We start from the raw sequence: 50,497 nt of genomic DNA, 5'->3' as shown, positions 1-50,497 counted from the left end.
GCGCTCACCGTCACCTTCACGCGGCTTGAACGGATGGCGTTCGCCATCCTCACGCGGCCCAAACGAGCGACGTTCACCACCTTCATCACGACGCGGGAATCGGCGCTCACCGTCACCTTCACGCGGTTTGAACGGACGACGCTCGCCATCCTCACGCGGCCCAAACGAGCGACGCTCACCACCTTCATCACGACGCGGGAATCGGCGTTCACCATCGCCTTCACGCGGCTTGAACGGACGACGTTCGCCATCTTCACGCGGCCCAAACGAGCGACGCTCACCACCTTCATCACGACGCGGGAATCGGCGTTCACCGTCACCTTCACGCGGCTTGAACGGACGGCGCTCTCCATCCTCACGCGGCCCAAACGAGCGACGTTCACCACCTTCATCGCGACGCGGGAATCGGCGCTCACCGTCGCCTTCACGCGGCTTGAACGGACGGCGCTCGCCATCTTCACGCGGGCCAAACGAGCGACGCTCACCACCTTCATCGCGACGCGGGAAACGGCGCTCACCGTCACCTTCGCGGGGCTTGAACGGACGACGCTCGCCATCCTCACGCGGCCCAAACGAACGGCGCTCACCACCGCCTTCGCGCGACTGGAACGGACGGCGTTCACCGCCATCCTCGCGCGGGCGGAACGGGCGACGTTCGCCGCCATCGCGTTCGCGCGACATCGGCTTGCCGGCTGCGGGCTTCGCACCCGCCGGACGTCCTTGCCCTTGCGGCCGCCCTTCAGCAGGCCGCGCCTCCGCCGGCCGCACGGGCTTGCGCGCGGTCGTGGTGCCGCGTCGGACGGGGGAGCGTTCCGGCGTGGCCGGGCGCGGGTGTTTGGCTGTGAGTTTGGCTCGCATGATTCAGGTAATTCGCTTTGACTTTCACACTGCTATCGCGCGCAGCAGTTCGGTTTCGACACGGATCTGCAGACGGTTATCGGAAAGCCCCGAGCCGTCCAGCAGGAATACGTCTTCGACGCGCTCGCCGAGCGTATTGATCCGCGCCGCATGGACGCCGACCCGGTGCTCGGCCAGCACGCGCGCGATCGAATAAAGAAGGCCCGGCCGGTCGTTCGCCGACACGGACAGGATGTAGTACTGGCCGCGTTCGTCGGCCCGCAGGTCGACGCGCGGCGTCACCGGGAAGGTGCGCGACAGTCGCGAAAGCCGTCCTTTCGACGGCTCCGGCAACACGTGGCTTTCGGCCGCGAGACGCTCGGCGAGTTCCTGTTCGACCAGGTTCGCGATGTCGCGGTAATGCACGTCGCCCTCGGTATGGGCGACGATAAAGTTGTCGAGCGCGTAGCCGTGGCGCGTCGTGCTCACGCGCGCGTCGAGCACGGACAGGCCGCTGCGGTCGAAGTACGCGCACATCGTCGCGAACAGATCGGGACGATCCTTTGCGTAGACGAGCACCTGCAGCGCTTCGCCGATCGGCGACGGGCGCGCGCGCACGACGGGCGAGGGCGTTTCCACATGGCGATAGAGCACACGCGTCTGCCACGCGATATCGGCGGCATCGTGGCGCAGGAAGTAGCCGACATCGAGCTTGTCCCACAGCGCGCGGTGCGCGTGTTCGGGCACGGTTTCGAGGCGCAGCAGCGCGAGCGCCAGTTCCTGGCGCGTCTTGAGTTCCGAATGCGTATCGGGGCGCGCGCCGCCGAGCACGGCCAGCGTCGAGCGATATAGATCCTCGAGCAGCTTGCCCTTCCAGTTGTTCCAGACCTTCGGGCTGGTGCCGCGAATATCGGCCACGGTCAGCAGATAAAGCGCTGAGAGACGCCGCTCGGTGCCGACCATATCGGCGAAACGCTTGACCACTTCGGGGTCGCTCGTGTCCTGCTTCTGCGCGACCTGGCTCATGGTCAGATGCTGCTGGACCAGCCAGACGATCAGGTCGGCATCTTCGGTGTCGATGCCGTGCTCGCGGCAAAAACGCCGCGCGTCGGCCATGCCGAGTTGCGAGTGATCGCCGCCGCGCCCCTTGGCGATATCGTGGAAAAGCGCCGCCACGTAGAGCACCCACGGGCGCTCGAAATTGGCGATCAGCTGGCTGCAGAACGGATACTCGTGCGCGTGTTCCGCCACCGCGAAGCGGCGGATATTGCGCAGCACCATCAGGATGTGCTGATCGACCGTGTAGACGTGATAGAGGTCATGCTGCATCTGCCCGACGATGCGCCGGAAGTTCAGCAGGTAGCGTCCCAGCACGCTCGTCTGGTTCATCAGCCGCATCGCATGCGTGATACCGGCCGGCTGCCTGAGGATCTCCATGAAGAGACGCCGGTTTTCGGGGTCGCGGCGCCAGTGCAGATCCATCTTGTCGCGCGCGTTGTAGAGCGCCCGCATGGTGCGCGCCGACAGCCCCTTCACGCCAGGCACCTGCTCATACAGCAGGAAGGCTTCGAGAATCGTGTGCGGTTCGCGCTCGAACACATCGTCGGTCACGATTTCGATCATGCCCTGTTTTTCGACGAAGTGGTCCGAGAGCGTGCGAGTGATGCCGCTCGTGCTCGGGAACAGTTGCGCTTCGATGTTCTGGATCAGGATGCTGGCGAGCTGGGTGACCGCTTTGGCCGCCCAGTAATAGCGCCGCATCAGCTGTTCGCTGGCGCGCCGCGCGGTGCTGGCCTTGAAGCCGAAGCTCTCCGCCACGGGCGTCTGCAAATCGAACACGAGAATGTCCTGGCGGCGCCCGGCAATCACGTGCAGGCGCGCGCGCAGCGCCTTGAGGAACGACTCGTTGCGGCGCAACTCGCGCGCTTCGCGCGTGGTGATCAGGCCGCGTTGATCGAGTTCTTTCCAGCTGCTGCCGAAGGCTGCCGCTTCCGTGATCCAGATGATCAGTTGCAGATCGCGCAGGCCGCCGGGACTTTCCTTGACGTTCGGTTCCAGCGAATAGGGCGTGTCCTGAAAGCGCGCGTGGCGCTGGCGCATTTCCAGCACCTTCGCCTGGAAGAAGCTGCGCGGGTCCATGGCGTCGCGATAGCGCTGGGCGAAGTCGCCGAACAGCGTCGTGCTGCCGGTGATGCGGCGCGCTTCGAGCAGCGAAGTGCGCACGGTCACGTCGTTGGCCGCTTCTTCGAGACACTGCGAAACGCTGCGCACGCTGCTGCCGATTTCCAGACCCAGATCCCAGGCCAGGCCGATAAAGCGCTCGATGCGCGCTTCCAGCGGTTCGAGTGCTTCGTCGTCGGGGAGCAGGACGAGGATATCGACGTCAGAGAACGGCGCCAGTTCGCCCCGGCCGAAGCCGCCGACAGCCACGAGCGCGAGCGAAGCCGGCAATTCGCAGAGCGCCCACGCGCTGCGCAGCGTCTCGTCCGTGGTGCGGGCGAGGGCGTGCATCAGCGAATCGACATTGGACGCGCTTTTGAAGCGTTCGAGCAACTGGGCCTTGGCGGCCTTGTAGTCGGACTTCAGCGACGACGTATCGGGTGCGGCGACGGCGAGAACGCTCATGGGTCAGGGTGTGGTGGCGCGGTTGGAAAGGCTGGGCCTTGCGTTCCTGGCGGCCGTTGGCCGGGCCGTTCGGGTTGGGGTGCCGCTTTCTGGCGGTACGCGAGGCGGCGTCCCGCCTGCCTCTTGCCCGCTTCATGCATCAGTGATGCCGGTGTTGCCTTGCTGGCTTTGCGCGTGTGGCGCAAGCCCTGCTACGCCGCCCCGGTAAAGGTCAACTGGATCGACGCAGTTGGCCGGGCGGTTGGAGATGCTACCGATAAGGCCGATCAGGCCGTCGCGCCCGCTGCCTGTGCAACGATCGCCGGCTTGGCAGGCGTGCCCGCCGAAACCGTCAGCACTTCGTAGCCGGTTTCGGTGACGAGTACCGTGTGCTCCCACTGCGCCGACAGGCTGCGGTCCTTGGTCTTGACGGTCCACTGATCCGGCATCGTGCGGATGTCGCGGCGGCCGGCGTTGATCATCGGCTCGATGGTGAAGATCATGCCCGGCTGCAGTTCCACGCCCGTGCCGGCGCGGCCGTAGTGGAGCACCTGCGGCTCGTCGTGGAACACCGTGCCGATGCCGTGACCGCAATATTCGCGCACCACGCTATAACCTTGTGCTTCCGCATAACGCTGGATGGCATGGCCGATGTCGCCCAGATGGCCGCCCGGACGCACCTGATCGATGCCGAGCCACATGCATTCGTACGTGGTCTGCACGAGGCGCTTCGCAAGGATCGAACCTTCGCCGACGATAAACATGCGGCTCGTATCGCCGAAATAGCCATCCTTGATCACCGTGACGTCGATATTGAGCGTGTCGCCGTTCTTCAGCGCCTTGTCGCCCGGAATACCGTGACAGATCACATCGTTGATCGAGGTGCAGATTGCCTTCGGGTAGGGCGGGTAGCCGGGCGGCTGATAGTTCAGCGGCGCGGGCACCGTGCCTTGCACGTTGGTCATGTATTCGTGACAGAGCCGGTCGATTTCGCCGGTCGTGACGCCCGCCACTACGAAGGGCGTAATGTAGTCGAGCACCTCGCTCGCCAGCCGGCAGGCGACGCGCATTTGCGCGATGTCGTGTTCGTTCTTGATCGAAATGGCCATGGTGTGCGCCCGAAAATGCAGTCGAATATCGAATTATCGCACCTTATCCCCATGGTCGCTGGCTTTTGAGAATGGGCGAAACCATTTCACGAGGGTAATAGCCGTCTTGAGGCGTGCACAGTTTGCGTGCTATACTCTTCGGCTAAGTCGCTCCCGTCTCGTTCAAAAGAGCGGTTCTGGTGAGGGATTGTGCCTGATGTCGCCACAGGCAATAAATAAAGGGCGGCAAGTAGTAAATAGACGTAAAGCAAATTTGAAATCGCAAGCCGGTCGCACCCAGGGTGTCGGGCGTGCCAGTCCCAAAAGCAGGGCGGTGCACCGATACGGCAACCGGCTTCAGACCCAAACCCTAGCGGAGAATTGAAACATGGCAGTTACCATGCGCCAAATGCTGGAAGCAGGTGTCCACTTCGGTCACCAGACGCGCTTCTGGAACCCGAAGATGGCCCCCTTCATTTTCGGTCATCGCAACAAGATTCACATCATCAACCTCGAAAAGACGCTGCCGATGTACAACGACGCACTGAAGTATGTGCGTCAGCTGGCATCGAACCGTGGCACGATCCTGTTCGTCGGCACGAAGCGTCAATCGCGTGACACGATCGCTGAAGAGGCAAGCCGCGCTGGTATGCCGTTCGTGAACGCGCGCTGGCTCGGCGGTATGATGACCAACTTCAAGACGCTGAAGGTTTCGATCAAGCGCCTGAAGGACATGGAAGCGGCTGTTGAGGCAGGCGAACTCGAAAAGATGAGCAAGAAGGAAGCGCTCCTGTTCGAACGCGAAATCGCCAAGCTGCAAAAGTCGATCGGCGGCGTGAAGGACATGGGCGGCATTCCGGACGCAATCTTCGTGGTTGACGTCGGCTACCACAAGATCGCTGTGACGGAAGCCAACAAGCTGGGCATCCCCGTTATCGCTGTGGTCGACACGAACCACTCGCCGGAAGGCATCGACTACGTCATCCCGGGTAACGACGACGCCAGCAAGGCAGTCGCCCTGTACACGCAAGGCGTGGCAGACGCGATCCTCGAAGGCCGTGCTAACTCGGTGAACGAAGTGGTTGCAGCCGCTCGCGGCAACGAAGGCGACGACGAGTTCGTCGAGGTCAACCCGGAGGCGTAAGCTGCCCCCGTGTCCGGCAAGAAAAGGGGGCTTTCCATAGGCCCCTTTTTTTTAAGCCGTGGCATTCGACGCCGCGTCATATGGGCGGCACCGTAGTCCTGTAGAAGCAGCTGTAAAAAAGCGTTTCAACACGGGCAAAAACGGAAACGAATTCCTGCCGGTTGCATCGAACCCTGCGACCGGCGCGTACCAGACAGACTCAAGGAGCGAATGATGGCGGCAATTACCGCAAGCATGGTGGCAGAACTGCGCGCGAAGACCGATGCGCCGATGATGGAATGCAAGAAGGCGCTGACGGAAGCCGACGGCGACCTGGCACGCGCTGAAGAACTCCTGCGCGTCAAGCTCGGCAACAAGGCGAGCAAGGCTGCATCGCGCGTTACGGCTGAAGGCGTGATCGCTTCGTTCATCGGTGCCAACGCTGGCGCCGTGGTCGAACTGAACTGCGAAACCGACTTCGTCGCGAAGAACGACGACTTCCTCGCATTCGCGAACACGGTGGCCGAACTGGTCGCTACGCAAAACCCGGCTGACGTCGCCGCTCTGTCGGCTCTGCCGCTGGAAGGCTCGACGGTCGACGCAGTGCGTCTGGCCCTGGTCGGCAAGATCGGCGAAAACGTTTCGATCCGTCGCTTCGCGCGCTTCGAAACCGCCAACAAGCTGGCTGCGTACCTGCACGGCACGCGTATCGGCGTGCTGGTCGAGTACACGGGCGCTGAAGAGCAGGTCGGCAAGGACGTGGCGATGCACATCGCTGCAATGAAGCCGGTTTCGCTGTCGTCGGACGACGTGCCGGCCGAGCTGATCGCCAAGGAGCGCAGCATCGCTGAGCAGAAGGCTGCTGAATCGGGCAAGCCGGCTGAAATCGTCGCCAAGATGGTTGACGGTTCGGTCCAGAAGTACCTGAAGGAAGTCTCGCTGCTGAACCAGCCGTTCGTTAAGAACGACAAGCAGACGATCGAACAGATGCTGAAGGCTGCTAACAGCTCGGTGCAGAAGTTCGCGCTGTTCGTCGTTGGCGAAGGCATCGAAAAGCGTCAAGACGACTTCGCAGCTGAAGTGGCCGCGCAAGTCGCTGCTGCAAAGCAGCAATAAAGGCCGCGCAAGCCTTTAAGCTTCACGCTTCAAAGCAGTCAAAGCTTTATCGCAGTACCGTAGCAAGCCGCGGTGGGGTTTCTCCGCCGCGGTGGGCAGCGTAGCGACGCCCGAGTAGCGCGCCAGGCATGGCGGCCATCCGCCGTGCCCGGTGTCGCAAATCTTCGCTATTTCTGGTGGCGCTTGCCCCAAGCAGTATTTCACCCCTACAGTTTCAAGTTATTGCCCTGTTAGTGCCTTTTGCGCGCGATCCTGGATACCTCCATGCCCACACCCGCCTATAAACGCGTCCTGCTCAAACTTTCCGGCGAAGCCCTGATGGGCGATGATGCCTTCGGCATCAATCGCGCCACGATCGAACGTATGGTGGCAGACGTGGCCGAGGTCGTGCGTCTGGGCACCCAGCTCGCCGTCGTGATCGGCGGCGGCAATATTTTCCGCGGCGTCGCGGGCGGCGCAGCCGGTATGGACCGCGCCACCGCCGACTACATGGGTATGCTCGCGACCATGATGAATGCGCTCGCGCTGCAGGACGCCATGCGTCACGCCGGCATCGAAGCGCGTGTGCAGTCCGCGCTGCGTATGGACCAGGTGGTCGAGCCGTACATCCGCCCCCGCGCGATCCGTCAACTCGAAGAAGGCAAGGTCGTGATTTTCGCGGCCGGCACGGGCAACCCGTTCTTCACGACCGACACCGCCGCTGCCCTGCGTGGCGCGGAAGTGGGCGCTGAAGTCGTGCTCAAGGCCACCAAGGTCGACGGCGTGTACTCGGCCGATCCCAAGAAGGACCCGATGGCCACGCGCTACTCGACGATCAGCTTCGACGAGGCAATCGGCCGCAATCTGCAGGTCATGGACGCCACGGCTTTCGCGCTGTGCCGCGACCAGAAGCTGCCTATCCGTGTTTTTTCGATCGTCAAGCCGGGTGCGCTCAAGCGCATCATTCAAGGCGAAGACGAAGGCACGCTCGTCCACGTGTAAACTCTCGTCTCACGCGAGATCGATCTCGGGCCGCGCCGCCCTCTATGCGCGCTGGCGGGCCCGTACCGTAATGAAGGTTCGGAGGTATCAAAATGGCTGTGGCTGACATCAAGAAGGGCGCTGAGCAGAAAATGCAGCGCTCGATCGAAGCGTTCAAGGGCGACCTGGCGAAGATCCGCACGGGCCGCGCACACACCGGTCTGCTCGACCACATTCAGGTCGACTACTACGGTTCGCCGGTGCCCATTTCGCAAGTCGCGAACATGACGCTCGTCGACGCGCGCACGATCGGCGTTCAGGCCTGGGAAAAGAAGATGGTCCCGGTCATCGAAAAGGCGATCCGCGACTCGGAACTCGGTCTGAACCCGGCAACGCACGGCGATCTGATCCGCGTGCCGATGCCCGCACTGACCGAAGAGCGCCGCAAGGAACTCACGAAGGTCGTCAAGAACGAAGGCGAAACGGCCAAGGTTGCCGTGCGTAACCTGCGTCGCGACGCCAACGAACAGCTCAAGAAGCTGGTCAAGGACAAGGAAATCTCGGAAGACGACGAGCGCCGCGGCAGCGACGACGTCCAGAAGCTGACGGACCGCTTCGTGACCGAGATCGACAAGCTCGTCCAGACGAAGGAAGCCGAAATCATGACGGTCTGAGGCCGCAAGGCTTTCAGTCCCGCCAGGGTTTCTCTTTCCTTATTGCAGTTTTAGTCCGACGGCCATGACCTATACCAGCTCAACTGTTCACGTGCCCGACGTGGCGGCAGTACCGCGCCACATCGCGATCATCATGGACGGCAACGGCCGTTGGGCAACGCAGCGCCGTCTGCCGCGCGTCGCAGGCCATACGCGTGGCGTCGATGCCGTGCGTTCGGTCGTCGAGGCCTGTGTCGCGCGCGGCGTCGAATTCGTCACTTTGTTCGCTTTCAGTTCCGAGAACTGGCGGCGTCCCACCGACGAAGTCTCTTTCCTGATGCGTCTGTTCGTCACCGCGCTCGAGCGCGAAGTGGCGCGCCTGCACGCGAACGGCATTCGCCTGCGCGTGGTCGGCGATCTGTCGATGTTCAACGAACGCATCCAGGACCTGATTCGCCGCGCGGAAACCAAGACCGCGCGCAATACCCGCCTCACGCTGACCATCGCCGCCAACTACGGCGGACGCTGGGACATCATGCAGGCCACCCGCAAGCTCGTCGAAGCTTCGGTGGCGGCAGGCGAGGCGGTGCCGGTGACCGAAGACACGGTCAGCCAGTATCTCGCGATGAACTACGCGCCGGAGCCGGATCTGTTCATCCGCACGGGCGGAGAACAGCGCGTGAGCAATTTCCTGCTGTGGCAGCTCGCCTACGCAGAATTCTATTTCACCGACACGTATTGGCCGGACTTCGATGCCGACGCGCTCAACCGCGCCATCGCGTCCTACTCCGATCGTGAACGCCGCTTCGGCCGCACCAGCGCCCAGGTCGTTACCCAATCCCAGAACGCCGACTCGCTTTCATGCTAAAGACCCGTGTCATCACGGCGATCGTCCTGCTGGCCGTCCTTCTGCCGGTCACGCTGTTCGCGCCGATGGCCGCCTTTGGCGCGCTGATCGGTCTCGTGGTGGTGTTCGCCGCGTGGGAATGGGCTCGCCTGCTCAAGGCCGGCAAGGCAGGTTCGATCGTCTACGCGGCCATCGCCGCCGTTATCGTTGCCGCTAGCACGCGCCTTGAATCGGCGCGTCCGCTCTATCAGGCCGCGGGCATTTTCTGGCTCGTCGCCGGGCCTTATGTGCTGGTGCGCAAGCCCGTGCTGGCCGCCGGCGCCTGGCGCGCGTTCCTGCTGGCGGCCGGCTTCGTCCTCTTTGCCGCCTGCTGGCACGCGCTGGTCGGCGCGCGCGCGATCGGCGTGGGTTTCGTGCTCTCGCTGCTGCTCGTGGTCTGGCTGGCCGATATCGGCGCATACTTCTCTGGCAAGGCATTCGGCAAGCATAAACTGGCGCCCTCGATCAGCCCCGGCAAGACCTGGGAAGGCGCGGTGGGCGGCTGGGCCGCCGTGATGATCGTGTCGGTCGCCGCGCTCGTGCTGCATGCCTTCGAGCCGACCCTGTATTCCGCGCTGGCTGCCCAGTTGGGTGTCGGCCGTGCGCTTTTCGTGCTTACCGTGCTGGTCGCGTTCAGCGTGATCGGCGATCTGTTCGAGTCGATGCTCAAGCGCCAGGCTGGCGTGAAGGATTCGAGCGGGCTTCTGCCGGGTCACGGCGGGGTGCTCGACCGCATCGACGCGCTGTTGCCGGTACTGCCGCTTGCCATGCTGTTGCTCGGCTAACGGTGTCCGGCTAGAGAATTGAATATGCAAAAACGACTTACATTGCTCGGTTCCACGGGCTCGATCGGAGACAGCACGCTTGACGTGGTCGCACGTCATCCGGATCGCTTCTCGGTCTACGCGCTCACCGCGCACCGCAACGGCGACAAACTCGTCGACCAATGTCTGCGCTTTGCGCCCGAAGTAGCCGTGGTCGGCGATGCCGCAACGGCCCAGGCAGTCGAAAGCAAGCTGCGCGCGGCCGGTTCGAAGACTGTCGTGACCTTCGGCCCGCAGGCGCTCATCGACGTCTCGAAAAGCGACGGCTGCGATACGGTGGTGGCGGCCATCGTCGGCGCGGCGGGTCTGGAGCCGTCGCTTGCGGCGGCGAAAGCCGGCAAGCGCATCCTGCTCGCGAACAAGGAAGCGCTCGTGATGTCGGGCGACATCTTCATGGACACGGTGCGTGACAGCGGCGCGGTGCTGCTGCCGCTCGACAGCGAGCACAACGCCGTGTTCCAGTGCATGCCGCACGACGGCAAGCACGGTGGCGTGACCAAGATCATTCTGACTGCGTCGGGCGGCCCGTTCCGCACGCGCGAGCCGTCCACGCTCGTGGACGTGACGCCGGAGCAGGCCTGCAAGCACCCGAACTGGTCGATGGGCCGCAAGATTTCGGTCGATTCCGCCACGATGATGAACAAGGGCCTCGAAGTGATCGAGGCGCATTACCTGTTCGATCTGCCGGGCGATCGCATCGACGTGCTGATCCACCCGCAAAGCGTGATCCACTCGATGGTCTCGTACGCGGACGGTTCGGTGCTCGCGCAACTGGGCAACCCCGACATGCGCACGCCGATCGCCCATGCGATGGCCTACCCGGATCGTATCGATTCGGGCGTCGCGCAGCTCGATCTCGCACAAGTTGCCACGCTCAATTTCGAGAAGCCGGATTACGAACGCTTCCCGTGTCTCGCGCTGGCGATGAAGGCCCTGGCCGAAGGCGGCGTGGCGAGCGCAACGCTGAACGCGGCGAACGAAGTCGCCGTGGAAGCGTTCCTCAACCGCCGTATCGGTTTCATGGCGATTGCGCAGACCGTCGACGCCGTGCTCAACGCGCTGCAAAACCGCAGCGCCACGAGCCTCGAAGTCGTGCTCGAAGCCGACGCCGCCGCGCGCCGCGCGGCACACAAGATCATCGACAGCCTGCCGGTGCCGGCTTAAGACCTTTCAGGGCTGTGCCCGGAGCGTCTGTGTCACTCGCAGGCGTCCGGGCGTAACAAGAGGGTCCGCGCGGATTCCTCGGCCCGCAAGCAAGGCTCCCCCGCACTGGCGCGCTGCTTCCCGCACAGGAGGCGCATATGAATCTGCTCACCGAACTGGTGGCTTTCGTCGTGGCGATCGGCATTCTTGTCGTCGTCCACGAATATGGACACTACAGTGTCGCGCGCTTGTGCGGCGTCAAGGTTCTGCGATTTTCCATCGGCTTTGGTCGACCGCTCTTGCAGTGGGTCAGCAAAAAGACCGGCACCGAATGGACGATCTCAGCGCTGCCGCTCGGCGGCTACGTCAAGATGCTCGACGAGCGCGAGTACGCGGATCGCACCGATGCCGCCGCAGCCATTTCCCCCGAAGATCTCCCGCATGCCTTCAACCGGCAGTCGGTCGGCAAGCGCATTGCCATCGTCGCCGCGGGCCCGATCGCCAATTTCATTCTCGCCATCGTGCTGTTCGCGGTGGTCTACGCGAGCGGTGTGACCGAGCCTGCCGCTGTCGTGGCCGCGCCGCAGGCGCAGTCTGTCGCGGCGCGCGCGGGCTTCCAGGGCGGCGAAACCGTGCTGTCCGTGAGCGCGGCCAACGGCAATGGCATGGAGCCGGTGCGCTCCTGGGCCGATCTGCGCTGGAAGCTGCTTTCCGCGGCCTTCGATCATCGTCATGTGGTGCTGGCTGCGCGCAACAGCAACGGCACGTCCGATTACGCGGTCGATCTCTCGCGTCTGGAGAGCAAGGATCTCGACGACGATTTCATGTCGAAGATCGGCTTCGAACCGGGCGGCGGCACGCTGCGCATCGCGGGCGTGGAGCCCGATAGCGCGGCTCAGCACGCTGGACTGGAGAAGGGCGACCGCCTGCGCGCGATCGATGGCCGACCCGTTGATAGCGCAAGCACTTTCATCGCTTACGTGAAGGCTCACGCGGGCAAGCCGGTGTCGCTCGACATCGTGCGGGGCGGCGAGGCTTCGACGGCATCGCATGGTTCGAGCAACGGTCAGCCGATGACGATCGCCGTGACGCCGGCGATCCAGCGCGACGACGAAACCGGCGCGGAAGTCGGCCGTATCGGTGCGGCGCTTGCCGCGCAGGGGCCGTCGGTGGAAGTGCGTTACGGGCCGCTGGAAAGCGCGCGCATGGGCGCGTATCGCACGTGGGATATCGGTCTGTATTCGCTGCGGATGTTCGGCCGCATGATCACGGGCGAGGCTTCGCTGAAGAATCTTTCGGGCCCCGTGACGATTGCTGACTATGCCGGAAAGAGCGCCAGACTCGGGCCTTCAGCTTTCCTTTCCTTTCTCGCCCTTGTCAGTATTAGCCTTGGCGTACTCAACCTGCTCCCAATTCCGGTATTGGACGGGGGGCATCTGTTATATTATGCGGTTGAAGCCGTAACGGGCAAAGCCGTCTCGGATCGCTGGCAGATGGTTCTGCAGCGAGCGGGTCTTGCCTGCATCGTCGCGCTGTCGGCGATCGCGTTGTTCAACGATCTGGCTCGGTTAATCCATTTCTAAAGAAATCTGGCGGCGTCCGAGGGTGGGCCGCCTGATCTGATGCAGCTATACACACTGGGGAAGCACGTTGTTTAGACCTCATCGCTTGGTTCCAAAAACAGTTGCGGCTGCGGCGCTTGCCGCACAAGGTCTCGTTGCTCATGCCGCAACGACGCCTTTCGTGGTTCAGGACATCCGCATCGAAGGACTGCAACGCGTAGAGCCGGGCACGGTCTTCGCGTACCTGCCGATCAAGCAGGGCGATACGTTCACCGACGACAAGGCCTCTGAAGCCATCCGCGCATTGTATGCGACCGGCTTCTTCAACGACGTGCGCATCGCCACCGAAGGTGGCGTAGTCGTCGTGCAGGTGCAGGAGCGTCCGGCGATCGGCACCATCGATTTCGCCGGCATCCACGAGTTCGACAAGGACAACCTCACGAAGGCGCTGCGCGCAGTCGGTCTTTCGCAAGGCCGCTACTACGACAAGGCGCTGGTCGACAAGGCCGAGCAGGAGCTCAAGCGTCAGTACCTGACGCGCGGTTTCTACGCCGCCGAAGTCACGACCACCGTCACGCCGATCGACCGCAACCGCGTCGGTCTGCTGTTCTCGGTCGTCGAAGGTCCGAGCGCGAAGATCCGCCAGATCAACTTCATCGGCAACAAGACGTACAGCACGGGCACGCTGCTCAGCGAAATGCAGCTGTCCACGCCGAACTGGTTCTCGTGGTACACGAAGAACGACCTCTACTCGAAGGAAAAGCTCACGGGCGACCTCGAGAACGTGCGCTCGTACTACCTGAATCACGGCTACCTCGAGTTCAACATCGACTCGACGCAGGTCTCGATCTCGCCCGACAAGAAGGACATGTACCTGACGATCGGGCTGCATGAAGGCGAGCCGTACAAGATCTCGGGCATCCATCTCGCCGGCAATCTGCTGGACCGCGAGGCGGAGCTCAACAAGCTGGTCAAGATCAAGGCGGGCGATCGCTTCTCGGCTGAAAAGCTGCAGGCTGCGACCAAGGCCATCGTCGACAAGCTCGGCGAATACGGCTATGCGTTCGCAACCGTGAATGCGCTGCCGCAGATCAACCAGGCCAATCACACGGTCGACCTCACGCTGCAGGTCGATCCGAGTCGCCGCGTCTACGTGCGCCGCATCAACGTGGTGGGCAACACCCGCACGCGCGACGAAGTCGTGCGCCGCGAAATGCGCCAGCTCGAAAGCTCGTGGTTCGATTCGAGCCGTCTCGCGCTGTCGAAGGACCGTATCAACCGTCTGGGCTACTTCACCGACGTCGACGTGACCACGGTGCCCGTGGAAGGCACGGCCGACCAGGTGGACGTGGACGTCAAGGTGGCCGAAAAGCCGACCGGCGCCATCACGCTGGGCGCGGGCTTCTCGTCGACCGACAAGGTGGTTCTCTCGGCAGGCGTCTCGCAGGACAACGTGTTCGGTTCGGGCACGTCGCTGTCGGTGAACGTCAACACCGCGAAGTCGTACCGTACGCTGGCTGTCACGCAGGTCGATCCGTACTTCACTGTGGACGGCATCAAGCGCATTACCGACGTCTACTACCGTACGTATCAGCCGCTGTACTACTCGACCGATTCGAGCTTCAAGATCATCACGGCAGGCGGCGACCTGAAGTTCGGCATTCCGTTCTCGGAAGTCGACACCGTGTTCTTCGGTATCGGTTTCGAACAGGACCGTCTGGACGTCGACGATGCAACGCCGCAGGCCTACAAGGACTACGTCGATGCATTCGGCCGCGTGTCGAACAACGTGCCGCTGACGATCGGCTGGTCGCGCGACGCACGTGACAGCGCGCTCATTCCGAGCCGCGGTTACTTCCTCCAGGCCAATGCCGAATACGGCACGCCGGCGGGCTCGACCCAGTACTACAAGACCGATGTGCAGGCACAGTACTATTACTCGTTTGCTCGCGGCTTCGTGCTGGGCCTGAACTTCCAGGCGGGCTACGGTAATGGTCTGGGCGGCAAGCCGTACCCGATCTTCAAGAACTACTACGCCGGCGGTATCGGTTCGGTGCGGGGTTATGAACCGAGCTCGCTGGGTCCGCGCGACAAGACGACGAACGACCCGATCGGCGGCTCGAAGATGGTGGTCGGCAACATCGAACTCACGTTCCCGCTGCCGGGCACGGGCTACGACCGCACGCTGCGCGTCTTCACCTTCCTCGACGGTGGTAACGTCTGGGGCGACGAAGGCACCAGCATCGGTTCGAACGGTCTGCGTTACGCCTACGGTGTCGGTCTTGCGTGGATTTCGCCGATCGGCCCGCTCAAGCTGAGCCTGGGCTTCCCGGTCACGAAGCACGAAGGCGACCAGTACCAGAAGTTCCAGTTCCAGATCGGTACGGCATTCTGACGGTACGCGCGGAACAGGCATTTACAGAAACGAGAGGATAACTTTGCTAACGGGTATGTTTTCCAGGCGGACGATCGGGGCCATGACGCTGTCGCTGGCGATGCTCGCTTTCGGCACGGGCGCGGCCCATGCACAGGAAGCGAAAATCGCGGCGGTCAACTCCGACCGCATCCTGCGCGAATCCGCCCCCGCGAAGTCTGCGCAGACCAAGCTCGAAGCCGAGTTCGCGAAGCGCGACAAGGATCTGCAGGACATGGCGCAGCGTCTGAAAACGATGTCGGACTCGCTCGACAAGAGCGGTCCGAGCCTGTCGGTGGCCGATCGCGCGCAGAAGCAGCGCGATCTGTCGCAACTCGACAGCGATTTTCAGCGCAAGCAGCGCGAGTTCCGCGAAGATCTGAACCAGCGCCGCAACGAAGAACTCGCGGCGGTGCTCGATCGCGCGAACAAGGTCATCAAGCAGATCGCCGAGCAGCAGCATTACGATCTGATCGTGCAGGAAGCGGTGTATGTGAGCCCGCGCATCGACATCACCGATCAGGTGCTGAAGGCGCTGGCTTCCGGCGCCACTGGCAGCAACAGCAACTAAGGCAGGAGCAGCACGCGCATGGCATTTACGCTTGAGGCAATCGCCGGGCAGTTCGGCGGCGAAGTGGTGGGCGATGCGACGCAACGCGTCGGTTCGCTCGCGCCGCTCGACCAGGCGGGTCCGCAGCAACTGGCTTTCCTCGCCAACCCGAAATATCTCTCGCAGGTCGAAACGACCCGCGCGGGTGCGGTCCTCATCAGCCCGGACGATCTGGCGAAACTCGCATCGCGCGAAGGTCGCAACTTCATCGTCACACCTAATCCGTATGCTTACTTCGCGCGCGTCGCGCAGGCGTTCATCGACCTGGCCGCGCCGAAGGTGCAGCCGGGCGTGCACCCGAGCGCACACGTCGACGCAACGGCCAAGGTAGCGGCAAGCGCCGTGATCGGCCCGAACGTGGTCGTGGAAGCGGGCGCGGTGATCGGCGAGAACGTGCGTCTGGACGCCAACGTCGTGATCGGCCGCGGCACGCAGGTGGGCGAGAACTCGCACTTCTATCCAGGCGTGACCGTCTACTACGGCTGCAAGATCGGCGCGCGCGCCATCGTGCACGCGGGTGCGGTGATCGGCTCGGACGGTTTTGGTTTTGCCCCCGATTTCACGGGGCAGGGCGATGCGCGCACGGGCACGTGGGTCAAGATTCCGCAAGTCGGCGGCGTGTCGATCGGGCCCGATGTCGAAATCGGCGCGAACACCACGATCGATCGCGGCGCAATGGCCGACACGATCATCGAGGAGTGCGTGAAGATCGATAACCAGGTGCAGATCGGCCATAACTGCCGCATCGGTGCCTACACGGTGATCGCGGGCTGCGCGGGCATCGCGGGCAGCACCACGGTCGGCAAGCACTGCATGATCGGCGGCGCGGTCGGCATCGCGGGTCACGTCACGCTGGGCGACTACGTGATCGTCACGGCGAAGTCGGGCGTGTCGAAGTCGCTGCCGAAGGCCGGCATCTACACCAGCGCGTTTCCGGCCGTCGAGCACGGCGACTGGAACAAGAGCGCCGCGCTGCTGCGCAATATCGACAAGCTGCGCGATCGCATCCGGGCGCTCGAAGCCGCCGCCGCGGAAAAATCGCAAGGCGACGCATAAGCATCGCACCACACGTATAAGGGGCCTGGCGCCGCGGCTGTCGCGCTGCATGCCAGGCCGAGCCCCGGCGATGGGTGCCAGACCGCGCGTCTGGCGCGCATAGCCCGGGGGAATCCGCATGCACGAAGTCGCGCGCGTGGCGCATACTGCGCCTGGGCGCGAACCGCAGGGGTACGTCTGGCCGGCACGGCTACCGTCGGGCAGGGACAGGCGCTTCGGGCAACGCAATCGAAAGTGACACGCAATTCCCGCGTGAGCAGAAACACCATGAACATCGAAAAAATCAACTTCGACATCCACAAGATTCTCACGTTGCTGCCGCACCGTTATCCGTTCCTGATGGTGGACCGGGTCCTCGAGCTCGAGCCGCACAAGAGCATCAAGGCGTTGAAGAATGTGACGGTCAACGAGCCCTTTTTCACGGGCCACTTCCCGCAGCGTCCGGTCATGCCGGGCGTGATGATCCTCGAAGCGCTGGCCCAGACCGCCGCGCTGCTCACTTTCTCGGAAGAAGAGCAGGATTTTGCAAACACGCTGTACTACTTCGTCGGTATCGACGGCGCGCGTTTCAAGCGCGTGGTCGAGCCGGGCGACCAGCTCATCCTGAACGTGACGTTCGAGCGCTACATGCGCGGTATCTGGAAGTTCAAGGCGCAAGCCGACGTGGACGGCGTGGTCGCCTGCGAGGCGGAACTCATGTGCACCGTCAAGAAAATGGACGCGGCGCAGTAAGCTGCGCCGTCGTTTGCCGCAGGGCGCCTGGCGGCGCCCCGGCATGACAACAGAATCGGAGAGCATGACGAATGAGCAGGATCCATCCCACTGCGATCGTCGAGCCAGGCGCGCAAGTCGATGAATCGGTCGAGATCGGCCCCTACGCGGTAATCGGTGCGAATGTCACCATTGGCGCGCGCACCCAGGTCGGTTCGCATAGCGTGCTGGAAGGCCACACGACGATCGGCGAAGACAATTCGATCGGCCATTACGCCTCGATCGGCGGCCGCCCGCAGGACATGAAGTACCGCGGCGAGCCCACGAAGCTCGTGATCGGCAATCGCAACACGATTCGCGAATTCACGACGCTGCACACGGGCACGGTGCAGGACACCGGCATCACGTCGATCGGCGACGACTGCTGGATCATGGCCTACGTGCACGTGGGTCACGATTGCCGTCTGGGCAACAACATCATCATGTCGAGCAACGCGCAGCTGGCCGGCCACGTATTCGTGGACGATCACGCGATTGTCGGCGGCATGACGGGCGTGCACCAGTTCGTGCGCATCGGCGCGCATGCGATGGTGGGCGGCGCTTCGGCGCTCGTGCAGGACGTGCCGCCGTTCGTGATCGCAGCCGGCAACAAGGCTGTGCCGCACGGTATCAACGTCGAAGGTCTGCGCCGCCGCGGTTTCTCGCCGGACGCAATCTCGGCGCTGCGCGCGGCATATCGCACGCTGTACAAGAACAGCCTGTCGCTCGAAGAGGCGAAGGTTCAGCTCGCCGACCTCGCCCAGGCGGGCGGTGACGGCGATGTGCACGTGAAGGCGCTGCTCAGCTTCGTCGAGCAGTCGCAGCGCGGCATCATCCGCTAAACGATGGCGTTGCAAACCCATCCGTTGCGCCTCGCAATGGTCGCCGGCGAACCGTCCGGCGACCTGCTCGCATCGTCGTTGCTCAAGGGGCTGGTCAGCAAGCTGCCGGATACTGCGCAGTACTACGGAATCGGCGGCCCGCGCATGCAGGCCGTTGGTTTCGATGCGCACTGGCCGATGGACAAGCTCACGGTGCGCGGCTACGTCGAGGCGCTCAGCCATATTCCCGAAATCCTGCGCATTCGCCGCGAGCTCAAGCATCAACTGCTTGCGGAACCGCCTGATGTTTTCATCGGCGTCGATGCGCCCGATTTCAACTTCGGTCTCGAACAGCCGCTGCGCGAAGCCGGGATTCCCACGATCCATTTCGTCTGCCCGTCGATCTGGGCGTGGCGAGGCGGGCGCATCAAGAAGATCCAGAAGTCCGTGGATCACATGCTCTGCGTTTTCCCGTTCGAAACGGCGATCCTGGAGAAGGCCGGCGTGGCCGCGTCCTACGTGGGCCATCCGCTCGCCGACGATATCCCGCTCGAACCGGACGTACCCGGCGCGCGCCTTGCGCTCGGTCTGCCCGATGGCGGTCCGATCATCGCGGTGCTGCCGGGCAGCCGTCGCTCCGAGATCAACCTGATCGGCCCGACTTTCTTCGACGCGATGCAGATCATGCAGCAGCGCGAGCCGGGTCTGCGTTTCGTGATGCCGGCGGCCACGCCTGCGATCCACGCGCAGTTGCAGGAACTGGCGAGCCAGCATCAGGGCCTGGCGCTCACGATCGTCGATGGTCAGTCGCAACTGGCGATGACGGCCGCCGACGCGATCCTCGTGAAGAGCGGCACGGTCACGCTGGAAGCGGCGCTGCTCAAGAAGCCGATGGTCATCTCGTACAAGGTGCCCTGGCTGACGGGGCAGATCATGCGCCGTCAGGGCTATCTGCCTTATGTCGGTCTGCCGAATATTCTTGCCGGGCGTTTCGTGGTGCCGGAAATCCTCCAGCATTTCGCCACGCCTGAAGCGCTCGCCGACGCCACGCTCACGCAGTTGCACGACGAGGCGAACCGGCGCACCCTGACCGAAGTGTTTACGCAGATGCACCATGCGCTGCGCCAGAACACGGCGGAGCGCGCGGCCGAAGTGGTGGCGCGCGTGGTGGAAAGCCGCAAGGGGCGGGCATGAGCGACGCGCCGGTTAAAAGTGCCAGGAAGGTGACGGCAAAAGCGGCAGCAAAGCCGAAAGCGCCGTCGCAGGCCGCACAAAAGCGCGCGCTGCGTCTGCAACTCGCGGAGCAGGCCGGTCTGCTGTTCGAATCGCCCGACGACATCATCTGTGGCGTGGACGAAGCCGGGCGCGGCCCGCTCGCCGGTCCCGTGGTGGCGGCGGCTGTGATTCTCGATCCGGCGCGGCCGATCGAAGGACTCGACGATTCGAAGGCGCTCACCGCAAAGTCGCGCGATGCGCTTTACGACCTGATCGTCGAACGCGCGCTTGCCTGGTGTGTCGCAGAAGCGAGCGTCGAGGAAATCGACACGCTCAACATCCTGCACGCGACCATGCTGGCGATGCGCCGCGCGGTCGAAGGTCTGAGCGTGACGCCTACGCTTGCCAAGATCGACGGTAATCGCTGCCCGGTGCTGCCGGTGCGCAGCGAAGCGGTGATCGGCGGCGATGCGATTGTGCCGGCGATTTCGGCGGCATCGATCATCGCAAAAGTCACGCGCGATCGCATGCTGGTCGATCTGCACGCGTCGTTTCCCGCCTACGGTTTTAACGTACACGCGGGCTACGGCACGCCGCAGCATCTGGCGGCGTTGCGTACGCATGGTCCGTGCGAGCATCATCGGCGTTCGTTCGCGCCGGTGCGCGAGGCTTTCGAGTTGCACGGTGTCGTTGTAACGAGTTAAGCCGGCCGATGCGCTCGCCGAACTTATCCGGCGCCGCCTCGTGCGGCGCCGTTTTCCTTTTTATTGATCCTTTTCTGAATCGCCAGGCCCGCCCGTGAAAGCCATTACCTCGCGCGACAATCCGCTCTACAAGCGCCTGAAGGCGCTGGCCGGCTCGACGCATCAACAGCGGCGCGCCCATCAGGCCCTGCTCGAAGGGTTCCATCTTGCCAGCGCCTGGCTCGATGGCGGCTCGCAGCCCGAATACTGCGTCGTCACCGAAGGTGCGCTCGAGCACGAAGAGGCGCGCGACATCGTTGCGCGCGTCGACGAGCGCCGCGTGATTACGCTGCCCGATGCGCTGTTCGGCCAGTTGTCGAACGTCGTGCACGGCGCGGGCATGTTGCTGCTCGTGGATATGCCGGAAGCAACATTGCCGCAGCGCGTCGAATCGACCTGTCTGGTGCTCGACGGTTTGCAGGATGCAGGCAATGTCGGCTCGATCCTGCGCAGCGCAGCGGCGGCCGGCATCGAGCGGGTGTTCTGCACGCCTGGCACCGCTTACGCATGGTCGTCCAAGGTGCTGCGCTCGGCGATGGGCGCGCATTTTCTGCTGCAGGTCTACGAGAACGTCGAACCGCAGACGCTGATCGACATGCTGGCCGTGCCGGTCGTGATCACCGATTCGCATGGCGCGAAGGCCATCGACGAAACGGATCTGACGGGGCAGGTCGCGTGGGTGTTCGGCAACGAAGGCGCGGGCGTTTCCCAGGTGTGGCGCGATGCGGCGGCGCTACGCGTGACGATTCCGCAGCCCGGCGGCATGGAGTCGCTGAACGTGGCGGCGGCCGCGGCCGTCTGCGTGTTCGAGCAGTGCCGGCAGCAGCGTCGCGCACGCTGACGTTCGAGCGCGCGCAAAAGCAAAAAAGGCCTGCAAATGCAGGCCTTTTTGTTGCGCATCGTGAATCAGTACGACGGTTTATCGATGCGGATTTCCTGAAGAATCGTCGTGGCGATTTCCTCGATCGACTTGTGCGTCGACGAGAGCCACTTGATACCTTCGCGGCGCATCATCGCTTCGGCTTCGTTCACTTCGTAGCGGCAATTTTCCAGCGCTGCGTACTTGCTGCCCGGCCGGCGTTCGTTGCGGATTTCCGTCAGGCGCTGCGGATCGATCGACAGCCCGAAAATCTTCGAGCGGTGCGGCAGCAGCGAATTCGGCATCTTGCCGCGTTCGAAATCGTCGGGGATCAGCGGATAGTTGGCCGCCTTCACGCCGTACTGCATGGCCAGATAGAGGCTGGTCGGCGTCTTGCCGCTGCGCGACACGCCCACGAGGATCACATCGGCATCGGCGAGATTGCGGTCGGATTGACCGTCGTCATGCGCGAGCGAGAAGTTGATCGCCTCGATACGGTTCTTGTATTCGTCCGTGTCCGCGTTCTGGTGGCCGCGGCCCATCGCGTGGCTCGACTTGAGCTCCAGTTCCTGTTCGAGCGGTTCCACGAAGGTCTGGAACATGTCGAGCACGAGCGCGTTGGCGCGCTTGACGATCTCGTTCGAGCTGCTGTCCACCAGCGTCGTGAAGACGATCGGACGACGGCCTTCCTGTACGGCGGCTTCGTTGATCTTTTCGGCGGTCGCATACGCCTTGTCGCTCGAGTCCACGAAGGGCACGCGCACGAGGCGGAATTTCTGGTCGAACTGCGACAGGATCGAATGCGCGAACGTTTCGGCAGTGATCCCGGTACCGTCGGAGACGATAAATACGGTAGGCGGCATCGATTGAGGCTAGGTACGTGAGCTGCTGGTGCGCTCGGGACGGGCGGAAAAAGCCCGGGAAGCGCTAGGGCGACCGCTGTGGGACGATTCCGAGGCGCGTTTCTCTTTGGCTGACTCTTCGAATGGCATTTTCGGGAGTCGGCACGGTAGAATAGCGGCAACCTGTTGGATAAGCAATTGCAGTGCAACCGCGCCAAACCGCAGTCCATCGTGGCTCAAACTGGCGTCAACTTGCAGCGAATGTGTATAACTTCCTGCAATCTTGCGCATCTTCCTGCTTTTCCTCAAGCCGGCTCCAGCCCTTTGGCGCCACGGCGATTGCTTCTCCAACAGGTTGCGCAAGACGCGAAATCGCCCCCAATGGGTGACTCGCGTTCGAGCCCACTTGCGCAGCCGTGAATTTTTTTCACACTTAGGGGCTTGTATGACTAACACCGTTGCCAAGGATCAGGCTTATGTAGTGCCTTTCGAGCAGTTGCGGATGACCGACGTTGAGATCGTGGGCGGCAAGAACGCCTCGCTCGGCGAAATGATCAGCCAGTTGGCTGAGGCTGGCGTGCGAGTCCCCACGGGTTTCGCTACGACTGCGCTCGCCTTCCGCGACTTCCTGAAACATAACAACCTGACCGAACGGATCGCCGCTCGCCTGGAAACGCTCGACGTCGACGACGTCAAGGCGCTGGCCGAAGCGGGCAAGGAAATCCGTCAGTGGATCATCGACGCGCCGCTGCAAGCTCAACTCGAAGCGGAAATCCGCACGGGTTTCGAAACGCTGCAGGCTGGCTCGCCGGGCGAGCTGTCGTTTGCCGTGCGTTCGTCGGCAACGGCGGAAGATCTGCCTGACGCGTCGTTCGCCGGTCAACAGGAAAGCTACCTGAACGTGGTGGGCGTCGAGGATGTGCTCGACCGTCTCAAGCACGTGTTCGCGTCGCTCTACAACGACCGCGCTATCTCGTATCGCGTCCACAAGGGCTTCACTCACGCTGAAGTCGCGCTGTCGGCTGGCGTGCAGCGCATGGTCCGTTCGGACCGCGGCGCAGCAGGCGTGATGTTCACGCTGGACACGGAATCGGGCTTCAAGGACGCGGTGTTCATCACGTCGAGCTACGGCCTCGGTGAGACCGTGGTGCAGGGCGCCGTGAACCCGGACGAGTTCTACGTCTTCAAGACCACGCTCGCACAAGGCAAGGCACCGATCATCCGCCGCTCGATCGGCTCGAAGCTGATCAAGATGGAATTCACGCAGCCGGGCGAACCGGGCCGTGTGAAGACGGTCGACGTCTCGCACGAACAGCGCAACCGCTTCTCGATCACCGACGAAGACGTGATCGAGCTGGCCAAGTACGCCGTCATCATCGAAAAGCACTACCAGCGTCCGATGGACATCGAGTGGGGCAAGGACGGTCTCGACGGCAAGATCTTCATTCTCCAGGCGCGTCCTGAGACGGTGAAGAGCCAGGCAGCGGGCAAGGTCGAGCAACGCTTCAAGCTCAAGGGTCAGTCGCAGGTGCTGGCAACGGGCCGTGCAATTGGCCAGAAGATCGGCGCGGGCCGCGTGAAGGTGATTCACGATCCGTCCGAAATGGAACGCGTGCAGCCGGGCGACGTGCTGGTCGCCGACATGACCGACCCGAACTGGGAGCCGGTGATGAAGCGCGCCGCGGCAATCGTGACGAATCGTGGCGGCCGTACCTGCCACGCGGCGATTATCGCGCGTGAGCTGGGCGTGCCGGCGGTCGTTGGCTGCGGCGACGCAACCGACGTGCTGAAGGACGGCGCGCTGGTGACGGTGTCGTGCGCGGAAGGCGACGAAGGCCGCATTTATGACGGTCTGCTGGAAACCGAAGTCAGCGAAGTCCAGCGTGGCGAGCTGCCGGCGATTCCGGTCAAGATCATGATGAACGTCGGTAACCCGCAACTCGCGTTCGACTTCTCGCAACTGCCGAACGCAGGTGTGGGTCTCGCGCGTCTCGAGTTCATCATCAACAACAACATCGGCGTTCACCCGAAGGCGATCCTCGAGTACCCGAACATCGACGCGGACCTGAAGAAGGCCGTCGAGAGCGTCGCGCGCGGTCACGCATCGCCGCGTGCGTTCTACGTCGACAAGCTGACGGAAGGCATCGCTACGATTGCTGCGGCGTTCTATCCGAAGCCCGTCATCGTGCGTATGTCGGACTTCAAGTCGAACGAGTACAAGAAGCTGATCGGCGGTTCGCGCTACGAGCCGGACGAAGAAAACCCGATGCTGGGTTTCCGCGGCGCATCGCGTTACATCGCCGAAGACTTCGCGCAAGCGTTCGAAATGGAGTGCCTGGCGCTCAAGCGCGTGCGTGAAGAGATGGGCCTCTCGAACGTCGAGATCATGGTGCCGTTCGTGCGTACGCTGAAGCAGGCGGAACGCGTGGTGGGTCTGCTCGAGAAGTTCGGCCTCAAGCGCGGCGAAAACGGCCTGCGCCTGATCATGATGTGCGAAGTGCCGACCAACGCGATTCTCGCCGAAGAGTTCCTGCAGTACTTCGACGGTTTCTCGATCGGTTCGAACGACCTGACGCAGCTCACGCTCGGCCTCGACCGGGACTCGGGTATGGAACTGCTGGCCGCCGACTTCGACGAACGCGATCCGGCCGTCAAGTTCCTGCTCAAGCGCGCGATCGAAACCTGCCGCCGCCTGAACAAGTACGTCGGTATCTGCGGTCAGGGTCCTTCGGATCACCCGGACTTCGCCGAGTGGCTGGCGGAAGAAGGCATCGCTTCGATCTCGCTGAACCCGGACACGGTTGTCGAAACGTGGCAGGCACTCGCGAAGGCGCAGGCGAAGTAATGCGGTAACGCTCACTGACGGCACGAGCCGTCCCGCCGCGCGCGAAGCTTGATGCAGCTTGCATTTCGCTTTCGCACGCAGCGGAAAAAAGTGTCAGCTTCGTGCTATAACACCCCGGTCAATCCGGGGTGTTTTACTTTGGGAGGTCGTCGTGGGTCCGCATGGTTTGTTCTGGTGGATCGGCGCGGGCGTGCTGATCGTGGCCGAGCTGATGACCGGCACCTTCTATCTGCTGATGATCGCGCTGGGCTTTCTGGCCGGCGTGGTGGCTTTCGAATTCGGCGCGCCGCTCGATGTGCAGTTCGCGATTGCCGCGCTCGTTGGCCTCGTGGCGGTGATCGCGCTGCGGCGTTCGCGTTTCGGGCGCAAGCGCCGTATGGTCGATGCATCGAGCGATCCTGGTGTGAATCTCGACATCGGTTCCACGCTGACCGTTGCCGCCTGGCACGAAGGGCGTGCCCGCACGATGTATCGCGGCGCCGAATGGGACGTCGAACTGGCGCCCGGCGAGCCCGAAGACGCCCATCTCTATCAAATCAAGGCCGTGCGCGGCAGTTGTCTTATCGTGGCGGGCGCGCATCACGCGTGACCCGGGTTCACGCGGTCAGACTCACGCACTCACCAGTCAAAGCCGAAGCAAAAGGGGAAGCGCATGCAAGTACCAGTTGTCGGGCTGATTCTGCTCGTTATCGTCATCGTCCTGATTTCCAAGACCGTCAAGATCGTGCCGCAGCAGCATGCATGGGTGCTGGAGCGGCTTGGACGCTATCACGGCACGCTCACGCCGGGTCTGACGATCGTGCTGCCGTTCATCGATCGCGTCGCGTACAAGCACGTCCTCAAGGAAATCCCGCTCGACGTGCCCAGCCAGATCTGTATCACGCGCGACAACACGCAGTTGCAGGTGGACGGCGTGCTGTACTTCCAGGTGACCGATCCGATGAAGGCGTCGTACGGTTCGAGCAACTTCGTGTTTGCGATCACGCAGCTTTCGCAGACCACGCTGCGCTCGGTGATCGGCAAGCTCGAACTCGACAAAACGTTCGAGGAGCGCGATTTCATCAACCATAGCGTGGTCTCTTCGCTCGACGAGGCGGCGTCGAACTGGGGCGTGAAGGTGCTGCGCTACGAGATCAAGGATCTGACGCCGCCGAAGGAAATTCTCCACGCAATGCAGGCGCAGATCACCGCCGAGCGAGAGAAGCGCGCGCTGATCGCGGCGTCGGAAGGGCGCAAGCAGGAGCAGATCAATCTGGCGGCGGGCGCGCGCGAGGCGGCGATCCAGAAATCGGAAGGCGAGAAGCAGGCTGCGATCAATCAGGCGCAGGGCCAGGCGGCGGCGATTCTGGCGGTGGCCGAAGCGAACGCGACCGCGATCCAGAAAATCGGCAATTCGATCCAGGCGCAGGGCGGGATGGACGCGGTGAATCTCAAGGTTGCGGAGCAGTACGTGAACGCGTTCGGCAACCTGGCGAAGCAGGGCAACACGCTGATCGTGCCGGGCAATATGAGCGATCTGAGTTCGATGATCGCCTCGGCCCTGACGATCGTGAATCGCACGGGCATGAAGGAATCGCAGATGACGCGCGACACGGCCAAGGGCGCGTGAGCCTTCGTTTCGACGTTTCGTAGCGACGAGCAGGCAACAAAAAGGGGTGGCATGTCATTCATGCCGCCCCTTTTTTACGTCTTGAGGCAAAACTACGCGGATCAGGTCGGCGTGCGCATCAGGCGCGCCTTCTCGCGCTGCCAGTCGCGCTGCTTTTCGGTTTCGCGCTTGTCGTGCAGCTTCTTGCCCTTGGCGAGGCCGATTTCGCACTTCACGCGGCCGCCCTTGTAGTGGAAGTTCAGCGGCACGAGCGTGAAACCGCGCTGCTCGACCTTGCCGATCAGCTTGTCGATTTCCTCGCGGTGCAGCAGCAGCTTGCGGGTGCGCGTGGCGTCCGGGTGGATGTGCGTCGAGGCTTCGGGCAGCGGGCTGATGTGCGTGCCGATCAGGAACAGCTCGCCGTCCTTGATGACGACGTAGGCTTCCTTGATGTTGGCTCGCCCGGCGCGCATGGCCTTGACCTCCCATCCTTCGAGCACGAGCCCTGCCTCGTGGCGCTCTTCGATGAAGTAATCGAAGAAGGCTTTTCTGTTGTCGATGATGCTCATAGGAAAATGGGAAACGCCCAACTCGTTTAAAATTACGATTTTAGCAAAGCGGGCCAGCGAAAGCCCGCTGCGCCTTCACCCTTGCATCGCATTGCGCAATTTATGGCGGATGTCCAGAAAACCGTGTTGATTCGCCATTCGGCGGAACAGATGTTCGACCTCGTCACCGATGTCGACGACTATCCTAACTTTCTGCCGTGGTGCGGCGGCGTCGAGGTACGCCGCAAGGACGAGAGCGGCATGGAGGCGAAGATCGATATCAACTTCAAGGGCATCAAACAGCACTTCGCCACGCGTAACGTGCAGAAGCGCCCTGAGTATATCGATATGGAGTTCACCGACGGCCCTTTCAAGAAGTTCACGGGCTCGTGGCGCTTCACGCCGTTGCGGGCCGACGCCTGCAAGATCGAATTCTCGCTGCACTACGAGTTTTCTAACATCATTCTCGAAAAGATCATCGGGCCGGTGTTTCATCACATCGCGAACACCTTCGTCGATTCCTTCGTGAAGCGCGCCGATCAGCGTTACGGGAAGAACAAGGTATGAGCGCGAATCTCACCCGCGATCTGTCGGTCGATGTCTGCTATGCGCTGCCGGATGCGCAAACGCTCATCGGCGTGCAACTGGCGGCCGGTTCGACCGTGCAGCAGGCCATCGACGCGAGCGGCATATTGACGCGCCATCCCGAGATCGATCTGACGAAACTCAAGGTGGGCGTGTTCGGCAAGCTCAAGCCGCTCGACAGCGTGCTGGCTAACCATGACCGCGTGGAGATTTATCGGCCGCTGGTGGTCGATCCGAAACTCGCGCGTCAGCGTCGCGTCGACAAAACCCGCAAGGCGGGTTCGATCGAAGGGCGCAAGTGGCAGAACAAGGATTCGCGCTGATCGTCTGAAATATCATCAGACCAGCGCGAACGATCGTCACAAAGGTTTAACTGGCCGCGCGGCGCTGCTCCGCGCCATTCCTGCGGCCATCGTGCCCATCGCTTTCGGGCACGATGCCGTCGCCGTGCACGGCGTCTTCAGGTCCGCCCGCATGCTGGCGGACCGACCAGCTCACTCCCACCACCAGCAGCACGATCGCCGCGATTTCCAGCCCGCGCGGCAGGCGATGGTCGTAGATGAAACCGTAGAGCAGCGCGAACAGCGTCTCGAACACGATCATCTGGCCGGAGAGCGTCAGCGGCAGACGCTTGGCGGCGGCGTTCCACAGCCCGTTTCCGAGCCACGAGGCGCCAATCGCCAGCACCAGGTTCAGTTGCCAGAAGGTGGTCCAGCGGCCATCGGCGACGGTTTCCTGCGCGGCGCCTGCGGGCATCACCAGAATCACGAGCCACAGCAGCCCGCCGAGTGCGCCCGTCACCACGCCCCAGAGCACCGACCACTCGTTGCCGCTGAAATGCGCGTTGCGCTGCAGATAGCGCGAATTTTCGACAGCGAACCACGTCCAGCAGATCAGCGCGCCCGCGGCGCAGCCAATCCCGGTGATCTTCGTGAGCGTGCTGGCGGAATCGCCCGCGCTGCCCGCCGCTGTAAACACATCGACATTGATGCAGACGATGCCCGCCGCGATCATCGCCAGAGGCCATGCGAGCTTCGAAAGCGACACCGCGCCATGATCGCCGCGACCGAGCAGCGTGACCGTCACGGGCAACACGCCCACGATCAGCGAGGCTGGCGCAATGCCTACCAGGTGGATCGCGGTGGCGAGAAACAGGTAGTAGAGCAGGTTGCCCATCAGCGCCAGTTTCACGAGCGCGACGAGATCTTCGCGCGTGAGGCGCGGCCAGACACGTTTGAGCATTGGCAGGAGCGCAGCCAGCGACACGAGCCCGTACATCACGTAGCGTCCGGCGCTCAGGAGCAGGGGCGAGAAGTCCGCCAGTTGCCGGGGCACCACGAATACCGTTCCCCATAACGCTCCAGCGAGCACGCCGTACAGCACACCACGTTGCATTTCCATTGCCTCCGCATAACTTTCAGTGGGAGGCAAGCTTACCCGCGCGCGCTGCTTCTCGTCTTGTTCAATCCTGCACGGTTCATGCGGGATGAGTGGAGATACGGATGGAAATTCGGGTCGAAAGCAGGTGAGCAAGAACGCGGAAATCCGCTGTAATGACCGCTCCGGATGCCCCCGAAAACTTCAAAAAAATCCCGAAATCGGCGCTAAGCTACTGTACGCACTGATGATTTCCAGGGCGCTATCCCGTATAATCTGCTTTTGCGCCTATAGGATTTGCCATGCGTCTGATCCAGAAAGCACTCACGTTCGATGACGTGCTCCTCGTTCCCGCCTTCTCCGACGTTCTCCCGCGCGACACCAGCCTGAAGACCCGGCTGACCCGCAATATCTCCCTGAACATTCCGCTTGTCTCGGCCGCGATGGATACCGTCACGGAAGGGCGTCTTGCTATTGCCATGGCGCAGCAAGGTGGCGTGGGTATCGTTCACAAGAACCTCACGCCCGCCGAACAGGCGCGTGAAGTCGCGAAGGTGAAGCGTTTCGAGTCGGGCGTCGTGCGTGATCCGATCACCGTGCCGCCGCAGATGAAGGTCGCGGACGTCATTGCGCTGTCGCAGCAACATGGCATCTCGGGCTTCCCGGTCGTGGAAGGCGCGCAGCTGGTCGGTATCGTCACGAACCGCGACCTGCGCTTCGAAACCCGTCTGGACGAGCCGGTGCGCTCGATCATGACGCCGCGCGAGCGCCTCGTCACCGTCAAGGAAGGCACGCCGCTGGCCGACGCCAAGTCGCTCATGCACAGCCACCGCCTCGAGCGCGTGCTGGTCGTGAACGATGCGTTCGAACTGCGCGGCCTGATGACCGTCAAGGACATCACCAAGCAGACCGAACACCCGGCCGCCTGTAAGGACGAGCACGGCAAGCTGCGCGCTGGCGCGGCAGTCGGCGTCGGCGCAGACAACGAAGAGCGCGTCGAACTGCTGGTGCAGGCCGGCGTCGACGTCATCGTCGTCGATACGGCGCACGGTCACAGCAAGGGCGTGCTCGAGCGCGTTCGCTGGGTCAAGCAGAACTTCCCGCACGTCGAAGTCATCGGCGGCAACATTGCGACGGCCGATGCCGCGCGTGCGCTCGTCGAGTACGGCGCGGATGGCGTGAAGGTCGGTATCGGCCCGGGCTCGATCTGCACGACGCGTATCGTCGCAGGCGTGGGCGTGCCGCAGATCACGGCAATCTCGAATGTCGCTGAAGCGCTCAAGGGCACCGGCGTGCCGTGCATCGCCGACGGTGGCGTACGCTACTCGGGCGACGTCTCGAAGGCGCTGGCTGCCGGCGCGAATGCCGTCATGATGGGCAGCATGTTCGCCGGCACCGAAGAATCGCCGGGCGACGTGTTCCTGTTCCAGGGCCGTCAGTACAAGTCGTACCGCGGCATGGGTTCGGTTGGCGCGATGAAGGACGGCGCGGCTGACCGTTACTTCCAGGACAACTCGGCGAACATCGACAAGCTCGTGCCGGAAGGCATCGAAGGCCGCGTCGCCTACAAGGGCCCGATCAACGCGATCCTGTTCCAGATGATCGGCGGCGTGCGCGCTTCGATGGGCTATTGCGGTTGCCGCACGATCGACGAACTCCACGAGAAGGCGGAGTTCGTGCAGATCACGGGCGCAGGTCTGAACGAATCGCACGTCCATGACGTGCAGATCACCAAGGAAGCGCCCAACTACCACGTGGACTAAGCCTCGATGAAGCCGCTGCTGCGCGTAGTGCTGATTGTCGATGCGTTGATATTGCTGGGGTTCGGCGTGCTGTTTCTTCTCACGCCCTGGACCTCTCTCTACGACGCGCTGCAATTGGTGCAGGCGCAGCCGGCGCTTGTCGGACAGGCGTTCGGCGTGGTGTTGCTGGGCTTTGCCTGGCTCGCGCTGCGGGCGGCCTTCGACGGCGCGCTGACGGCCACGATCGGTCGCACTGCAGGGCATGTCAACTGGATTGCCGGCGTCTTGATGCTGGTCTGGCTGATCGGTCTGCACAAGCCGCAGCTCACGGGCTTGGGGCAACTGGTGGCCGGTGCGGTGGGCGCCTGTCTGATCGTCGTGGGATTTGGCGGTGCGCGTCTTGCCGGTGCGGTGAAGCTGCGCGAGAAGGCGCTGGCGGTCGAAGCCGCGGCGCAGGAGCGCGAAGCGCGCCGTGCGGTCAAGGAAAAGCGCGACGAGCCGGTGGTCTATGCGAAGCCGTTTTTCTCGCATAAGAAGGCTGCGCCCGTCGTCGTTCCGGTCGCTGAGCCGGTCGAGCCGGTGATCGTGCCGGTCGCGCCATCGGTCGCGCCGCGCACAGCGGTGGACGCCGAGGAAGCGCGCCAGGCGGCGCGAGACGAAGCGGCCGACGCCCAGCGGCCACCGCTGCGAGGTTGAGGTGGGCAGCGCGTCGACGCCAACCGTCAGACGCGAAACCCGCCAGATTGCGCCCGAACCGCCCGAATTGCGCTGCACGGGACCGCCACGTGCCCGTGCCCAGGTTCCGATGAATTCACGCCGCGTGCGAGGCTTCCAGCCAGTGCGCGGCTTTCTGTATCCGTTCTTTTTTAGGTCTCGTCCGCTGCCATGCACGACAAAATCCTGATTCTCGACTTCGGTTCGCAAGTCACCCAGCTCATCGCGCGCCGTGTGCGCGAAGCAAACGTCTACTCGGAAATCCATCCGTACGATGTCGACGACGCGTTCATCCGCGAATTCGCACCGAAGGGCATCATCCTCTCGGGCGGCCCGAATTCCGTCACCGAAACCGACACGCCGCGCGCGCCACAAGCGGTGTTCGAACTGGGCGTGCCCGTGCTCGGCATCTGCTACGGCATGCAGACGATGGCCGAACAGCTCGGCGGCAAGGTCGATGGCGGCCATCTGCGTGAATTCGGTTACGCCGAAGTGCGCGCGCGCAACCATACGAGCTTCCTCGACGGTATCGAAGATTTCCGTACGGCCGAAGGCCACGGCATGCTCAAGGTCTGGATGAGCCACGGCGACAAGGTCATCGAAATGCCGGCGGGCTTCCAGCTGATGGCATCGACGGAATCGTGCCCGATCGCGGCGATGGCCGACGAAGCGCGTCACTTCTACGGCCTGCAATGGCACCCGGAAGTCACCCACACCGTTCAGGGCCGCGCGATGCTCGAGCGCTTCGTGCTGGGTATCTGCGGCGCGAAGGCCGATTGGGAAATGGGTCACTACATCGACGAAGCCGTCGAAGCGATCCGCAAGCAGGTTGGCAAGGAACACGTCATTCTGGGTCTGTCGGGCGGCGTGGATTCGTCGGTGGCGGCTGCGCTGCTGCACCGCGCGATTGGCGACCAGCTGACCTGCGTGTTCGTCGATCACGGTCTGCTGCGTCTGAACGAAGCCGAGCAGGTGATGGCGATGTTCGCGGGCAATCTGGGCGTGAAGGTGGTTCACGTCGATGCGAGCGAAGCGTTCCTGTCGAAGCTGGCGGGCGTGACCGATCCGGAAGCGAAGCGCAAGATCATCGGCGCCGAGTTCGTCGAAGTGTTCCAGACCGAAGCGGGCAAGCTGACGGACGCGAAGTGGCTGGCGCAAGGCACGATCTATCCGGACGTGATCGAATCGGCGGGCAAGGGCAAGAAGGGCGCGCACACGATCAAGAGCCACCACAACGTGGGCGGTCTGCCGGAAACGCTGAACCTGAAGCTGCTCGAGCCGCTGCGCGAACTGTTCAAGGACGAAGTGCGCGAACTGGGCGTGAAGCTCGGTCTGCCGCACGACATGGTGTATCGCCATCCGTTCCCGGGTCCGGGTCTGGGCGTGCGTATCCTGGGCGAAGTGAAGCGCGATTTCGCGGACTTGCTGCGTCGCGCGGATGCGATCTTTATCGAGACGCTGCGTAACACCATCGACAAGGAAACCGGCAAGTCGTGGTACGAACTGACGAGCCAGGCGTTCGCAGTGTTCCTGCCGGTCAAGAGCGTGGGCGTGATGGGCGATGGCCGCACGTATGAGTACGTCGTGGCGCTGCGTGCAGTGCAGACGATGGACTTCATGACGGCGCATTGGGCGCATCTGCCGCATGAACTGCTCGGCCACGTGTCGAACCGCATCATCAATGAAGTGCGCGGCATCAACCGTGTCGTGTACGACATTTCGGGCAAGCCGCCTGCGACAATCGAGTGGGAGTAATCCCGCTTTGACCGATGCGCGCTAGCATCGGCGATCAAGCAAACCCGCGCTCAGATCTTGATCTGGCGCGGGTTTTTTGTTGTCCAGGTCTGGACCTGTCGAGCCCTATCGCGTTATGGCGCCATTTGCCGCCATTTCGGGCGGCCAAAACACAATCATCCCTCATCTGCGCGATGCAAATGAGATAAAATTGCGTATCCGCACGGGACTTATCCCCAGCGAGCCGGCTTCACGCTCCGCTCACGCCTCCAGCGGCATCGCGCTCGTTCCCTTGAGTTCATCGAGGCACACAATCGAATGCACGCTGCTCACGCCAGGCGCGCGCATGAGCGTGTCGAGCAGGAATTCGGACAGCGCCTTGAGATCGCGGGCCACCACCTTCAGTACGTAGTCGATATCGCCGGTCACGGAGTAGCACTCCTGCACCTGCGGCAACTTCGCGACGAGTTCCTTGAACTTCACGAGTTCGCGCATGTGCCCGCGCTCCATCGTTACCTGAATGAACGCGACCACGCCAAAGCCGAGCGCCTGCGGGTCAAGCCGCGTCTCATAACGCTTGATGACACCCAGCTCTTCAAGCCGGCGATGGCGTCGCAGCGTTTGTGCAGGCGAGAGCTTCACGGCCGCGGCCAGTTCGAGATTGGAGGCGCGTCCGTGCTCCTGGAGCGCGGCGAGAAGCCGGAGATCGATGGCGTCGAGGGCGAGTGCTTGCACTTATGTTGCTCGGGATGAGTTGGATGCGAAATGAAATTGTACCAATCAGGGTTTGCCTGCGTATCAGATGAAATCATATTTTTCCTCGCCGCCTATACACTGGGCGCACCTGACAGGGCTGTCAGCCACAAGCGGCAGCTCTGAAAGCGCATCAGCGCATCAAGTTGCGTGCGCAATATTATTTCGCGCGGCTGCGCAGGGAGCACATGCGGGTGATCAGTCCGCCTCCCAGCCGACGCATCGATAAAGAAGAAACAGGAAGAGACATGGTTTCCACAGCCCCAGGCAACTGCGCACCAGGCAACGGCGGCGACGAGAACGGCCACCTCAGGCGCGGCCTCAAAAATCGGCACATCCAGCTCATCGCGCTGGGTGGGGCAATCGGCACAGGACTGTTTCTTGGCATCGCACAGACGATCCAGACGGCCGGCCCGTCCGTGCTACTCGGCTATGCGATCGCGGGCATCGTCGCGTTCTTCATCATGCGGCAGCTTGGCGAAATGGTCGTCGACGAGCCGGTCGCCGGTTCGTTCAGCTACTTCGCCGATAAGTACTTCGGCCCCTTCGCAGGCTTTCTCTCCGGCTGGAATTACTGGGTGCTCTATGTGCTCGTGAGCATGGCGGAACTGTCGGCGGTCGGCATCTACATGCACTATTGGTGGCCGAATCTGCCCACCTGGGTATCGGCGCTCGGATTTTTCGTCGTCATCAACGGCATCAATCTGGCGAGCGTGAAGTCCTACGGCGAGCTCGAGTTCTGGTTCGCGATCATCAAGGTGCTGGCGATCGTCGGCATGATCGCGTTTGGCGGCTGGCTGCTGCTGTCCGGGAACGCCGGTCCGCAAGCGGGCATCTCCAACCTCTGGGCGCACGGCGGCTTCTTCCCGCATGGCGTGTCGGGGCTCGTGATGTCGATGGCGGTCGTGATGTTCTCGTTCGGCGGGCTGGAACTGGTCGGCATCACCGCAGCAGAGGCGGACGATCCTTCGCACACGATCCCGCGCGCCACCAATCAGGTGATCTACCGCATCCTGATTTTCTACGTCGGCGCACTGGGCGTGTTGCTCTCGCTGTATCCGTGGGAAAAGGTCGTGTCGGGCGGCAGCCCCTTCGTGCTGATCTTCCACGCGATGAACAGCAACTTCGTGGCGCACGTGCTCAACGTGGTCGTGCTGACTGCCGCACTGTCGGTGTACAACAGCGGCGTGTACTGCAATAGCCGCATGCTCTACGGTCTGGCGCAGCAGGGCAACGCTCCCAGGGCGCTGCTCAAGGTGAATCGCCGCGGTATTCCGCTGACGGCACTGGCCGTGACGGCCGTGGCGACGGCGGCCTGCGTCGTCATCAACTATTTCATGCCGGGCAAGGCGTTCGAACTGCTGATGGGGCTGGTGGTGTCGGCGCTCATCATCAACTGGGCGATGATCAGCCTGATCCATCTGAAGTTCCGCAGCGTGAAGGCGCGTGCCGGCGAGACGACGTCGTTCCGCAGCCTTGGCTATCCGCTCACGAATTACCTGTGCCTGGCGTTCCTGGCCGGTATTCTCGTCGTGATGTACATGATCCCGGATCTGCGCATTTCCGTGTGGCTCATCCCGGTATGGCTGGTGGTGCTGGGCGGTGCGTATCGCTTCTGGCGTCGTGGCGCGGCGCCGGCGCTGCACGGCGGCGTGCAGACGCGCTGAAATCCGGTCGGTGAGGCGAGGGCGCTGGTACACGCCAGACGCCTTCGCACATGAATCCCGATCGGCCGCTTATCATCCGACATTCCGCAACTTTCCCGTAACCGACAAGCTAAGGCCATGTTCGAACATATCGATGCCTATCCCGGCGACCCGATCCTCTCGCTCAACGAGAACTTCCAGAAAGATCCGCGACAGAACAAGGTCAATCTGAGCATTGGCATCTATTTCGACGACGAAGGCCGTCTGCCGGTGATGAAGGCCGTCCACGAGGCGGAAGCGGCGCTCCTGCAGGAGCCGGGCGCCAAGCCCTATCTGCCGATGGCGGGTTTCGCCCAGTATCGCGATGCGGTGCAGGCGCTGGTGTTCGGCGCGCAGTGTCCGTCGCGCGCAGCAGGGCGTGTGGCAACGGTGCAGACGCTCGGCGGTTCGGGCGCGCTCAAGGTCGGTGCCGATTTCATCAAGCGCTATTTCCCGCAAAGCCAGGTGTGGGTCAGCGACCCGACGTGGGAAAACCATCGCTTCATCTTCGAGCGCGCGGGTTTCGAGGTGAATACCTACCCGTACTACGACGAAGCGACCGGCGGTCTGAAGTTCGACGCGATGCTCGCGGCCATCGATGCGCTGCCGGCGAAGAGCGTCGTGCTGCTGCACGCCTGCTGCCATAACCCGACCGGCGTGGATCTGGACGACGCGCAATGGGTGCAACTGATCGACGTGCTGCAAAAGCGCGATCTGCTGCCGTTCGTCGATATGGCGTATCAGGGTTTCGGCGCCGGACTGGACGCCGATGCCTTCGCGGTGCGCGAACTCGGCCGTCGCGGTGTGCCGGCGCTGGTGGCGAACTCGTTCTCGAAGAACTTCTCGCTGTACGGCGAGCGTTGCGGCGGTCTGCACGTGATCTGCGAAGACGCGGCCGCGGCTGATCGCGTGCTGGGCCAGCTGACGGGCGCGGTGCGCTCGAACTACAGCAATCCGCCGACGCACGGCGCCAGGATCGTCACGCGCGTGCTGACGACGCCCGCGCTCAAGCAATCGTGGGAAACCGAGCTGGCGGCGATGTGCGAGCGTATCGCCCGCATGCGTGTGGCGATTCACGACGGCCTGCAGGCGCACGTGAGCGGCGAAGCGCTGTCGCGTTACGTGAAGCAGCGCGGCATGTTCACCTACACGGGCCTGAGCGCGGATCAGGTCGATCGCCTCAAGGAAGAGTTCGGCGTGTATATCCTGCGTTCGGGCCGTATGTGTGTGGCGGGTCTGAACGAGAAGAACGTGAGCATCGTCGTCGATGCCGTGGGCAAGGTGCTGAAGGACTGATGCCTGCCTGATTTGCTGAGGCGGCGCCAGCGTAGCTCAACGTAGCTTTACGTCTGGTTGCCGCTTCAGAACCGCATGCCTGTGCCGATCCCGCACACGCCGGAAATGCCTCCGCCACTCCCTCCGCCGCCGCTGCAAAACACGCCGCATCCGCTCAGCGCTGTTCCCAGCAGTAGACAAGCCGCACCAAGCCGCAACTGACGCAGGATTCGTGCGCCTCGCAAGGGTCGCCATGTAGTCCTGAAGCGGAAAAATGAAGAAGATTTCATCGTTGCCTGCGCAAGGAAGAGGGAGCGTGTCGCCAGACGCTGGCTGGCGGTGAAGCCATGAACCTTACGTGCGCACCAGACCCGCGCCCATCAGACGATTCCGGCTTTGCGGGGCATTCAGGGTATTCGCGCCGAATGCGCTTCGCATCAAATACGCCCTCTGTCAATCCATAGGATTAGAACGTCGCCCATGTCGGATGTGCGCGGTCTTCCAGGTGTTACCCTGATAGAATGCCGTGGCCGCAACGTAGTGGATTGCTGATGAAATTGCTTGATGCCCTCGTCGAACAACGGATTGCCGCCGCAGCTGCGCGCGGTGACTTCGACGGGTCTCCCGGCGCCGGAGCGCCCCAGGAACTCGACGACGACCTCTTCGTACCCGAAGAAGTGCGCGTCGCGAACCGCATCCTCAAGAACGCCGGATTCGTTCCGCCTGCGCTCGAACAGCTTCGCGCACTGCGCGATCTCGAGGAAGAACTTGCCAAGGTAGGCGACAAGGCCGCGCAGTGCCGTCTGCGCGCGCGTCTGCTCGCGCTCGATATGGCGCTCGAATCGCTGCGCGGCGGGCCGATGGTCGTGCCGCAGGAATATCGCCGCCGTATCGCCGAGCGTCTGTCCGAGCGTGCTGCCGGCGCTCAGGGTTTCGCGGCGGGTGCCGCTTGAGCGTGGGTGCCATGACGCCTTCCGGCGATGCGAACGAGCCGAATCTGACGTCCGTCGAGGCGTCCGAAGCCGCCGTGCCTGCCTCCACCACCGATCCCATCACGGAACGCGATCGCCATTTCATGCGTCTCGCCCAGGCCGCTGCCGACCAGGCGCGCGCGGCCGGCGAAGTGCCGGTGGGCGCCGTGCTCGTGCGCGGCGACGAGGTCATCGCGACGGGTTTTAATCATCCGATCGGCACGCACGACCCTTCGGCGCACGCCGAAATGGCGGCGTTGCGCGCAGCCGGCAGCGCATTGGGTAACTACCGCTTGCCCGGCTGCGAACTTTATGTGACCCTGGAACCGTGTCTCATGTGCGCCGGCGCGATCATGCATGCGCGCATTTCGCGCGTGGTGTACGGTGCGCGCGATCCGAAGACGGGCGCGTGCGGCAGTGTCGTCGATGCCTTCTCGAACGAGCAGCTCAACCACCATACGAGCGTGATGGGCGGTGTGCTCGAGACCGAATGTGGCGATGCCTTGCGCGACTTTTTCGCCGAACGCCGCCGGGCCAGCCGCGAAGCGCGTCGCGCCGCTCAAGCTGCCGATTCAGCCGATACGTCGCATCCGAACCGCGCGCCTGACGCGCCTCGATAAACCACGCCGCCACGTCGCGCCGCCGCAGCCTGATGGCGCTCTGGTGGATTCGAATCCATCGAACATGACCAGCCATCGCACCATCGAACTGATTGCGCCGTCGGGCTATCCCCACGACCCGGAAGCCGTGCATCGCGGCATTGCGCGGCTGCGCGCGCAGGGTCATCGCGTCGAGAATATCGAGGCCACCGAGCGGCGCTTCCAGCGTTTCGCGGGCACCGACGGTCAGCGCGCCGCCGAACTCAACCGTCTCGCCGATCCTGCGCGCGCCTTGCCCGATATCGCGCTGGCGGTCCGTGGCGGCTACGGCGCCGTGCGCATCCTGCACGGGCTCGACTACGAAGGCCTGCAAGCCCGGCTGGCGGGCCAGCCGATCGCGCTGGTCGGTCACAGCGATTTCACCGCGATCCAGTTGGCGCTCTACGCGCGCGCGGGCATTACGACTTTTGGCGGCCCGATGCTGCTGAGCGACTTCGGCGCGCCGGAATTGAGCAGTTTCACGATGCATCACTTCTGGCAGGCGCTCACGCAGCCCGAATTCACGCTCAAGGTGAAAGCGCCGCAGGTGCAGCACGCGGACGTATCGGGCATGCTCTGGGGCGGCAATCTGGCCGTGCTAACGTCGCTGATCGGCACGCCGTATATGCCGCCGGTGGAGGGCGGCATCCTGTTCGTCGAGGACGTCAACGAACAGCCGTTCCGCATCGAGCGGATGCTGTACCAGCTGCATCTTTCCGGCATCCTCGCGCGCCAGAAGGCGCTGGTGCTCGGCGATTTTTCGGGCGGCAAGCCGTTCGACTACGACAACGGCTACGACCTGCACGCGGTCGTGGAGCAGGTGCGCGCGCTGGCGGGAATTCCGATCATCACGGGTCTGCCGTTCGGCCATATCGCGGATATGGTCACGTTGCCGTTCGGCGCGCAGGCGCAACTGAGCGCCAATGCGCACGGTTTCGAGCTTAACCTGAGCGGCTATCCGTATCGCGGATGAACGGATGCGGAACGCCGCAAGCGCCTTCGGGCGCTTTTTATCTCTGATGATATGCAACTAACAGCCAGATTCATCCGCTGAAGGTCAATGTTCTAGACCCGCCATCGCCATAAATTGTTGACAAAAAATCGGCCCATTTGTGGGCGCTCGATCACCATGAGCGTGCGTTATTCCCAATACTGAAGCGGGATTCACCGGAAGAATGCATGTGTCTGACCGGTCAGACCAGGCATATTCCCCAGGTTTGCCGATAAAATTGTTGACAATCTTTATGTCCAAACTAGCATACCCAACATCAAGGTGACAGACATGAGCAAGACCGTGCAACGCGACGTGCAAAACACCGATACCGAAGCTGACGCGACCGGCACGAAGCCCGAAGCCATCGCCGCGCGTATCCGCGCCGCGATCCTCGAGCATCGTTTGCCGCCTGGCGCGAAGCTCACGGAAGCGCAGTTGTGCGAGGTGTTCAGCGTCAAGCGTGGCCCGATCCGCCAGGCGCTCGCCTTGCTTGCGACCGATCACCTGGTCGATCTGGAGCCGAATCGCGGCGCCTTCGTCGCCAGCCCGACGCTCCAGGAAGTGCACGAAGTATTCGAGATGCGCCGCATCATCGAACTGGCGGTAGTGGAGCGGGTCTGCAATGCGCAGCACGGCACGCGGCGGCTCAAGAGCATCAGCGAGACGATCCGGCGCGAGCGCAAGGCCTTCGAAGGCCGCGACTTTCCGGCCTGGATTCGCCTCTCCGGCGAGTTTCATACGGAATTGGCGGCGCTCACCGGCAACACGGTGCTGTGCGATTGCCTGAACGGTCTCGTCGCGCGTTCGACCTTGATTTCGGCGCTCTACGAATCGCCCGGCCGCAGCCCGTGTTCCTTCGACGATCACGAGTCGATTCTTGTGGCGCTGGAAGCCGGGCAGGCGGCGGAAGCGGCTGCCTTGATGGTGCGGCACCTGCAGGGCGTGGAACTCAAGATGCTGGACCGGCCGACGGGCGCGTCGGTGGATCTGCAGGATGTTTTTGGCACGCGCGACGCCGCGCTTGCCGCACGCTGATAACGGATTGCATGACGGTGGGAACGCGATCGTTCCCACCGCGCTGAACTGAAGGACAACTGAAGAAAACTGAAGGATGCGTGGCACGCCAGATGCCACGCGTCGCACGGGGAAGGAATTGGGATGGCCGCGGCACAGCGGACAGGGCGCCACCAGGGCGACCGTCGCGGTGCGAATGCGACGCCATCCACGCAGATATCGCGGCAGCCGCATCCAGCGGTGCAGCACGCGTTTTGAGGCGTTCAGGCGTCTTTTTTCCGTCGGCGTATCCATCCCAAGGAGCGGATCATGGCTCAGTTCAGCGCGTCACATGGCAGTCCTGCAGTGCCCACCTTCGATTCAGGCGAGAGCAACGAACCCGGCGACGGCATGCGGATTCCCGCCGGCTACAGCGAACGCCTCTATAACCACGATCTCGCGCCGCTCAAGGAGCAGACCTGGGGCGCGTACAACATCTTCGCGTTCTGGATGTCCGACGTGCACAGCGTCGGCGGCTACGTGTTCGCCGGCAGCCTCTTCGCACTCGGCTTGACGAGCTGGCAGGTGCTGGTCGCGCTGATCGTCGGCATCTCGATCGTCAACGTGCTCTGCAATCTGATTGCGCGTCCGAGCCAGCGTCACGGCGTACCGTATCCGGTCGCCTGCCGTGGCACGTTCGGCGTGCTGGGTGCCAATGTTCCTGCGGTGATTCGCGGCCTGATTGCGGTGGCGTGGTACGGCATTCAGACCTTCCTCGCGTCGAGCGCGCTGGTGATCGTCGTGCTCAAATTCGTCCCGCAGTTGATGCCTTACGCCGATGTGCACAAGCACGGCATGCTCGGGCTTTCGACGGTCGGCTGGGCGGGCTTCATGACGCTCTGGGTGCTGCAGGCCTTCGTGTTCTGGAACGGCATGGAGACGATCAAGAAGTTTATCGACTTCGCAGGCCCGGCGGTTTATGTGGTGATGTTCGCGCTCGCGGGTTACATGGTGTATCGCGCGGGCTGGCAGAACATCGGCCTCAATCTTGGCGGCGTGAAATATCACGGCACGGAAGTCATTCCGGTGATGATCACGGCCATTTCCCTCGTGGTGTCGTATTTCTCCGGCCCGATGCTGAATTTCGGCGACTTCTCGCGTTACGGCAAGTCGCTGCGCAGCGTGCATCGCGGCAACTTCTGGGGGCTGCCGGTCAACTTCCTCGCGTTCTCGCTGGTCACGGTGGTGACGACCTCGGCCACGCTGCCTGTATTCGGACAACTGATTACCGATCCGGTCGAAACCGTGAGCCGTATCGATCACCCGACCGCCGTGATTCTCGGCGCGCTGACGTTCACGATCGCGACCATCGGCATCAATATCGTGGCGAATTTCGTCTCGCCGGCCTTCGACTTCTCGAACGTTGCGCCGCGTCTGATCAGCTGGCGTGCGGGCGGCATGCTCGCGGCCGTGGCATCGATCTTCATCACGCCGTGGAATCTCTTCAACAATCCGGCCGTGATTCACTACACGCTCGACGTACTCGGCGCGTTCATCGGTCCTTTGTATGGTGTCCTGATCGTTGACTTCTACCTCGTGAAGCGTGGCCGTCTGGCCGTGGACGATCTCTACACGGTGTCGCCGAAGGGCGCCTACTGGTACAGCAACGGCGTGAACTGGCGTGCGGTGTCGGCGCTGCTGCCCGCCGCCGTGATCGCGATCGTCTGCGTGATGGTGCCCGCGCTCAGCGGCGCAGCGAACTTCTCGTGGTTTATCGGCGCTGCGCTGGGCGCGCTGTTCTACCGCGCGTTGACGATGGGCGATCGCGCCCGCGCGCAAGTCTGAACCACGGATCACGAGCAAGAACACGAGCAAGGAAAGGCCATGCGTATCAAACTGATCAATCCGAACACCACGCAGCGCATGACTGCGGCAATGGGGCAGTGCGCGCGTGCCGTCGTCGCCTCGGGCACGGAAGTGGTGGCCGTGAGCCCGACGATGGGGCCGCCCTCGATCGAGGGCTACTACGACGAGGCGCTGGCCACGCCCGGCCTGCTCGCCGAAGTCGAGGCGGGCGAGCGCGAAGGCTTCGACGGCTACGTGATCGCCTGCTTCGGCGACCCCGGCCTCTATGCGGCGCGCGAGCTCGCACGCGGGCCGGTGGTGGGTATCGCCGAGGCGGCCATGCATGCGGCCAGCGTGCTGGCGCCGGGCTTCTCGGTCGTCACCACGCTCTCGCGCACCAAGGCGATGGCGTGGCATCTGGCCGAGCGCTACGGCATGACGCGTTTTTGCCGCAACGTGCGCGCCATCGACGTGGCCGTGCTCGAACTGGACGAGCCGGGTTCGGCGGCGCGCCGCGCGATCGTCGACGAATGCCGGCGTGCGCTCGAAGAAGATGGCGCCGATACCATCGTGCTCGGTTGCGCAGGTATGACGAGCCTGTGCGCGCAAATCGAGGATGCGCTGTCCGTTCCAGTCGTGGATGGCGTGACGGCCGCGGTCAAATGGGTCGAGGCGCTGGTCGCGCTGCGTCTGACCACCGCCAAGCGCGGCGACTTCGCCAGGCCGCTCACGAAGCGCTACGACGGCGAGTTCGCCCACTTCAGCCCGACCAGCACGGCCAGCGTGACCGACACGCCGCCGCCCGTGCGTCCGCTGCGCTACGGGTAAACACCCAACGCGCACGGACCTTGCCGGGCCACGGCCGGCCCGGCACATACACCTCGCTTGACCCGTACTATCCGTCCTTGCGTATGGGCGCGCCCGGACGATTTCGCTACACTGGGCCGGTCCTCGAAGCAGATTGCCCGCACGCCTGCAAATCCTTGTGGCGCAAGGTTTTAATGCGGTGGAACGGCATCTCGCGCACGAGTCCCGAGCGTCTTATCGCGCTCAGCGTAGTTTCGTTTCGTCATCATCTTTCGACAGATTCGACAGCATGCCACTCGATCCCCAATATCCCCGCGATCTGATCGGTTACGGCCGCCACCCGGTACAGGCCAACTGGCCTGGTAAGGCGCGCATCGCGGTGCAGTTCGTGCTCAACTACGAAGAGGGCGGCGAAAACTGCGTGCTGCACGGCGATCCCGCTTCGGAGCAGTTCCTCTCCGAGATCGTCGGCGCCGCGGCTTATCCGGCCCGCCACATGAGCATGGAGTCGATCTACGAATACGGCTCGCGCGCGGGCGTCTGGCGCATCCTGCGCGAGTTCGAAAAGCGCGGTCTGCCGCTCACGGTTTTCGGCGTGGGCATGGCGATCGAACGCCACCCGGATCTGGGCCGCGCATTCGTCGAACTGGGTCATGAAATCGCCTGCCACGGCTATCGCTGGATTCATTATCAGGACGCGACGCCCGAACGCGAACTGGAGCACATGAAGCTTGGCATGGAAGCGATCGAGCGCGTGACGGGGCAGCGTCCGCTCGGCTGGTACACGGGCCGCGACAGCCCCAATACGCATCGGCTCGTGGCGGAATACGGCGGCTTCCTCTACGACTCCGATTACTACGGCGACGATCTGCCGTTCTGGATGGATGTGGACGTGACCGGCGGCAAGACGGTGCCGCAACTGATCGTGCCGTACACGCTCGACACCAACGATATGCGCTTCGCCACGCCGCAAGGCTTCAACACGGCGGATCACTTCTTCACCTATCTGCGCGACGCCTTCGACGTGCTCTACGAAGAAGGCGACGAAGCGCCGAAGATGCTCTCGATCGGCATGCACTGCCGCCTGCTCGGCCGTCCTGGCCGCATGCGCGCGCTGCAGCGATTCCTCGATCACATCGAGAAACACGATCGCGTCTGGGTGACGCGCCGTGTCGATATCGCGCGCCACTGGCGCGAACACCATCCCTATCAACCGCAACAGAACGATCACCGCGGGGCCGCCGCATGAAGGCAATGCACTACACCCTCGAACAGCTGAATCAGGCTTCGACCGACGCCTTCGTGGCGGCGCTCTCGGGCATTTTCGAGCACTCGCCCTGGGTCGCCGAGGCGGCCGCGCGGCAGCGGCCCTATGCGAGCATCGACGTGCTGCATTCGACCATGTCGGGCGCGGTGGAAACCTCGGGCGAAGCACTGCAACTCGCGCTGATCAACGCTCACCCGGAGCTTGCGGGGAAGGCTGCGGTGCGTGGCGAACTCACGGCCGAATCGACGCGCGAGCAAAGCGGCGCCGGGCTGAACCAGTGCACGCAGGAAGAATTCGACAAATTGCAGGCGCTCAACCGCGCCTATCGCGAGAAGTTTGGTTTTCCGTTCATTCTCGCGGTGCGCGGCTATGACCGCCACGGCATCATCGCGAACTTCGAATCGCGCGTGAACAACAATCGCGCCGACGAAATGCGCGCGAGCCTCGACCAGATTTACCGTATCGCGCGCTTCAGGCTGGATGAGCTGATCGACGCGTGACGTGGCGATGCGCTCCGGCATGCAGCAACACCGCGTGCGCAGCGCAGCGCCGTTTTAACCATAGAAAAGATACGAAGGAAGACAAAGATGGCACTCCCGACTCTCGACCCCAACGCACCCGACTTCACGCGCCGCTTCGTCAATCTCGCGGACCCGCGGCTAGGGGCGCAGGCGCTCGAGGCGAGCGACGACTTCTTCGCGCCGAAGGAGCGCATGCTCAATCCGGAGCCGGCCGTCTTTATCCCGGGCAAGTACGACGATCACGGCAAGTGGATGGACGGCTGGGAAACGCGCCGCAAGCGCAGCAACGGCTACGACTGGTGCGTCGTGAAGCTCGCGCGTCCGGGCGTCATCAAGGGTCTCGATCTCGACACCAGCCACTTCACGGGTAACTTCCCGCCGGCCGCTTCGGTCGAAGGCGCTTATGTCGCTGAAGGCGCACCGACTGCATCGACGCAATGGACCGAAATCGTTCCGTCGATGTCGCTCAACGGCAACAGCCATCACTATGTCGAAGTGTCGAGCGACAAGCCCTTCACGCATCTGCGCGTGAACATCTACCCGGACGGCGGCATCGCCCGTCTGCGTGTGTATGGCCAGCCGCAGGTGGACTGGCAGGGCGCGAGCCGCACGGAACTGTTCGACCTCGCCGCGATGGAAAACGGCGCGTACCTCGTCGGCGCGAACAACCAGCACTTCGGCGTGGCATCGACGCTGCTGATGCCGGGCCGCGGCGTGAACATGGGCGACGGCTGGGAAACGCGTCGCCGTCGCGAACCGGGCAACGACTGGGCGATCATCGCGCTGGCGCAACCGGGCATCATCAAGAAGATCGAAGTCGATACGGCGCACTTCAAGGGCAACTACCCGGATCGCTGCTCGTTCCAGGCTGCGCGCGTGGTGGGCGGCACGGACAGCTCGCTGGTCACGCAGGCGATGTTCTGGCCGGTGCTGCTCGGCGAACAGAAGCTGCAGATGGACAAGCAGCACTACTTCGAGAGCGAACTCGCGGCACTCGGCCCGGTCACGCACGTGCGCTTCAACATCTTCCCGGACGGCGGCGTATCGCGCGTGCGTCTGTGGGGTACGCTCGCCTGATGGGCAAGCGAGGCCATCATGAGTGAAACCACGCAGTTGACCCGCACGACGTTGACCATCGAGCCGCTCACGCGCGAGGCGTTCGCGCCGTTTGGCGACGTGATCGAACTCGAAGGCGCGAAGCAGATTCCGATCAACCTGGGCACGACGATCCGCTATCACGATCTCGCGAATGTGGACGTCACGGAAGAGGGCGGGCGTACGCTCGTGAATCTCTTCCGCGGCCAGCCGCGCGTGCTGCCGTTCGAAGTGAAGATGCTCGAACGCCATCCGCTGGGCAGCCAGGCGTTCGTCCCGCTCAACGACAAGCCGTATCTCGTTGTCGTGGCGCCGGCGGGCGATCTGGATGTGTCGAAGATCCGCGCGTTCGTGTCGAGCGGCTGGCAAGGCGTGAACTATGCGAAGGGCGTCTGGCACCATCCGTTGATCGCACTCGGCGACGTCAGCGACTTTATCGTCGTCGATCGCGGCGGCGAAGGGCTGAACCTCAACGAGCAGGATCTGCCGGAATCGCTCTGGCTGACCGAAGAAGCGATGCGCGACGCACAGCGTTGACGTGTTGTTGGCGGCACGCAAAGCGCGTACCGATGAAAAAAAGCCACGGTCTTGACCGTGGCTTTTTGCATGCTGCCTGAGAGTTTTCTTGCGATCAGAACTCGTAGCCGACCTGGGCGCGCACGGCAGGATTGCCCGTGCTGGTGACGGACACCGCGCCGTTCATGAGCCAGTGCATGTTCGTCGAACGATACGTGACGCCAACCGCCGCCGCGCTGCCGCCCATGTAGTAGCCGCCGCCAGCCGCTACCAGCGTGCGGCCCGGACCGGAAGGCGTGAGGTTTGGCATCGCCATGGCGGCCGCGACGCCGGCGTAGGCGTTCTTCGACACCGTGTTGATCGAACCTTGCAGATTGGAGATCTGCTGGCCAAGCGCGTTCGATTGCTGCGCGATGGCGCCGTTCAACTGGTTCAGATTGACGGCGTCGGTGCCCGAAGTACCGGTCGCGACATTCGTGATCTGGCGTTCCGAGCCAACAGCGCCGACAGAAACGGCGTTATCGCGATCAGCTACGGAGTTGGCACCGATTGCGACAGCATTGCTTGCCGATGCGTTGGCTTTATCGCCGAGCGCCGTTGAATTTGCACCAGAGGCGAGCGCGCCGCCGCCCACTGCGATGGCCTGCGTACCGGAAGCGGCCGCCGCACCGCTGGTCGAATTGGCGGAAACCGCCGTCGTGCCATTCATGCTGATGTTCTGCACGGCCTGGTTGATGTTGGCGACCTGCTGGTTCGTGGCGTAGAGCTGCTGGCCTGTGACGGCGTCGGTGCTCGATGCGGTGAGTGCCGCGTTTTGCAGGCCACTCAAGCTGACATTGCCGTTGGTGGTGCTGCTGAGCGTGACGGACGCGTGAGTCGAGGAGTCGTAGTGCAAAGCGTCTGCATCGACACTTCCCACGCCGACGAGATTGCCACTCGTTGCGCCCAGCATGCTGGGCGGATTCGCGGAACTGGCGTCGAGCGCAGCGATGGCGGAAGTGTTTGCGCCTAGCTGGGCTGAGAAGCTGACAAGGCCGGATCTCACTGCTCCCCAAAGATCGTTCAACTGCGCGACGTTAGCCGCGTCAGTGTCCGCTGAACCTCTTGCAACGTTCGTGATCTTGCGAGTTAAGCCCGTCGCCGCGTTACCGACCGACACTGTCCGAAGTCCATCGGCGACCGACCCCAGTCCCAATGCCACCGAATTGAGCCCGGTTGCCTGTGCGGCGGGTAGGCCGGTTCCCGTGCCGTCAATATACGGATTGCTGAGTTTTTCGATAGCCTGATTCGTCGCGTAAAGCTGCGAGCCGTTGATCGCATCGGTCGAGCTTTCGCTAATCCTGCCCGCAGCGAGATTCGTGATGGTGCGTTCGCTGCCCACGCCGCCGATGCTGACCGTACTGGCCGGATTCGCCCCCGCGAAGCGTACTCACTGCCACGGATCGTGGTGCCCGACGTGCCCGCAACGACGTCGGTAATCGATCCCGCGCCAAGCGCCACGTCTCCCGGGTTCGTGCTGACGGCACCGGCGCCGAGTGCGGTTCCCTGCGATGAGATTGCGCTGGCGCTGTCGCCGAGCGCCGTTGCGAATGAGCCCTGCGTCAGCGCCGCGCCGCCCATTGCCATCGAGTGGTAGCCCGCTGCGGTGCTGTTCAGGCCTACGGCAATCGACGTGCCGCCGTAAGCGCTAGTGCCGAAGCCAATGGCGATGTCATTCCATTCGGTAGCCGCGCTGTGCGCGCCCACTGCGATGGACGCTTCGGCAGCCGTTGCCTGGTTGCCGAACGAGATCGCATAGTTGCCTGATGCCGTGCTCCCTGTGCCCATCGCCACCGAGTTATAAGCCCCCGCACTGGCGTTTGCGCCGATGGCAATCGTATCGACGCCGTTCGCGCCTTCACCGTTGTAGTTGCCGGAGCCCGCCGCGCTATTGATGCCGACATAGTGCGCCGCGCCGCCAGCCTGCAGCATAGCGTCATAGAGTTGCGCGCCGTTGACGGCGTCCAGGCTGTCCGCCGAAAGGGTGCCGTTTGCGACGTTATGCAGTGCGACGGGTTCCATGGCGGCTGCGTCGCCAAGCGTTACTGCATTGTGTGAGGCCGTATCGTAGAAAACGGCGTCGCCGAGCTTGCTGATGGCCGCATAGACCTGCGAGCCGTTGATTGCATCTGTGCTGGTGGCCGAAATCTCGCCGGGGCGCAGGTTCGTAATCTTCTGGTTGCTCATCGAAACGATGCTGTCGAACGTGGTCGGTCCGTGGACCAGGACGTTTGTACCTTTGATGTCCAGCGTGCCGTTTTGATAGCCCGCAACCCGCGCCGTCGATGCGTCGAATCCATAGCCGCCGTTTGTATCGCCCGCATTGTTCAGCGAAAAAGCAAGCCCGTCCGATACGCCGGAGCTTCCGGCCGAGCAGTCAAGCGTGGCGCTGCTGCCCGTGGCTCCCCAGGAATATCCCTTCACCCCTGAGCAGATTTCAAGTCCGCCCTGTCCCACGGTGCCGGCCGCGAAAGCGCCTGTTGAAACAAGACTTGCGACGATCCCCAGTGCGCCGGTCGTCAAGACGGCAGAGCGACGCGACGATTTGCGGTGCGATCGGGTGGTTTCCGCTACCGCTACCCATGTTTGGTCGGTGTCGCTCCAGATGGAACGATAGGTCTTATTCATCTGATTACCTGATTGGAAAATGTTCGGATTACTGAATTCGAGTAACGGAATTCAGAATATGTAGCGCGTGTTTTGGGCCCCGCTTTAGCCAAAACGCGGAATCACTCTAGCGATGCAGGAAGAACGCAAGAATCCGAATATTCCTAATTTCCAATCGATGCTTTAGTTATATGGCGTATGAATAGAGCATTAAGCGTGCAAAAATTGCATTGATTTCTTATGAAAATGCGAACATTCTTATTAAATATGGGTTTGATGCATAATTTATAAGATTTTTGTAAATTAATTAAAAATAAGATTTTAATTTGAATATTTATGATTTTTAAGACTGATGGGACTGCTAGCATGCGCATGCCGTCTAACGAATGATGGTAATTCACCAAAAGGAGATCATTTGATGCAAAAAATCGACCGCACCCAACTCGCGAATATTCAAGCGGCAGGTGGCTGCTGCAAGTGCTGCTGCGCGCCCGCACCGACTCCGCGCGTCGTCGCTGCTGCTGCACCGGTGACGCCGGCGTCGACGCCGCGTTAATCGTACGGTCTGATCGAAAGGGGGGACGCCCCCTTTTTTATGGTTTGGTTTGTATTCCCCAGGTCGTGCTATGTCATTGAGCGCTGAAGGGATCTCGCAGTTCTTCAAGCGCCTGAATGAGCGGCGTTTGTCCTGGCAATTTTCGTTACGCCGTTACCTGTTTTCCCGCTTGTCCTTTTCGATGGTCGAGCGCGCGGCTTTGGCTGCCTGGCTCCTTCGATCCACATACTGTGGCCGGGTCCGCGCGATTGGGGTGGCGCGCTATGAAACCGGGCGCATCGAGGTCGGCCTGACGCGCAAGCACGCATTGCAAACCATGAGCGCGCATATACGCGAATTATGGTTCGACGAGCGTTTTTACGCTGGCCGTGCTTTAAAACGTGACGGCTGGAACGATTTACACGAAGTCGCGCGGCAGTTGGCCGGAATAATCTCGCAGATGCGGGCAAGCGATCCCCGTCGTCCGATTGTCCTTTCGCCTTTTCACTATATTTCCCAATACGCGAACATCTATGTCATCGATGAAGTACGGCGCGAACTGAATCTTGATTCGATTTCGGTTGTTTCCGGCGTACCGCGCGATATTTACGGTAATGACGCAGCAATGATTCCTTCCATTCGCGTCCTTTACACCTATGATGAGGACGGAAAAGATAGCCGCAATGGATTGGGGCTGCGTGTCATCCGTTCGTTGCGC

The 50,497-nt window shown here is 62.8% G+C and carries 44 protein-coding genes and 3 pseudogenes; 38 read left to right on the top strand and 9 right to left on the bottom strand.

Going from position 1 to position 50,497, the window contains the following annotated elements; translation table 11 throughout:
* Positions 1-879, top strand: an 879-nt coding sequence (locus tag U5A67_RS38515) for a hypothetical protein (protein ID WP_321959813.1), incomplete at its 5' end; no start/stop codon positions are given.
* 3 nt (positions 880-882) lie between these two features.
* On the opposite strand, the gene U5A67_RS38510 is transcribed toward U5A67_RS38515, so the two are convergent.
* Positions 883-3,462: a [protein-PII] uridylyltransferase gene (locus U5A67_RS38510; RefSeq protein ID WP_205981745.1), complete on the bottom strand. Its 2,580-nt coding sequence runs from the start codon at positions 3,460-3,462 to the stop codon at positions 883-885.
* Positions 3,463-3,728: 266 nt separating this feature from the next.
* Entirely contained in the window at positions 3,729-4,550 is an 822-nt protein-coding gene (map, locus tag U5A67_RS38505) for a type I methionyl aminopeptidase (RefSeq protein ID WP_205981744.1), read from the bottom strand.
* A gap of 367 nt (positions 4,551-4,917) precedes the next feature.
* Between map and rpsB the strand changes: the two genes are divergently transcribed.
* The 16 genes from rpsB (at position 4,918) to U5A67_RS38425 (ending at position 21,245) form a co-directional block, all read left to right on the top strand.
* Positions 4,918-5,673, top strand: a complete 756-nt coding sequence (gene rpsB, locus U5A67_RS38500; protein WP_205981743.1) for a 30S ribosomal protein S2 — start codon at positions 4,918-4,920, stop codon at positions 5,671-5,673.
* A 213-nt stretch (positions 5,674-5,886) separates the two neighbouring features.
* Positions 5,887-6,768, top strand: coding sequence for a translation elongation factor Ts (gene tsf / locus U5A67_RS38495; RefSeq protein ID WP_205981742.1), 882 nt, complete (start codon positions 5,887-5,889; stop codon positions 6,766-6,768).
* A 264-nt stretch (positions 6,769-7,032) separates the two neighbouring features.
* Entirely contained in the window at positions 7,033-7,749 is a 717-nt protein-coding gene (gene pyrH / locus U5A67_RS38490) for a UMP kinase (RefSeq protein ID WP_321814472.1), read from the top strand.
* A gap of 92 nt (positions 7,750-7,841) precedes the next feature.
* Positions 7,842-8,402 (top strand): ribosome recycling factor, encoded by a 561-nt coding sequence (frr, locus tag U5A67_RS38485; protein ID WP_205981741.1) that lies wholly within the window; start codon positions 7,842-7,844, stop codon positions 8,400-8,402.
* A gap of 64 nt (positions 8,403-8,466) precedes the next feature.
* Positions 8,467-9,249 (top strand): polyprenyl diphosphate synthase, encoded by a 783-nt coding sequence (gene uppS, locus U5A67_RS38480; RefSeq protein ID WP_205981740.1) that lies wholly within the window; start codon positions 8,467-8,469, stop codon positions 9,247-9,249.
* The gene (locus tag U5A67_RS38475) at positions 9,243-10,052 is read left to right on the top strand and encodes a phosphatidate cytidylyltransferase (RefSeq protein ID WP_205981739.1); all 810 of its coding nucleotides are present in this window, start codon (positions 9,243-9,245) and stop codon (positions 10,050-10,052) included. The genes uppS and U5A67_RS38475 overlap by 7 nt, the downstream gene beginning before the upstream one ends.
* Before the next feature lie 24 nt (positions 10,053-10,076).
* A complete protein-coding gene (locus tag U5A67_RS38470; protein WP_205981738.1) occupies positions 10,077-11,255 on the top strand; it encodes a 1-deoxy-D-xylulose-5-phosphate reductoisomerase in 1,179 nt (392 codons plus the stop codon).
* A gap of 137 nt (positions 11,256-11,392) precedes the next feature.
* Positions 11,393-12,817 carry an RIP metalloprotease RseP gene (gene rseP / locus U5A67_RS38465; RefSeq protein ID WP_321814471.1) on the top strand — a complete coding sequence of 475 codons (1,425 nt, stop codon included), beginning with the start codon at positions 11,393-11,395 and terminating at the stop codon, positions 12,815-12,817.
* A gap of 67 nt (positions 12,818-12,884) precedes the next feature.
* The gene (bamA, locus tag U5A67_RS38460; RefSeq protein ID WP_205981736.1) at positions 12,885-15,191 is read left to right on the top strand and encodes an outer membrane protein assembly factor BamA; all 2,307 of its coding nucleotides are present in this window, start codon (positions 12,885-12,887) and stop codon (positions 15,189-15,191) included.
* 43 nt (positions 15,192-15,234) lie between these two features.
* The gene (locus tag U5A67_RS38455; protein WP_205981735.1) at positions 15,235-15,780 is read left to right on the top strand and encodes an OmpH family outer membrane protein; all 546 of its coding nucleotides are present in this window, start codon (positions 15,235-15,237) and stop codon (positions 15,778-15,780) included.
* 18 nt (positions 15,781-15,798) lie between these two features.
* The gene (lpxD, locus tag U5A67_RS38450) at positions 15,799-16,875 is read left to right on the top strand and encodes a UDP-3-O-(3-hydroxymyristoyl)glucosamine N-acyltransferase (protein WP_205981734.1); all 1,077 of its coding nucleotides are present in this window, start codon (positions 15,799-15,801) and stop codon (positions 16,873-16,875) included.
* A gap of 267 nt (positions 16,876-17,142) precedes the next feature.
* Positions 17,143-17,607: a 3-hydroxyacyl-ACP dehydratase FabZ gene (gene fabZ / locus U5A67_RS38445; protein WP_205981733.1), complete on the top strand. Its 465-nt coding sequence runs from the start codon at positions 17,143-17,145 to the stop codon at positions 17,605-17,607.
* Positions 17,608-17,678: 71 nt separating this feature from the next.
* Positions 17,679-18,467 (top strand): acyl-ACP--UDP-N-acetylglucosamine O-acyltransferase, encoded by a 789-nt coding sequence (gene lpxA, locus U5A67_RS38440; protein WP_205981732.1) that lies wholly within the window; start codon positions 17,679-17,681, stop codon positions 18,465-18,467.
* Positions 18,468-18,470: 3 nt separating this feature from the next.
* Positions 18,471-19,640 (top strand): lipid-A-disaccharide synthase, encoded by a 1,170-nt coding sequence (gene lpxB / locus U5A67_RS38435; protein WP_321814470.1) that lies wholly within the window; start codon positions 18,471-18,473, stop codon positions 19,638-19,640.
* Entirely contained in the window at positions 19,637-20,365 is a 729-nt protein-coding gene (gene rnhB / locus U5A67_RS38430; RefSeq protein WP_415768273.1) for a ribonuclease HII, read from the top strand. Before lpxB ends, rnhB begins: the two co-directional genes overlap by 4 nt.
* A 94-nt stretch (positions 20,366-20,459) precedes the next feature.
* A complete protein-coding gene (locus tag U5A67_RS38425) occupies positions 20,460-21,245 on the top strand; it encodes an RNA methyltransferase (RefSeq protein ID WP_321814469.1) in 786 nt (261 codons plus the stop codon).
* A 65-nt stretch (positions 21,246-21,310) separates the two neighbouring features.
* Here U5A67_RS38425 and U5A67_RS38420 read toward each other — a convergent pair whose 3' ends face one another.
* Positions 21,311-22,126, bottom strand: a complete 816-nt coding sequence (locus U5A67_RS38420; protein WP_205981728.1) for a pyruvate, water dikinase regulatory protein — start codon at positions 22,124-22,126, stop codon at positions 21,311-21,313.
* 424 nt (positions 22,127-22,550) lie between these two features.
* Between U5A67_RS38420 and ppsA the strand changes: the two genes are divergently transcribed.
* From ppsA to U5A67_RS38405, 3 genes are all read left to right on the top strand, one after another.
* Complete coding sequence (gene ppsA / locus U5A67_RS38415) at positions 22,551-24,950, top strand: phosphoenolpyruvate synthase (protein WP_321814468.1); 2,400 nt, start codon at positions 22,551-22,553, stop codon at positions 24,948-24,950.
* A gap of 151 nt (positions 24,951-25,101) precedes the next feature.
* Positions 25,102-25,539, top strand: coding sequence for an NfeD family protein (locus U5A67_RS38410; RefSeq protein WP_205981726.1), 438 nt, complete (start codon positions 25,102-25,104; stop codon positions 25,537-25,539).
* 63 nt (positions 25,540-25,602) lie between these two features.
* Positions 25,603-26,559: a stomatin-like protein gene (locus tag U5A67_RS38405; protein WP_321814467.1), complete on the top strand. Its 957-nt coding sequence runs from the start codon at positions 25,603-25,605 to the stop codon at positions 26,557-26,559.
* Positions 26,560-26,660: 101 nt separating this feature from the next.
* Here U5A67_RS38405 and smpB read toward each other — a convergent pair whose 3' ends face one another.
* Positions 26,661-27,107 carry an SsrA-binding protein SmpB gene (gene smpB, locus U5A67_RS38400; protein WP_205981724.1) on the bottom strand — a complete coding sequence of 149 codons (447 nt, stop codon included), beginning with the start codon at positions 27,105-27,107 and terminating at the stop codon, positions 26,661-26,663.
* 102 nt (positions 27,108-27,209) lie between these two features.
* Here smpB and U5A67_RS38395 point away from each other — a divergent pair, with 102 nt between their 5' ends.
* Both U5A67_RS38395 and U5A67_RS38390 read left to right on the top strand, forming a co-directional pair.
* Positions 27,210-27,653, top strand: a complete 444-nt coding sequence (locus tag U5A67_RS38395; protein WP_205981723.1) for a type II toxin-antitoxin system RatA family toxin — start codon at positions 27,210-27,212, stop codon at positions 27,651-27,653.
* Entirely contained in the window at positions 27,650-27,994 is a 345-nt protein-coding gene (locus U5A67_RS38390; protein ID WP_205981722.1) for an RnfH family protein, read from the top strand. The genes U5A67_RS38395 and U5A67_RS38390 overlap by 4 nt, the downstream gene beginning before the upstream one ends.
* A 46-nt stretch (positions 27,995-28,040) precedes the next feature.
* On the opposite strand, the gene U5A67_RS38385 is transcribed toward U5A67_RS38390, so the two are convergent.
* Entirely contained in the window at positions 28,041-29,066 is a 1,026-nt protein-coding gene (locus U5A67_RS38385) for a DMT family transporter (protein ID WP_321814671.1), read from the bottom strand.
* 284 nt (positions 29,067-29,350) lie between these two features.
* Here U5A67_RS38385 and guaB point away from each other — a divergent pair, with 284 nt between their 5' ends.
* The 3 genes from guaB to guaA all read left to right on the top strand — a co-directional run bounded on the left by guaB (position 29,351) and on the right by guaA (position 33,259).
* Complete coding sequence (gene guaB / locus U5A67_RS38380) at positions 29,351-30,811, top strand: IMP dehydrogenase (protein ID WP_205981720.1); 1,461 nt, start codon at positions 29,351-29,353, stop codon at positions 30,809-30,811.
* A gap of 6 nt (positions 30,812-30,817) precedes the next feature.
* On the top strand, positions 30,818-31,486 hold the full coding sequence (locus U5A67_RS38375; RefSeq protein ID WP_321814466.1) for a hypothetical protein: 669 nt from the start codon (positions 30,818-30,820) through the stop codon (positions 31,484-31,486).
* Between the two features lie 189 nt (positions 31,487-31,675).
* Positions 31,676-33,259, top strand: coding sequence for a glutamine-hydrolyzing GMP synthase (guaA, locus tag U5A67_RS38370; RefSeq protein WP_205981718.1), 1,584 nt, complete (start codon positions 31,676-31,678; stop codon positions 33,257-33,259).
* Between the two features lie 240 nt (positions 33,260-33,499).
* Here guaA and U5A67_RS38365 read toward each other — a convergent pair whose 3' ends face one another.
* Complete coding sequence (locus tag U5A67_RS38365; RefSeq protein ID WP_205981717.1) at positions 33,500-33,973, bottom strand: Lrp/AsnC family transcriptional regulator; 474 nt, start codon at positions 33,971-33,973, stop codon at positions 33,500-33,502.
* 266 nt (positions 33,974-34,239) lie between these two features.
* Here U5A67_RS38365 and U5A67_RS38360 point away from each other — a divergent pair, with 266 nt between their 5' ends.
* The 12 genes from U5A67_RS38360 (at position 34,240) to U5A67_RS38305 (ending at position 46,619) form a co-directional block, all read left to right on the top strand.
* On the top strand, positions 34,240-35,658 hold the full coding sequence (locus tag U5A67_RS38360) for an amino acid permease (RefSeq protein WP_321814465.1): 1,419 nt from the start codon (positions 34,240-34,242) through the stop codon (positions 35,656-35,658).
* A 117-nt stretch (positions 35,659-35,775) separates the two neighbouring features.
* Complete coding sequence (locus tag U5A67_RS38355) at positions 35,776-36,972, top strand: amino acid aminotransferase (RefSeq protein ID WP_321814464.1); 1,197 nt, start codon at positions 35,776-35,778, stop codon at positions 36,970-36,972.
* A gap of 530 nt (positions 36,973-37,502) precedes the next feature.
* Positions 37,503-37,904 carry a DnaJ family domain-containing protein gene (locus U5A67_RS38350; protein WP_205981714.1) on the top strand — a complete coding sequence of 134 codons (402 nt, stop codon included), beginning with the start codon at positions 37,503-37,505 and terminating at the stop codon, positions 37,902-37,904.
* Positions 37,905-37,915: 11 nt separating this feature from the next.
* Positions 37,916-38,542: a tRNA adenosine(34) deaminase TadA gene (gene tadA / locus U5A67_RS38345; protein ID WP_321814463.1), complete on the top strand. Its 627-nt coding sequence runs from the start codon at positions 37,916-37,918 to the stop codon at positions 38,540-38,542.
* A gap of 64 nt (positions 38,543-38,606) precedes the next feature.
* On the top strand, positions 38,607-39,533 hold the full coding sequence (gene ldcA, locus U5A67_RS38340; RefSeq protein WP_321814462.1) for a muramoyltetrapeptide carboxypeptidase: 927 nt from the start codon (positions 38,607-38,609) through the stop codon (positions 39,531-39,533).
* Between the two features lie 309 nt (positions 39,534-39,842).
* Positions 39,843-40,589: a GntR family transcriptional regulator gene (locus U5A67_RS38335; protein ID WP_205981712.1), complete on the top strand. Its 747-nt coding sequence runs from the start codon at positions 39,843-39,845 to the stop codon at positions 40,587-40,589.
* A 288-nt stretch (positions 40,590-40,877) separates the two neighbouring features.
* Positions 40,878-42,392 (top strand): NCS1 family nucleobase:cation symporter-1, encoded by a 1,515-nt coding sequence (locus U5A67_RS38330; RefSeq protein WP_321814461.1) that lies wholly within the window; start codon positions 40,878-40,880, stop codon positions 42,390-42,392.
* A 39-nt stretch (positions 42,393-42,431) separates the two neighbouring features.
* Complete coding sequence (locus U5A67_RS38325; protein WP_321814460.1) at positions 42,432-43,220, top strand: aspartate/glutamate racemase family protein; 789 nt, start codon at positions 42,432-42,434, stop codon at positions 43,218-43,220.
* A 268-nt stretch (positions 43,221-43,488) separates the two neighbouring features.
* Positions 43,489-44,448 carry an allantoinase PuuE gene (gene puuE / locus U5A67_RS38320; RefSeq protein ID WP_321814459.1) on the top strand — a complete coding sequence of 320 codons (960 nt, stop codon included), beginning with the start codon at positions 43,489-43,491 and terminating at the stop codon, positions 44,446-44,448.
* Positions 44,445-44,966 (top strand): 2-oxo-4-hydroxy-4-carboxy-5-ureidoimidazoline decarboxylase, encoded by a 522-nt coding sequence (uraD, locus tag U5A67_RS38315; RefSeq protein WP_205981708.1) that lies wholly within the window; start codon positions 44,445-44,447, stop codon positions 44,964-44,966. The genes puuE and uraD overlap by 4 nt, the downstream gene beginning before the upstream one ends.
* Positions 44,967-45,053: 87 nt before the next feature.
* Entirely contained in the window at positions 45,054-46,064 is a 1,011-nt protein-coding gene (alc, locus tag U5A67_RS38310) for an allantoicase (RefSeq protein ID WP_321814458.1), read from the top strand.
* Positions 46,065-46,082: 18 nt separating this feature from the next.
* On the top strand, positions 46,083-46,619 hold the full coding sequence (locus tag U5A67_RS38305; RefSeq protein WP_321814457.1) for an ureidoglycolate lyase: 537 nt from the start codon (positions 46,083-46,085) through the stop codon (positions 46,617-46,619).
* 94 nt (positions 46,620-46,713) lie between these two features.
* Here U5A67_RS38305 and U5A67_RS38300 read toward each other — a convergent pair whose 3' ends face one another.
* From U5A67_RS38300 to U5A67_RS38295, 3 genes and pseudogenes are all read right to left on the bottom strand, one after another.
* Positions 46,714-47,643 (bottom strand): YadA family autotransporter adhesin, encoded by a 930-nt coding sequence (locus U5A67_RS38300; RefSeq protein ID WP_321814456.1) that lies wholly within the window; start codon positions 47,641-47,643, stop codon positions 46,714-46,716.
* A 21-nt stretch (positions 47,644-47,664) separates the two neighbouring features.
* A pseudogene (locus U5A67_RS40825) lies at positions 47,665-47,979 on the bottom strand (hypothetical protein); the annotation flags it as partial.
* Between the two features lie 194 nt (positions 47,980-48,173).
* A pseudogene (locus U5A67_RS38295) lies at positions 48,174-49,265 on the bottom strand (ESPR-type extended signal peptide-containing protein); the annotation flags it as partial.
* Between the two features lie 605 nt (positions 49,266-49,870).
* On the opposite strand from U5A67_RS38295, the pseudogene U5A67_RS38290 reads away from it, so the two are divergent.
* Positions 49,871-50,497 (top strand): annotated as a pseudogene (locus U5A67_RS38290) (hypothetical protein); the annotation flags it as partial.

The organism is Paraburkholderia sp. J69-1 (assembly GCF_905220255.1).
Taxonomy (GTDB): domain Bacteria; phylum Pseudomonadota; class Gammaproteobacteria; order Burkholderiales; family Burkholderiaceae; genus Paraburkholderia.
This window is presented reverse-complemented; position numbering and strand designations above follow the sequence as displayed.

Bases quoted from the DNA above. Each gene is read 5' to 3' on its own strand.
- U5A67_RS38355 (WP_321814464.1), top strand. From the start codon at position 35,776: ATGTTCGAACATATCGATGCCTATCCCGGCGACCCGATCCTCTCGCTC.
- map (WP_205981744.1), bottom strand. From the start codon at position 4,550: ATGGCCATTTCGATCAAGAACGAACACGACATCGCGCAAATGCGCGTC.
- rnhB (WP_415768273.1), top strand. From the start codon at position 19,637: ATGAGCGACGCGCCGGTTAAAAGTGCCAGGAAGGTGACGGCAAAAGCG.
- U5A67_RS38395 (WP_205981723.1), top strand. From the start codon at position 27,210: ATGGCGGATGTCCAGAAAACCGTGTTGATTCGCCATTCGGCGGAACAG.
- lpxB (WP_321814470.1), top strand. From the start codon at position 18,471: ATGGCGTTGCAAACCCATCCGTTGCGCCTCGCAATGGTCGCCGGCGAA.
- U5A67_RS38305 (WP_321814457.1), top strand. From the start codon at position 46,083: ATGAGTGAAACCACGCAGTTGACCCGCACGACGTTGACCATCGAGCCG.
- U5A67_RS38510 (WP_205981745.1), bottom strand. From the start codon at position 3,462: ATGAGCGTTCTCGCCGTCGCCGCACCCGATACGTCGTCGCTGAAGTCC.
- tadA (WP_321814463.1), top strand. From the start codon at position 37,916: ATGACGCCTTCCGGCGATGCGAACGAGCCGAATCTGACGTCCGTCGAG.
- U5A67_RS38350 (WP_205981714.1), top strand. From the start codon at position 37,503: ATGAAATTGCTTGATGCCCTCGTCGAACAACGGATTGCCGCCGCAGCT.
- lpxA (WP_205981732.1), top strand. From the start codon at position 17,679: ATGAGCAGGATCCATCCCACTGCGATCGTCGAGCCAGGCGCGCAAGTC.
- tsf (WP_205981742.1), top strand. From the start codon at position 5,887: ATGGCGGCAATTACCGCAAGCATGGTGGCAGAACTGCGCGCGAAGACC.
- U5A67_RS38385 (WP_321814671.1), bottom strand. From the start codon at position 29,066: ATGCAACGTGGTGTGCTGTACGGCGTGCTCGCTGGAGCGTTATGGGGA.
- pyrH (WP_321814472.1), top strand. From the start codon at position 7,033: ATGCCCACACCCGCCTATAAACGCGTCCTGCTCAAACTTTCCGGCGAA.
- lpxD (WP_205981734.1), top strand. From the start codon at position 15,799: ATGGCATTTACGCTTGAGGCAATCGCCGGGCAGTTCGGCGGCGAAGTG.
- U5A67_RS38325 (WP_321814460.1), top strand. From the start codon at position 42,432: ATGCGTATCAAACTGATCAATCCGAACACCACGCAGCGCATGACTGCG.
- uppS (WP_205981740.1), top strand. From the start codon at position 8,467: ATGACCTATACCAGCTCAACTGTTCACGTGCCCGACGTGGCGGCAGTA.
- rpsB (WP_205981743.1), top strand. From the start codon at position 4,918: ATGGCAGTTACCATGCGCCAAATGCTGGAAGCAGGTGTCCACTTCGGT.
- U5A67_RS38420 (WP_205981728.1), bottom strand. From the start codon at position 22,126: ATGCCGCCTACCGTATTTATCGTCTCCGACGGTACCGGGATCACTGCC.
- rseP (WP_321814471.1), top strand. From the start codon at position 11,393: ATGAATCTGCTCACCGAACTGGTGGCTTTCGTCGTGGCGATCGGCATT.
- frr (WP_205981741.1), top strand. From the start codon at position 7,842: ATGGCTGTGGCTGACATCAAGAAGGGCGCTGAGCAGAAAATGCAGCGC.
- U5A67_RS38375 (WP_321814466.1), top strand. From the start codon at position 30,818: ATGAAGCCGCTGCTGCGCGTAGTGCTGATTGTCGATGCGTTGATATTG.
- U5A67_RS38475 (WP_205981739.1), top strand. From the start codon at position 9,243: ATGCTAAAGACCCGTGTCATCACGGCGATCGTCCTGCTGGCCGTCCTT.
- U5A67_RS38335 (WP_205981712.1), top strand. From the start codon at position 39,843: ATGAGCAAGACCGTGCAACGCGACGTGCAAAACACCGATACCGAAGCT.
- U5A67_RS38390 (WP_205981722.1), top strand. From the start codon at position 27,650: ATGAGCGCGAATCTCACCCGCGATCTGTCGGTCGATGTCTGCTATGCG.
- alc (WP_321814458.1), top strand. From the start codon at position 45,054: ATGGCACTCCCGACTCTCGACCCCAACGCACCCGACTTCACGCGCCGC.
- ldcA (WP_321814462.1), top strand. From the start codon at position 38,607: ATGACCAGCCATCGCACCATCGAACTGATTGCGCCGTCGGGCTATCCC.
- fabZ (WP_205981733.1), top strand. From the start codon at position 17,143: ATGAACATCGAAAAAATCAACTTCGACATCCACAAGATTCTCACGTTG.
- guaA (WP_205981718.1), top strand. From the start codon at position 31,676: ATGCACGACAAAATCCTGATTCTCGACTTCGGTTCGCAAGTCACCCAG.
- uraD (WP_205981708.1), top strand. From the start codon at position 44,445: ATGAAGGCAATGCACTACACCCTCGAACAGCTGAATCAGGCTTCGACC.
- ppsA (WP_321814468.1), top strand. From the start codon at position 22,551: ATGACTAACACCGTTGCCAAGGATCAGGCTTATGTAGTGCCTTTCGAG.
- U5A67_RS38405 (WP_321814467.1), top strand. From the start codon at position 25,603: ATGCAAGTACCAGTTGTCGGGCTGATTCTGCTCGTTATCGTCATCGTC.
- puuE (WP_321814459.1), top strand. From the start codon at position 43,489: ATGCCACTCGATCCCCAATATCCCCGCGATCTGATCGGTTACGGCCGC.
- U5A67_RS38330 (WP_321814461.1), top strand. From the start codon at position 40,878: ATGGCTCAGTTCAGCGCGTCACATGGCAGTCCTGCAGTGCCCACCTTC.
- U5A67_RS38360 (WP_321814465.1), top strand. From the start codon at position 34,240: ATGGTTTCCACAGCCCCAGGCAACTGCGCACCAGGCAACGGCGGCGAC.
- guaB (WP_205981720.1), top strand. From the start codon at position 29,351: ATGCGTCTGATCCAGAAAGCACTCACGTTCGATGACGTGCTCCTCGTT.
- U5A67_RS38470 (WP_205981738.1), top strand. From the start codon at position 10,077: ATGCAAAAACGACTTACATTGCTCGGTTCCACGGGCTCGATCGGAGAC.
- smpB (WP_205981724.1), bottom strand. From the start codon at position 27,107: ATGAGCATCATCGACAACAGAAAAGCCTTCTTCGATTACTTCATCGAA.